This window comes from Mesorhizobium sp. M7A.F.Ca.US.008.03.1.1 (assembly GCF_003997495.1).
Lineage (GTDB): Bacteria > Pseudomonadota > Alphaproteobacteria > Rhizobiales > Rhizobiaceae > Mesorhizobium.
The window spans coordinates 1-57671 of record NZ_RZRU01000024.1; the positions used below are offsets into that span (position 1 = coordinate 1).

General features: G+C 58.8%; 43 protein-coding genes, 8 pseudogenes and 1 riboswitch (1 of these 52 running past the window's edge). Of the genes and pseudogenes, 31 read left to right on the plus strand and 20 right to left on the minus strand.

Annotation, left to right across the window (positions count from 1 at the left end):
• A pseudogene (locus tag EOA16_RS26285) lies at positions 1–132 on the plus strand (IS481 family transposase); the annotation flags it as partial.
• A 203-nt stretch (positions 133–335) separates the two neighbouring features.
• Here EOA16_RS26285 and EOA16_RS26290 read toward each other — a convergent pair.
• Genes EOA16_RS26290 through EOA16_RS33670 form a run of 3 tightly spaced genes read right to left on the minus strand, consistent with a single transcriptional unit; the run spans position 336 to position 1075 of the window.
• Positions 336–620 carry a DUF6804 family protein gene (locus EOA16_RS26290; RefSeq protein ID WP_063169433.1) on the minus strand — a complete coding sequence of 95 codons (285 nt, stop codon included), beginning with the start codon at positions 618–620 and terminating at the stop codon, positions 336–338.
• 52 nt (positions 621–672) lie between these two features.
• Positions 673–912: a hypothetical protein gene (locus EOA16_RS26295; protein ID WP_082826591.1), complete on the minus strand. Its 240-nt coding sequence runs from the start codon at positions 910–912 to the stop codon at positions 673–675.
• Positions 913–940: 28 nt separating this feature from the next.
• Positions 941–1075, minus strand: a complete 135-nt coding sequence (locus EOA16_RS33670; protein ID WP_199489651.1) for a YHYH domain-containing protein — start codon at positions 1073–1075, stop codon at positions 941–943.
• Between the two features lie 129 nt (positions 1076–1204).
• On the opposite strand from EOA16_RS33670, the gene EOA16_RS26305 reads away from it, so the two are divergent.
• From EOA16_RS26305 to EOA16_RS26330, 6 genes are all read left to right on the plus strand, one after another.
• A complete protein-coding gene (locus EOA16_RS26305; protein WP_126066778.1) occupies positions 1205–1645 on the plus strand; it encodes a hypothetical protein in 441 nt (146 codons plus the stop codon).
• A 197-nt stretch (positions 1646–1842) separates the two neighbouring features.
• The gene (locus EOA16_RS26310) at positions 1843–3282 is read left to right on the plus strand and encodes a hypothetical protein (RefSeq protein WP_063169430.1); all 1440 of its coding nucleotides are present in this window, start codon (positions 1843–1845) and stop codon (positions 3280–3282) included.
• Positions 3275–4093 carry a hypothetical protein gene (locus EOA16_RS26315; RefSeq protein WP_063169429.1) on the plus strand — a complete coding sequence of 273 codons (819 nt, stop codon included), beginning with the start codon at positions 3275–3277 and terminating at the stop codon, positions 4091–4093. Before EOA16_RS26310 ends, EOA16_RS26315 begins: the two co-directional genes overlap by 8 nt.
• Complete coding sequence (locus EOA16_RS26320; protein WP_063169428.1) at positions 4093–5409, plus strand: hypothetical protein; 1317 nt, start codon at positions 4093–4095, stop codon at positions 5407–5409. The genes EOA16_RS26315 and EOA16_RS26320 overlap by 1 nt, the downstream gene beginning before the upstream one ends.
• Positions 5406–6455, plus strand: coding sequence for a hypothetical protein (locus EOA16_RS26325; protein WP_082826712.1), 1050 nt, complete (start codon positions 5406–5408; stop codon positions 6453–6455). Before EOA16_RS26320 ends, EOA16_RS26325 begins: the two co-directional genes overlap by 4 nt.
• 50 nt (positions 6456–6505) lie before the next feature.
• Entirely contained in the window at positions 6506–7651 is a 1146-nt protein-coding gene (locus tag EOA16_RS26330) for a DUF4236 domain-containing protein (protein WP_095770037.1), read from the plus strand.
• Between the two features lie 13 nt (positions 7652–7664).
• On the opposite strand, the gene EOA16_RS26335 is transcribed toward EOA16_RS26330, so the two are convergent.
• Together EOA16_RS26335 and EOA16_RS26340 are read right to left on the minus strand one after the other, a co-directional pair.
• Complete coding sequence (locus EOA16_RS26335; protein WP_127224212.1) at positions 7665–8495, minus strand: thermonuclease family protein; 831 nt, start codon at positions 8493–8495, stop codon at positions 7665–7667.
• A gap of 34 nt (positions 8496–8529) precedes the next feature.
• Positions 8530–8943 carry a MucR family transcriptional regulator gene (locus EOA16_RS26340; protein ID WP_082826711.1) on the minus strand — a complete coding sequence of 138 codons (414 nt, stop codon included), beginning with the start codon at positions 8941–8943 and terminating at the stop codon, positions 8530–8532.
• Between the two features lie 636 nt (positions 8944–9579).
• On the opposite strand from EOA16_RS26340, the gene EOA16_RS26345 reads away from it, so the two are divergent.
• The 7 genes from EOA16_RS26345 to EOA16_RS26375 all read left to right on the plus strand — a co-directional run bounded on the left by EOA16_RS26345 (position 9580) and on the right by EOA16_RS26375 (position 24530).
• Positions 9580–15165 (plus strand): DUF3320 domain-containing protein, encoded by a 5586-nt coding sequence (locus EOA16_RS26345; protein ID WP_063169424.1) that lies wholly within the window; start codon positions 9580–9582, stop codon positions 15163–15165.
• A 71-nt stretch (positions 15166–15236) separates the two neighbouring features.
• Positions 15237–16496, plus strand: coding sequence for a DNA repair exonuclease (locus tag EOA16_RS26350; protein WP_063169423.1), 1260 nt, complete (start codon positions 15237–15239; stop codon positions 16494–16496).
• Positions 16493–19966, plus strand: coding sequence for an AAA family ATPase (locus tag EOA16_RS26355; protein WP_063169422.1), 3474 nt, complete (start codon positions 16493–16495; stop codon positions 19964–19966). Before EOA16_RS26350 ends, EOA16_RS26355 begins: the two co-directional genes overlap by 4 nt.
• 323 nt (positions 19967–20289) lie before the next feature.
• Positions 20290–21456: an ABC-three component system protein gene (locus EOA16_RS26360; protein ID WP_063169421.1), complete on the plus strand. Its 1167-nt coding sequence runs from the start codon at positions 20290–20292 to the stop codon at positions 21454–21456.
• Positions 21453–21965, plus strand: a complete 513-nt coding sequence (locus EOA16_RS26365) for a three component ABC system middle component (RefSeq protein WP_063169420.1) — start codon at positions 21453–21455, stop codon at positions 21963–21965. The genes EOA16_RS26360 and EOA16_RS26365 overlap by 4 nt, the downstream gene beginning before the upstream one ends.
• Positions 21966–23939, plus strand: coding sequence for a DUF3732 domain-containing protein (locus EOA16_RS26370; protein ID WP_063169419.1), 1974 nt, complete (start codon positions 21966–21968; stop codon positions 23937–23939).
• A 24-nt stretch (positions 23940–23963) separates the two neighbouring features.
• On the plus strand, positions 23964–24530 hold the full coding sequence (locus EOA16_RS26375) for a hypothetical protein (protein WP_063169418.1): 567 nt from the start codon (positions 23964–23966) through the stop codon (positions 24528–24530).
• A 905-nt stretch (positions 24531–25435) separates the two neighbouring features.
• On the opposite strand, the gene EOA16_RS26380 is transcribed toward EOA16_RS26375, so the two are convergent.
• From EOA16_RS26380 to EOA16_RS26415, 7 genes are all read right to left on the minus strand, one after another.
• Positions 25436–26251 carry a hydroxymethylpyrimidine/phosphomethylpyrimidine kinase gene (locus EOA16_RS26380; protein WP_063169417.1) on the minus strand — a complete coding sequence of 272 codons (816 nt, stop codon included), beginning with the start codon at positions 26249–26251 and terminating at the stop codon, positions 25436–25438.
• The gene (locus EOA16_RS26385) at positions 26242–26847 is read right to left on the minus strand and encodes a thiamine phosphate synthase (protein ID WP_063169416.1); all 606 of its coding nucleotides are present in this window, start codon (positions 26845–26847) and stop codon (positions 26242–26244) included. Before EOA16_RS26385 ends, EOA16_RS26380 begins: the two co-directional genes overlap by 10 nt.
• Complete coding sequence (locus EOA16_RS26390) at positions 26844–27617, minus strand: thiazole synthase (protein WP_024504259.1); 774 nt, start codon at positions 27615–27617, stop codon at positions 26844–26846. Before EOA16_RS26390 ends, EOA16_RS26385 begins: the two co-directional genes overlap by 4 nt.
• A gap of 1 nt (position 27618) precedes the next feature.
• Positions 27619–27816 carry a sulfur carrier protein ThiS gene (gene thiS, locus EOA16_RS26395; RefSeq protein ID WP_024504260.1) on the minus strand — a complete coding sequence of 66 codons (198 nt, stop codon included), beginning with the start codon at positions 27814–27816 and terminating at the stop codon, positions 27619–27621.
• Entirely contained in the window at positions 27785–28786 is a 1002-nt protein-coding gene (gene thiO / locus EOA16_RS26400) for a glycine oxidase ThiO (RefSeq protein ID WP_063169415.1), read from the minus strand. The genes thiS and thiO overlap by 32 nt, the downstream gene beginning before the upstream one ends.
• Entirely contained in the window at positions 28783–30618 is a 1836-nt protein-coding gene (gene thiC, locus EOA16_RS26405; RefSeq protein ID WP_127260805.1) for a phosphomethylpyrimidine synthase ThiC, read from the minus strand. Before thiC ends, thiO begins: the two co-directional genes overlap by 4 nt.
• 103 nt (positions 30619–30721) lie before the next feature.
• Positions 30722–30838: riboswitch (TPP riboswitch) on the minus strand.
• A gap of 317 nt (positions 30839–31155) precedes the next feature.
• Positions 31156–31419: a hypothetical protein gene (locus tag EOA16_RS26415; protein WP_082826710.1), complete on the minus strand. Its 264-nt coding sequence runs from the start codon at positions 31417–31419 to the stop codon at positions 31156–31158.
• A gap of 491 nt (positions 31420–31910) precedes the next feature.
• On the opposite strand from EOA16_RS26415, the gene EOA16_RS26420 reads away from it, so the two are divergent.
• The 4 genes and pseudogenes from EOA16_RS26420 to EOA16_RS26435 all read left to right on the plus strand — a co-directional run bounded on the left by EOA16_RS26420 (position 31911) and on the right by EOA16_RS26435 (position 38114).
• Complete coding sequence (locus EOA16_RS26420) at positions 31911–33248, plus strand: metallophosphoesterase (protein WP_063169413.1); 1338 nt, start codon at positions 31911–31913, stop codon at positions 33246–33248.
• A 2-nt stretch (positions 33249–33250) separates the two neighbouring features.
• Complete coding sequence (locus tag EOA16_RS26425; RefSeq protein WP_127260806.1) at positions 33251–35317, plus strand: hypothetical protein; 2067 nt, start codon at positions 33251–33253, stop codon at positions 35315–35317.
• Positions 35314–36369: a hypothetical protein gene (locus tag EOA16_RS26430; protein WP_063169411.1), complete on the plus strand. Its 1056-nt coding sequence runs from the start codon at positions 35314–35316 to the stop codon at positions 36367–36369. Before EOA16_RS26425 ends, EOA16_RS26430 begins: the two co-directional genes overlap by 4 nt.
• A 400-nt stretch (positions 36370–36769) precedes the next feature.
• Positions 36770–38114 (plus strand): annotated as a pseudogene (locus tag EOA16_RS26435) (IS5 family transposase).
• A 421-nt stretch (positions 38115–38535) separates the two neighbouring features.
• Here EOA16_RS26435 and EOA16_RS26440 read toward each other — a convergent pair.
• The 3 genes and pseudogenes from EOA16_RS26440 to EOA16_RS33340 all read right to left on the minus strand — a co-directional run bounded on the left by EOA16_RS26440 (position 38536) and on the right by EOA16_RS33340 (position 41169).
• Positions 38536–39594: a class I SAM-dependent methyltransferase gene (locus EOA16_RS26440; protein WP_024504268.1), complete on the minus strand. Its 1059-nt coding sequence runs from the start codon at positions 39592–39594 to the stop codon at positions 38536–38538.
• Positions 39595–39651: 57 nt separating this feature from the next.
• Positions 39652–39873 (minus strand): annotated as a pseudogene (locus tag EOA16_RS26445) (insulinase family protein); the annotation flags it as partial.
• 1053 nt (positions 39874–40926) lie between these two features.
• On the minus strand, positions 40927–41169 hold the full coding sequence (locus EOA16_RS33340; RefSeq protein WP_224571023.1) for a hypothetical protein: 243 nt from the start codon (positions 41167–41169) through the stop codon (positions 40927–40929).
• Between the two features lie 365 nt (positions 41170–41534).
• Here EOA16_RS33340 and EOA16_RS33675 point away from each other — a divergent pair, with 365 nt between their 5' ends.
• Both EOA16_RS33675 and EOA16_RS33345 read left to right on the plus strand, forming a co-directional pair.
• Positions 41535–41843, plus strand: coding sequence for a helix-turn-helix domain-containing protein (locus EOA16_RS33675; protein ID WP_236473435.1), 309 nt, complete (start codon positions 41535–41537; stop codon positions 41841–41843).
• A 1181-nt stretch (positions 41844–43024) separates the two neighbouring features.
• Positions 43025–43219 (plus strand): annotated as a pseudogene (locus EOA16_RS33345) (DUF459 domain-containing protein); the annotation flags it as partial.
• Positions 43220–43288: 69 nt separating this feature from the next.
• Here the strand turns inward: EOA16_RS33345 and EOA16_RS26465 are convergent.
• From EOA16_RS26465 to EOA16_RS33350, 4 genes and pseudogenes are all read right to left on the minus strand, one after another.
• Positions 43289–44743, minus strand: a complete 1455-nt coding sequence (locus EOA16_RS26465) for a glutamate synthase subunit beta (protein ID WP_063169408.1) — start codon at positions 44741–44743, stop codon at positions 43289–43291.
• A gap of 41 nt (positions 44744–44784) precedes the next feature.
• Positions 44785–44948, minus strand: a pseudogene (locus EOA16_RS26470) (thioredoxin domain-containing protein); the annotation flags it as partial.
• A 278-nt stretch (positions 44949–45226) separates the two neighbouring features.
• Positions 45227–45496: pseudogene (locus EOA16_RS26475) on the minus strand (pyridoxal-phosphate dependent enzyme); the annotation flags it as partial.
• Positions 45497–45504: 8 nt separating this feature from the next.
• Positions 45505–45709, minus strand: a pseudogene (locus EOA16_RS33350) (isopenicillin N synthase family oxygenase); the annotation flags it as partial.
• Positions 45710–46510: 801 nt separating this feature from the next.
• Between EOA16_RS33350 and EOA16_RS26485 the strand changes: the two are divergent.
• The 3 genes and pseudogenes from EOA16_RS26485 to EOA16_RS33680 form a co-directional block, all read left to right on the plus strand.
• Positions 46511–46790: pseudogene (locus tag EOA16_RS26485) on the plus strand (DUF411 domain-containing protein); the annotation flags it as partial.
• Between the two features lie 9 nt (positions 46791–46799).
• A complete protein-coding gene (locus EOA16_RS33355) occupies positions 46800–47033 on the plus strand; it encodes a hypothetical protein (protein WP_127312611.1) in 234 nt (77 codons plus the stop codon).
• 41 nt (positions 47034–47074) lie between these two features.
• On the plus strand, positions 47075–47566 hold the full coding sequence (locus tag EOA16_RS33680) for a cytochrome c (RefSeq protein WP_244514239.1): 492 nt from the start codon (positions 47075–47077) through the stop codon (positions 47564–47566).
• Positions 47567–47804: 238 nt separating this feature from the next.
• Here the strand turns inward: EOA16_RS33680 and EOA16_RS26500 are convergent, their stop codons facing one another.
• Positions 47805–48221, minus strand: a complete 417-nt coding sequence (locus tag EOA16_RS26500; protein WP_063169404.1) for a hypothetical protein — start codon at positions 48219–48221, stop codon at positions 47805–47807.
• Positions 48222–49979: 1758 nt separating this feature from the next.
• Here EOA16_RS26500 and EOA16_RS26505 point away from each other — a divergent pair.
• The 8 genes from EOA16_RS26505 to EOA16_RS26540 all read left to right on the plus strand — a co-directional run.
• The gene (locus EOA16_RS26505; protein WP_029356603.1) at positions 49980–50261 is read left to right on the plus strand and encodes an acyl carrier protein; all 282 of its coding nucleotides are present in this window, start codon (positions 49980–49982) and stop codon (positions 50259–50261) included.
• Positions 50262–51470, plus strand: a complete 1209-nt coding sequence (locus EOA16_RS26510; protein WP_127260807.1) for a beta-ketoacyl-[acyl-carrier-protein] synthase family protein — start codon at positions 50262–50264, stop codon at positions 51468–51470.
• A gap of 853 nt (positions 51471–52323) precedes the next feature.
• The gene (locus EOA16_RS26515; RefSeq protein WP_063169401.1) at positions 52324–52914 is read left to right on the plus strand and encodes a NodA family N-acyltransferase; all 591 of its coding nucleotides are present in this window, start codon (positions 52324–52326) and stop codon (positions 52912–52914) included.
• The gene (gene nodB / locus EOA16_RS26520; RefSeq protein ID WP_063169400.1) at positions 52911–53570 is read left to right on the plus strand and encodes a chitooligosaccharide deacetylase NodB; all 660 of its coding nucleotides are present in this window, start codon (positions 52911–52913) and stop codon (positions 53568–53570) included. Before EOA16_RS26515 ends, nodB begins: the two co-directional genes overlap by 4 nt.
• Before the next feature lie 15 nt (positions 53571–53585).
• On the plus strand, positions 53586–54911 hold the full coding sequence (gene nodC / locus EOA16_RS26525) for a chitooligosaccharide synthase NodC (protein WP_063169399.1): 1326 nt from the start codon (positions 53586–53588) through the stop codon (positions 54909–54911).
• A gap of 261 nt (positions 54912–55172) precedes the next feature.
• The gene (gene nodI / locus EOA16_RS26530) at positions 55173–56087 is read left to right on the plus strand and encodes a nodulation factor ABC transporter ATP-binding protein NodI (RefSeq protein ID WP_024505873.1); all 915 of its coding nucleotides are present in this window, start codon (positions 55173–55175) and stop codon (positions 56085–56087) included.
• A 3-nt stretch (positions 56088–56090) separates the two neighbouring features.
• Positions 56091–56879 (plus strand): ABC transporter permease, encoded by a 789-nt coding sequence (locus EOA16_RS26535; RefSeq protein ID WP_063169398.1) that lies wholly within the window; start codon positions 56091–56093, stop codon positions 56877–56879.
• A gap of 283 nt (positions 56880–57162) precedes the next feature.
• Positions 57163–57671, plus strand: the 5' portion of a protein-coding gene (locus EOA16_RS26540) for a sulfotransferase domain-containing protein (protein ID WP_063169397.1). It continues 253 nt past the right edge of the window; the window shows 509 of its 762 coding nt (coding positions 1–509); the start codon lies at positions 57163–57165; the stop codon falls past the right edge of the window.

Here is a 57671-nt window from a genome sequence, read left to right on the forward strand (position 1 = left end):
CATCGTGCCGCCGAACTGCCTGTCTGGCTGCACAGATACAATTGGCATCGTCCACATGGCAGCCTAAAGTCAAAAACGCCTATCAGTCGCCTCGCCCTGATCGAGGACAACCTGTTGAAGCTCCACATCTAGGGCATGCGAAAATAGAAAATAACGGGCAAAAAGATGCGCCTTTTCCGACTCCGAGCCTAGATGGTTGAAAGCCTCGAAGTACTCCTTCGTCCGCTCGAGGAGATCTCCCGCATAAAGCGCCAACGGCTGTGACACGGTGACCCTCGGGCGCGCCTTGACCTTCGGCGTCTCAGGTCCACTCTTGGCCATCTCAGATTATCGGCTTAATTCCGGTGCCGGTATGCGACAAAGCCGAACAGAGTAGCCGCTGCGACGTTGAAGATTGCCCACAGCTCGCGCGGCAAATGAACCGGCATGAACGGGTTGAAGATCGCTGCCGCTCCAAACAGCGCCCAAGCCAGGGTGCGATTTTCAGGGCCTGATCGCCACACCATGGCTCCGCAGTAGATCCCGGCGAAAAAGACCACCACGCGGAGGAATTGGTAATAGCCGTACGGCCATGGCGCTACCGCCAGCAGCGAGGCAATAGCTACACAGATGCAGACCAACCGGACCGTTCCGGCCGGCGTCGAAAAGCATTATTTTCAGCAAACTTGATCCTCAAACGCCCAGCACGGTTGTTAGTGGAGTTTCGGCGCCCGCCATATATTTGAAAAGCCAGATTGCCCAAGTGATCGGCCAAATGAACGCCAACATCGCATCCAGGCTCAAGTTAATCAGGATTTTTACGACCACTGATGCATGGCCCTGCCATGTGTCGACGACATTCATCACGTAGGTGATCGGCCCGCCCAGCATGAAGAGGAGGCCCAGCGGAGCTGACATGATGTTCTTCAGCATGTTTGTGTCCCTCAGAAAGGCGTGACCTTCAGTGACAGTGATACGCGCCGGTCTTATGGTTGGTATGGCAACCGTTGGCATCAGTGCCGCCACTGTGTGCAAACGCGCCGGTCGCGCAAGCGATTATTGCAGCGGCCATAGCCGCGAGAAATGTTGTTTTCATTTTATTGCCCTCCCAAAGTATTTCAGACAGAGCACTATTGCCGGTCGGGCACAAGCTGCTCGTGGCACTGTGAACACAAATAGGATAGATGCTCCTCTGTGCAGGCCAAGATCGGGCGAGGAGAATACTTTGGATGGATTGCGATTGATGCACGTCCCGTTGGCGATCCTGCTGACATGGCCAAGGGTGGCGACGGCAAATGAATGCCTCTCGAAGTACACCAAGACCGACGTCTGCGCCTACGCAAAAAAAATGCAAACCGAAATGGCTCCAGCATTGCCCATGCTGATCAGTTCGAACATCTCCGTTCGGAGCATCATCGCAATCGGGCCAAGGATCGTTTTCAACGCCACCTGGGCTCAGACCGATGCGGAAGTAGACGCCAAATTGTTGGCTGCTGGCGTCTCGCGGCCGGTCTATGTCCAGAAGATCGATGAAATGACCAAAAACTATGTCTGTCGTGCGGAGGAACTATCTGCCTTCGTTCGCCTGGGCGGTGAGATCCAGTACACGTATACGACTGTGGATAATTTCCCAGTCGCGAACCCGCTCGTAGCACTCTGTCCTTAGAGCATCGCAGCACGGCTCATGACATGACTAGTCGCGGCCGATCAACCAGTTGATCAGCAGCCATGATCATTTGTTGGAACTCAATTGAGCCTGATCCGCACTAGCAAGTGGATAGAAGTGAATGTGCGGTTGCCCTTTAGCTCTACTATGCATAGAAACCACTCTGCCGGGGGGCGTAAAGTTGGGGTTGTGAGTGCGTGGGCTCTAAATTCGAAAAACTAAATAAGTTGCGTGACTCACTGCGAGAATCCAACCACGATTTTCGGGCGAGCACTCAGCTATTCAACAGCCTGGACCCTGCCAAGATCGACGGCGACCTGGATGTCATTAACCGCGGAAAGCAGCGCGGCGAGGTGAACCAACCCCCGAAAACGGCAAAGAATCTCGACGATGTCGAACATGCCATCGTGGAACGCGTTGAGGATGAGAAGAAGGCTGCGCATCACACTCTTGAGGACAACCTGCAACTCCTTGGAGGTCGTCTTGCCGGCCTCGATTTCGAGGAACAATTCGGTCTAATCCGTCAGACGAATGCCGCTAGCGTTTCGGACTTCAAAGCCTCGGTCGCCGTGGGCCTCGATGAACTTCACGGCCTGAGAAGGGCCCTGAACGACGCCGAAAAAGAGCATGCATGGTTTAAGGAGAAGCACGGTCTCGTTCGTGCCGCGCGTGTGCAGCACGGTGCCGCTCACATTTTCCGGCTATCGCTTCTGCTATTTCTGTTTCTGGTCGAGACAGCGATGAACGGCAACTTCCTGGCCAAGGGCAATGAGCAGGGATTTTTTGGTGGCATCCTTGAGGCTGCGGCATTCTCTTTCATCAACATCGGGGCGGCTTTGCTCCTGGCGGTTTTCTGCGCTCGTCTCGTCACCCATCGGTCGTTTTTCGTAAAATTCGTTGGGATCATTTCAATCCTTTTCTATATCGGCTTGGCGATTTCGATAAACTTGGCGCTAGCGCACTACCGTGAGGTCAGCGGCTCGCTCGCTGACGGCGCCGGCGCTGAGGTCATCCGTAATATGCTCGCCAATCCAGCGGGTCTCACGGACATCAAGTCCTGGTTGCTGTTTGCGATCGGCCTGATGTTTTCGCTTTTCGCTTTTATCGACGGCTGGTTCGTGCTCGACCCTTACCCAGGCTACACTGGCGTTGAAAATCGGCTCGTTCGACGGCGCGATGACTACATCGATCGAAAGAAGGAACTGATCGAAGAGCTGCAGGATGTCCGCGACGACCACAACGAAAAAGTGGAGGAAATCGTCAAGCAGCTTGGTAGTCGCCGGCGCGAGCACCGCGCGATTGTCGATCATCGATCGAGGCTTCTGGCTCTTTTTGCGCAGCATCAAGACCAATTGGAGCGAGCCTGCAATCAGCTTTTGTCGATGTATCGGGAAGCCAACATCCAGGCGAGGACCGAGCCGGCGCCCAAGCATTTCGGAACGCCCTACAAACTTGATCGCATCAAGCCATACGTCACCGGCGAGCGGGAGTGGAATGAGGGAGATGTTGGCGCATCAATTCGCCAGGCGCAGGAGGAACTCAACGAGCAGGTTCGTCTGATTGGTCAGGAATGCGAACGGGGAATTGAGCAGTACCGAGATCTTGATAAGCTTCACCCGGACAGCGTGAATGTCTAGGCGAACCCGCAGACGCAAGAAAGGCAATGCGGGTACCATTGCCGCGGCCATTGCCCTTGGTGTGCTATCCGTTGCGATGTTGGCCGGCTTCGGCTGGATGTGGACCAGGTCTGGCAATGGCCATATCGACGCCAACACGAATTGCCCATTGGACGGACCCTCCAGCCTGACCGCCGTCCTCATCGACGCCACTGATCCAATTTCGGCAACGACGATGGCTGATCTCAAGAACGAGTTCCGAAAGACCATTGGGCAGGTCGAGCCGGGTGGGTATGTGAGGATTTATACCCTGAGCTCGGCGCCTGGTGAGCTGACGGTGATGTTCGATGGATGCAATCCCGGTGATGGGTCGACCGTCGATAGTTGGACCAACAATCCTGCGCGGCGTCAAAAGAAGTGGGAAAACGCCTTCGGCGATCCTTTGAACAAACTTCCCGATGAAATCCCGAATGCGGCTTCCGCGAGCCAATCTCCGATCATGGCTGGAATTCAGAAAATCAAGCTGTCGCTCTTCGATAGCAGCTTGGCCAAACAGGGCAGTCCCAAGCGATTGGTGGTCGCCTCTGACATGATCGAGCATACGACGATTTACTCGCAGTACCGATCGGGACTGGATTACCAAAAATACCTCAACAGCGCCGCCGACCGCACATATGGGACGTCGCTGGATGGGGTGGGCATCACAATTCTTTATATCGATCGGGCAAAGAAGCCATTTCAGACCCTGGATCACGCGGAGTTCTGGACACATTGGGTCCAGAACCATCACGGCGAGTTCGAAAAGCTGGTTGGCTTGGATGGGTTAAACTGATGGCGAGAGCGCACGACAAACCTTTGCTGGATCATCCACGTCTGCCGGTCGTGGTTTTCGCGGCATTGACACTCGGCGGGTGTGTATTCATCGCCATTGCAAAACTCTCAGGCGTAAATCCGATCGTCGCGGCGGTAGCACCGGCCTGCCTGATGTTTTTCTATCTCGGGGTTTCGATCTTTGCTGGAAAGCTACAACTGCACGACGAGCAGACCGGCGATAACCTCTACTATATGGGCTTCCTGTTCACCCTGACGAGCCTTGGGGTCTCGCTGTTTCAGTTTGGAACGGAAGGCTCAACCGACACGATCGTCCAAAATTTTGGCATCGCGATCACGTCGACGATCACCGGTATTGCTCTGAGGGTTTTCTACAATCAGATGCGGCGCGATCCCGCGGACATTGAGCGAACGGCGAGGCACGAACTTGCCGACATGACACGGCGTGTAAGAGCCGAGATGGAAAGCGTAACCAGGGAGTTCGCCGACTTTCGTCGTGTCAGCCATCAAATGCTCGAAGAGGGCTTTGCAGAGATTGCCGAGCAAGCGGCACGCAATGGGGAGCACATTCGATCTGCCCTGGACAATATTGCCATGGAATCGATCAAGCCTGTCCAAGAGGCGTCTGCCAAGCTCAGTGACGCGTTGCAGCACAATTTCGGGCAAGTCGAAACCCAGTTTGCTTCGATAGCGAACCGCGTTGGAGCTGCAGCGGATTTGCTGGATAAAGCCAACAGCTCGATGTCCAACTCTGTTGGAAAGCTCGGTAATCAAGCCGACAATATGGCTGCCAAGCTGGAAAAGGTGGTTGTTCCTGATGAGGTGCTGAAGAACGATCTGGCGCCGATGGTCAAGCTCCTGGGTAATGCTGTCGCACAATATGCGATAAAAACCGAAACAGCCTCGCAAGAGCAGCAAACGCGGATGACCGGTCTTGCCGACGCAGTGATCAAGGTGGCGACTGGAGTGGAGAGAGCGGCAGCGGCCGCAGAAAAGACCGCAGAAACTGTCCAAGCGCAGCAGCGTTTGACTGAGGAGTTCATGGCTGTGATGCAGAAACACAGCAATGAAACACGCGGCCTCGTCGCAACCCTTACACAACATAGCCTCCCGGCCGTGCGCACTCCCCAGCCTCTGAGCAATGCGATAGCGAACGATGTCGAGCGAGTGGCGGCACCTTCCACTGTTGCCTCCCCTGTGGAGACGCCAATCAAGGTTTCGGATGACACGGAGGGCGACACCTTCCGATCGTTAAGCAGTCCGGCGGAGGTGGAGAAGGGTGAACCGCCAAAGAGAGCAAGTTGGTGGGGCAGGTGAGTGAGGTTAGCGGAACAGCCATTACGTTTGAGCGCAAGGGCTATGGCCGCGGCCTGATACTCGGCCTGACGATGGCTGAGACGATGCTGCTTCTCGTTTTCTGCCTTTTGCTTGCTGCAGGCGCGCTCATCGCCAAGACAAAGAAAGAGGCTGCGGCAGCGCAGAAGATTGCGCAGTCCCTCAATGAGAACGCTCGCAAGCTTGACGAGGAAAACAAGCGGTTGCTGGCTCAGCTGAATGCCATGGTCAAGCCTGCAAGTCGACGCAATGTACCAGATCAAGAATGGCGTGAATTGGTCCGGGCCAAAGAGGCCGCAGAGGCAATCAAAAAAGTGGGACTGACCCTTGAGGAAGCGGTGAAAAGCGCGCCGGCCGCCAAAGTCCTCTCTGACAACGACGTCGACGTTGATCAGGCCAAAGCCATGATCGAGAAGATGAAGGTTCTGCGCGAGCTCGGCTACGTTGGCACGGGCAAGACGTCCAAGGATCTTGCTGACGCACTGAAGAAGGCAAGGAACGAGGCCTCTGCTGACAAGCCACACGATTGGCCACCGATCATCAGTCTTAGCGAGCTCGATGGCTATAATTTCGATACTGGAAGTGCGGAGCTTTCCGGTGGCTTCAAAACGAAGTTGCGGCAGATGTCGAAGACCATTGCTGGAATTGCAACTTCCTATGGTGTGGACGTCATTGAGGTGATTGGCCACACGGACGAGCAGGCGATGTCCGGTGACTCATCGAATATGGACAGAGGCCTTCAGCCCGTACTGGCGCGCAAGATGGACATTGGCACACTCCATCCTGCCGACAATGCCGGGCTTGGATTAGCGCGAGCGATCTCCGTCACAGGCATCCTGCGCGATATGCCGGAACTGAAAGGCTTCACCATCCTGCCAATGTCCGGCGGCCAGTTGATATTGCCTGGCGACCGGCTCACCGACGGCGCACAGGCCGGCGACGTCAAGGCGAGGAGGCGAATTGAGATCAGGGTCAGGCAACGTTCGCGAGAGACAGATATTGGACTGGTTCCGGTACCAAAGTTGTGAGGCGAACTGCCCTTGGGTTTCGCTCACAGGGCTTGGGGGGGATTGCGGGGATGGGGTTTTACGTTCGAAAATCGATTAGTGCGGGACCTTTCCGCTTTAACTTCTCGTCTGGCGGGGTTGGCGCGTCCGTTGGCGTGCAAGGTCTTCGTATCGGGACTGGCCCACGAGGGCATTATATTCATGCAGGCGTCGGCGGTCTCTACTACCGAGGCACTTTGGGAAAGCGCAGCGCCAAGCAGACGCTGCAACTGTCTGAATTCCCATCTGGGCCAAAGCCCCATCCAACATCCTCACCCGTGGAATATGTCAGCGGTGGCGTCGTGATGAGAGAAATCGAGTCCGCCGATGTGATCGAGATGCGTGATGAGACATTTGCCAATGTGCTTGATGAAATCAATGCGAGGCAATCGCAGACGCGAATGTCGCTCATCCTGGCCGTGCTGTTTGGGATCGCCGGATTGATCGCAGGCGCAATGCTGGGAGGTGGGGTGGCGCTGATCGGTATTGCTGCCTTTTTGCCGGGCATGCTTATTGGCAACTGGTTGGACAGCTACCGCCGGGTGAGCGTGCTCTACTATGATTTGGAGCAGGACGCGGAGGCGGCCTACGGGCGACTTGTCGCCGCCTTTGACACGCTCACACGCTGCGCGGCGAGTTGGCATGTCGCGGCTGGTGGCAAGATAGAGGATCTGACGACTTGGAAGCGCAATGCGGGAGCCACGATGTTGGTCGATAAAAAGTCGACGACGCTCCAAGCTTCCTTGCCGACGGTTGTTCGCAGCAATGTCACACCACCGTCGATACACGTCGGCCGGCAAATCCTTTATTTCATGCCAGACATGATTTTGGTGAAGGACGGAAACCAGTACGGTGCCGTTGGGTATGGAGACCTCAGGACGCAATTTGCCCCCAGCAATTTTATTGAGACCGGCAAAGTTCCATCTGATGCTGAGATCGTGAGCTATACCTGGGCTCATCCCAATAAGAATGGCGGACCCGACAAACGCTTCAGAGATAATCGGCAGATCCCTGTCTGTCGCTACGAAGCCTTGCGGTTTTCTAGCCCATCCGGGCTCAACGAGCTGGTGGAATTTTCCAAGACAAACGTCAGCCAGCCCTTTTGCCAGGCTCTATTGGCACTCGCGCAAATGCACCGAAACGCTGGTGGCCAGTCCGGCTTGCTGAAAGCGCGCTAAGGAATTGGCTTGGTCAGCAAATGCCTTCGCACGGAATTCCGTCGCCGTCCCGGTCCAATTTGGGTCCCCAGCTACAGTTATTGAGATACCAGCGCGCCTCATCGCATGAGGAGATTTGCTTACAATAGCGACGCGGTTGACACGAATAGCTCTGAGCTATTTGGCGACGGCCTGTAAGGCCGTAGGATGTGTCATTACCGGGTTTATTGTTGGCTGCATGTGTTGCTCGCCAATCCCAAGGGGCTGTGAAAGTGCCAACCCAGATGCCAATCTTGGCCCTTTGGGCATCTGCCTGTTGTGACGCGTAACTACCATGGCTGTATCGAGGCCAATCCAGGGCATAACCCTGTTCGACCATCCAAGACGCAATGCTAGCACCGTCCGCCCGCTGACAATCACCAACGAAGCGGTTGTAACGATCCCACGAAACAAAGTTGCACTGGATGGGTCGGGATTGACTGAGGAAGATGTCCAGTGCTTCTGCGGATTTGCGGCCGCATGGGTATTCTTGCCCGCTTGCGTCGCTGCAGTTTTGGCTGCTTTCAGGTGCGTCGATGCCATTGAAACGAATACGCTGTCCGTGGATCTCGATCGTGTCCCCGTCAACGATGGACGCTACGCCGACGATAGGCTTCGGTTTTGACCCGAGTGCGCTTGCTGTATTGGGTCCCGCGATCTGGTTGCCCCACCCTGTAAAGTAGGAGGTGACATAAGCGCCCACTGCTAGCGTGATCACCAGGATCGCGGCTAATGATTTATGTGAAAAGAAACGCTTGCGCATAATTGAAACCCGGCCGCGTCTTGGCCGCGAGCTGCGGCGATGGGAATAGCGATCGCGATTCAATTTTCGATCCTTTGCGAAGCTGCCAAATGTTTTGCTAGCGCGTCTTTGACTTCTTGGCTGCTGCTTTCTTGGGCGCGGCTGCTGTGCGACCGAGGCCAATCGATTTTGCCAATCTGGAGCGATTGGCTGAATAGTTAGGCGCGACCATGGGGTAATCGTTGGAGAGGCCCCATTTTTGGCGATAGGCGTCGGGCGTCAGTCCAAAATGCGTGTTCAAGTGTCTCTTGAGGGACTTGAACTTTTTGCCGTCTTCGAGGCAGACGATGTAGTCTGGAGTGACTGAGCGCTTGGGGTTGACCGCGGGAACTTGGTCGGGTTTTTCCGGTTCGGACGGCTGGCCGATACGCGCTAATGACGAATTGATGCTGGCAATAAGGTCCGGCAATGAGGAGACCGGCACTGAATTCTTGCTCACATAAGCCGCAACGATATCGGCGGTAAGCTCCATCAGCGCGGTGGCCGTATTTTGGATTTCGTCAGTCACTTCATGGCTCCGGACTTCTGCAGTGAAATCCCGATCTATTACTTATCGGCTAAAAAAACCAGTAGAGGGAGGATACTAAATGCCAGGCGCTAATAGTGATGAATGTTAAAGCGCCAATCAGAATGCGGAACCACGAGAGACGGTGGATTGATTGGGCGCGGCGTTTTCTTTGTATGACCAGGAAAGCGGCTTGAGGCTCACAGGCGGATGCATTTAGATTTGGACGAGTAGGACCTACGCATGACATTTTCGAAAGACCCGCCGCCGGAGGTTAAGCCCCAGAAGGATAAGGCAAAGACTGGATCTGAATTGGACCGCGTTCCAAGTGCGGGAGCCATTCGGGTCCGCAACGGACTCTCTGTGTCAGAAAAAGACATTGTGGAGGCGGCTAAATACGGGGGCAGGGAGCGAGAATCCTCGTCGGATAGCGACTAGGCAAAGGGGGCCAAGAATGCAGGCTCTGACCCATATCACACGTCGCAATATTGGACGGTGTCCAGAAGTGATCGCAGTCGTTTCTAATTGAACACGGCTGTTTTTTCTTGCGCGAACGCTCTACGCGGGCTCTAGCTGGTTCTCCTTTCAAAGGGGATGTAAGTCTTGGACGTAAAACAGTCAGTCTTCCAAAGCGATCTCCCTCTAAAGGAGAAACTCGAGCGCGCCAGGATGGAGTTGCTCGATCTTTCCGCCCGCAATCGACTTTTGAATGTGCCGCGGTTTTCCAAGAGCGCGAAGACGATCGATATCGTCGATGAGAAGTCGTCCGAAATTTATCGATTGCTGGTGACCGAAGGAAAGGCTTTTACCTTCCTGGCCGGCAAGCCCGATAGGCCGAAAGCGGGCCAGGATGAAAGCAGCCCTCCAGACGAAGAGATCGACTATTCCCCCGTCGCTCTCGCCCAACCAGAGGACGATGGAGTCGATAACAGAGGGATATCCGCGCGGCACTCGGACACCAAGCTGCAGACGCGTATGACCCCAACTGGGCTGCAGCGGCGGCTCCTTGATCTCTACCATGATGCCCGCACACTCGAGGAAGAGCAGGGCGTCAATATCCTCTTTCTGGCCCTTGGAATGCTGAAGTGGATTGACCCGAACAACAAAGAGAACATCCGTCAGGCCCCCCTCATTTTGGTGCCGGTTCGGCTTGAGCGAGGGGCCGCTGGAGAAAAATTCCGCCTACGAGCCCGGCCGGAAGATCTTACCGCAAACCTCTCCTTGGAACTCTATCTCGACCGCATTCACAAGCTCGCTCTGCCGCGTTTTGAGGTGGGAGATGACTTCGACGTCTCGGCCTATCTCGATGCCGTTGCCGAAGCAATTTCGACCAAAGAGGGTTGGGAGGTGCTTCGCGACGATATGGTGCTCGGCTTCTTCTCGTTTGCGAAGTTCTTGATGTACCGTGATCTGGATCCGGATCTCTGGCCCGATGGCGCAAAGATTATCGAACAACCGAAGATCCGCTCGCTTCTTTCAGATGGTTTCGAAACACGCGAGCCGCTTATGTCGGACGACATAGCGATTGATCCGCACATTGCGCCCGCCGAAATGTTGCATATCGTCGACAGTGACAGTTCTCAGACACTGGCGATCCATGACGTCAGAAAAGGTCGCGACCTCGTTATCCAAGGTCCGCCTGGGACAGGAAAATCGCAGACGATCGCAAACATTATTGGGTCGGCCGTTGCCGACGGAAAGACCGTGCTGTTCGTGGCCGAAAAGATGGCAGCGCTGGAGGTCGTCAAGCGACGGCTTGACACTGCTGGGGTGGGGGACGCCTGCCTTGAGCTGCATAGTAACAAGGCGAACAAGCGCATGATGCTAGAGGAGCTGCGGCGAACCTGGCAACTCGGATCGCCCAGGGGCCAGCTTCCTTCTTCCCTAACTGATCGCTTGCTGGAGGCTCGCGATAAACTCAACGCACATGCTGCACGAATGCACGTTGCGTTCGGAGCGTCCGAACTCACTCCTTATCAGGTTCTCGGCCAGCTAACCCGACTAAGGCAGGTCGGTCAGAAACCAGTGGACATCGAACTTACGGATGCCACAAGCTGGACAACTGACGGCGTTTCGCAACGTCGCAAATTGCTCGATGAGGTCTCTCAGCGGATCAACGAGATCGGCTTGCCGATCCACCACCCGTGGCGGGGAGTTGGCCTGGATGTCGTTCTTCCAACGACCATTGAGAGGCTCGTCCCACGCATCGCGGCGTTGCTGGACCAAGCCAAGGCACTGCACGCCAAACTGGTCGGTATCGCTGAGCGGATCAAGGCCGAGCCTCCGAAAATTCTCAGCGACAGCGGCGAGATAGAAGATCGCGCTGAGCTTCTCGCGTCCGCGCCTGGACTTCCTGCCGAGGCGCTCGTCTCGCCGGTATGGGATGAGCGTCCGAAAGACATTTCATCGCTTCTCTGGTCAGGAACGGATTTCGCCCGCAAGTCCGAGGAACTTTCGGAGCAGTTGGCGGCAACGGCTATCGACACGCCAATTGAAGGTCTCGAGACAGAGCTTGCAAAGCTTCCCTCGGAATTTCCGAAAGATGGTTTCCATCGTGCGCGACAGCTCACCATTCTGCTCCCACGCTTGAGGGAAGAAGCTGAGCGCCTGAATCAGGAACTCGGATCGGCGATATTGCCAGACACGTTGGCAGGCTTGCTCAGGCTGGCCGTGACCGGCGAGCGAGTAGCGGCAGCACCTGACGCAAGTCCGGAGGCCTTCGCAGCCACCGTTTGGGACTCCGGACTTGAGCAGGCAGGCGACCTTGCCGACAGCGTAGCGACGCTTGAGGCTGCCAGAGCCGACCTTCAGGGCAAGGTTGTTGACGCGGCGTGGAGCACCGAGGTGGCCGCGGCGCGGCAGGCGCTCGCCACACACACGGGAATATTGAAAGCATTGAACGGCGACTACCGTCGCGCCACAGCACTTGCGCGGACTATTGTGGTCGACCCTAGCGCGCCTGCGACGCAGATAGTTGGTCTCCTCGACCTTTTGATGAAGGGTCAGGCTGCCGCAGCAAGAGTCCGCGAAGGCGACGCTTTTGGCCGTTCCGCCTTCGGGGCAGATTGGCGTGGGGAGCGATCGGCTTCCGCGCCACTGCTCGCGCTAGTGGAGTGGATGCGGACTCTACGAGGGCTAGGCCCCGAACCTCGGATTATCGCCGGCCGGATGGCGGAACGCTCCGAGGCCGGTGCGCGTGCAGCGCGCGTTCGCAAGGTTATCGAAATCGGTCGGCCAATTATCGAAGGTTTCTGGAACGATCTCGGGCACCTCGCGTCATCCATGCTAGGCGACGTGGCTTCCGCCGAGCGGGCCTCGCTGCAACTGATGGAAGCGAAGGCGAGCACTGTAGCTCAAGCCGATGATGCGTCACGACAGGTTCTGACTGACGTTCCGGATCTAATCACTGAGCGGGTGGAGCTACTGCGCCGACTAGGCAGACTACAAGCACTTGCTCAAGGGATCGATGCGGGAGAGAGCCTTGGCAAGTTCGTATTCGGCTCGTCGTGGCACGGTCGAGGATCCGATTGGGCCGCTCTCACGCAAGCCGAGCTTTGGCTGAAAGAAAATGGCTCGATCCGACATCTGGCTGCGCGGTTGCCTGAAAGAATCGAGATCGCAAACTCGGCACGTTCAGCACGTGAAGCGGCCCAAGCGGCAGCGCGGGAATTGAAGGCGCTTACAGGGGATTTGAAAGCCGATGCTCCCTCCTTGTTTGGAGTAGTCGATTTTCCGGACGTCGCGATAGGCGAGGTCGTTTCTCGGCTGCAGGGTTGGCTCGATCATCAGGAGCAGCTCTCGAAATGGGTTGCCTATGAAGAGCGATCCGAAACGGCCCGAAAGGCTGGACTGGGACAGTTGATAGACGGCCTAGCCAACGGCCAGATTACAACAGGATCGGCTCGATCAGTTTTTGATATGGCCTACTACGAACGAATGTTTCTGGCGATGGCGACCGATGAGCCGGAGCTGGCAAGGTTCGACGGGGAACTGCATTCCAGGGCTGTACGTGACTTCGCAGATCTGGACCGCCAGCGCATCAAGGCCGGCGCCATCGAAGTTGTAACGGCTCATCACCGGAAAATTCCTTCAAGAGACGGCGGAGCTGGACCTGTCGGACTGCTTCGTTCTGAGATGGCGCGCAGACGAGGCCACATGCCCATCCGGCAATTGATGCAGAAGGCAGGCCCTGCCATCCAGGCGCTGAAGCCAGTGTTCATGATGAGCCCGCTTTCGGTGGCGCAATTCCTGTCGCCCGGCCGGATGTCCTTCGATCTGCTCGTGATGGACGAGGCGTCTCAGATCCAGCCCGTGGACGCACTTGGCTCGGTCGCCAGGGCCAGTCAGGTGGTCGTCGTTGGCGACGAACGCCAACTGCCACCCACGACATTCTTCGCGAAGATGACAGGCTCGCAGTCTGAAGATGACGAGGGTGAGGGCGCGCAGGTCGCCGACATTGAAAGCATCCTCGGCCTGTTCACGGCCCGCGGCTTGCCGCAGCGTATGCTGCGCTGGCACTACCGTAGCCGTCACCAATCTCTAATCGCAGTATCGAACAGCCAGTTCTACGAGAACCGGCTTTTCATCGTGCCAAGCCCTTATACCCAAGAGGCAGGTATGGGGTTGCGGTTTCATCATGTGCCGGAGGGGGTCTTCGATTCCGGCGGCACAGGAACCAATCCGGTAGAGGCGAGAGCAGTAGCGGAGGCGATCATCCGTCATGCGAAGGTGAACCCGCAAGAGACTCTAGGCGTTGCAACATTTTCGGTTAGCCAACGCCGCGCGATCCAGGATGAACTCGAAGCGCTGCGGCGACTAAATCCCGACACCGAGGAATTCTTTCACGCTCATCCAAGCGAGCCATTCTTCGTCAAGAACCTCGAAAATGTTCAAGGCGATGAGCGCGACGTGATCATGATCTCGGTGGGGTATGCCAAGAATGCCCAGGGATACATGGCCATGCGTTTCGGCCCTCTTGGCGCGGAAGGCGGCGAGCGTCGGCTCAACGTCCTCATAAGCCGCGCCAAGCGCAGCTGCGAAGTATTCGCGTCCATCACAGACGAGGACATCGACCTGGAGCGTGGCAAAGGGAAAGGCATCTTCGCCTTCAAGCTCTTCTTGCACTACGCGAGAACAGGGCGAATTTCGCTTGCCCAAGTCACGGTTCGCGAAATGGATTCAATCTTTGTAGAACAGGTAGCCAACGCGCTGATCGAAATGGGTTATCAGGTTCATGCTCAAGTGGGCATTGCCGGCTTCTTCATCGACCTCGCAGTTGCGGATCCAGAGAGGCCAGGCCGCTATATTCTTGGCATCGAATGCGATGGCGCAGAATATCACTCATCTCGCTCGGCCAGAGATCGAGACCGGCTTCGGCAGTCGGTTCTGGAAGACCATGGTTGGATCATCCATCGCATCTGGAGCGCTGACTGGTTCCAACGGCCTCGTGAGCAGCTGGAGCGAACCATACTAGCGATTGAGGCCGCCAGAAAAGAACTCGATGAGCGGGCCGAATTGGGGGTCCAGAGAAATCGAGCTGTAGCCGTGCAGGTTGTTACGGTCGACCGAGGCAACGTGACGGAAATCGGTCTCGAAAGCACAAACGGATCCGAGACACCCAATCGAGCCTACGAAGAGGCCGAACTAAAGCGACCGGGATCGTTCGAACTCCACGAGACGCCCAGCGGAATCATGGCCGGACTGGTCGAGCAGGTCGTGGCTACAGAAACGCCAATCCATGTCGACGAAATAGTTTCGCGTATTCGGGACGCCTGGGGTCTGCAGCGGGCCGGTGGCAGGATTCAGGATGCAATCGAGCGGGGGGTAAGCATAGCACAGAGAGGTGGTTCAGTAGCCCGTCGAGGCAACTTCTGCTTCAAGCCAGGTGTTCCTGTTCGTCTCAGGGATCGCAGTGGGGTCGTGTCCGCTGGATTGCGCAAGCCCGAAATGATTGCGCAGGACGAGGTCGCCCAAGGCGCTATGGAAGTCGTGAAATCCAACCTCGGTGCGACAGAGGAAGAAATCGCCACAGGCGTTGCCAGGATGCTGGGCTTCAAAGCCACAAGCGCACAATTAAGGCAGCTGATTTCAGCTGGGGTCGCCGATTTGGTTGCCAAAGGAGTGTTACGGTCCCAAGACGGCTTGTTGGTGGCCGGCGAATCCGCGAGCGAGAAATTAGCTGAAGTGTAACGGGGCGCTGCAGCGCCCTCGTTGCAATTTCTGTCGAAGCTCGGAACACCTCTTTTGCTGGCGGAGGCCGAATGGCATTTCGATTCGTACACACGGCCGATATTCATCTCGACTCGCCGCTTCGTTCGCTGGCGATGCGAAATCCCGATCTTGCCGGGCTGGTGGGCGACGCCAGCCGCCAGGCATTCGTTTCGATAGTGGATCTCTGCCTTGAGGAACGTGTGGCCGCGTTGGTCATTGCTGGCGACCTATACGATGGCGACCAGACTTCAATGAAGACAGCGCGGTTCTTGGGCGCGCAGATGACACGCCTGCACCAGGCCGGCATCATGGTTTTCAAGATCCGCGGTAATCATGACGCCCTGTCGCGGATTTCCAAACAGCTGGTATTTCCCGACACCGTTACCATCTTTGGTGGTCGTGCTCAGTCGGTATTGCAGACAGCCGGCGGTCTGGACGTCGTATTCCATGGTTTGAGCTTTGCGAACCCTAAGGCGCCGGACAGCCTGTTAACCAAATATCCGGCGGCTCGTGAAGGGGCCGTCAACATAGGCATCATGCATACCAGTCTGGCTGGATCGCCAGGTCACGACGTTTACGCGCCCTGCAGCATCGCTGACTTGCACGCCCACGGTTTCGACTATTGGGCCCTCGGCCACATCCATGCTCGCCAAGTCCATCCTGGCGCCAGTGCCGTGGTGATGCCGGGAATACCGCAGGGGAGGGATATCAACGAGGCCGGTGAGAAATCAGTCACCCTGGTGACGGTGCGCCACGACCGTTCGGTGGAGATCGAGGAACGGCTGACCAGCGTTGCGCAGTTCGAACGGGTGAGCGTCGACCTTACCGGAGCGGTGGAGTGGCCCGAGGCCGTCGCGCGTGTTCGCTTCGCACTCGAAGAGATGCGGGCAACCGTCCGATCGCGTCATGCTGTGGCTCGCATTGGCCTGACAGGAACGTCACCACTGATGTGGGCGCTGATCCGCGACAGGGACCTCCTTCTTGCCGAAGCCGAACAGGCTGCGGAACAGCTAGGCCATACGTGGGTGGAGAAGCTCGAGCTTGACCTCGCGCCGCCTCGGACGGAGACCGCCGAGGATATTGCTGATCCGATTTTCGAACTCGAGCAATCAATGCGTGCCGATGCCACCTCGGAGGCCTTCCGCGCTGAGGCGAGGGCGTTCGTCCAAAAGATGGTCGCCGACCTTCCGGCCGACGGGCGGGATTTTGCTGGGACGGACGAAGCCGGGCTGGAACAGTTCCTCGATCAGGTGCTTTCCAAGGGCGCGGACTTGGTGACTGCCCGCCTTAAGGCCGGTGGATCGTCATGAGGTTGCGGCGCCTTGACCTCATTCGTTATGGAAAGTTCACCGATCGTTCGATCGACTTCGGACCCAAACCGGAATCCGGACCTGATCTGCATATCGTGTTTGGCCTGAATGAGGCCGGCAAATCGACTGCGCTTTCGGCCTATCTAGACTTGCTGTTCGGCATCGAGGAACGGAGCCGCTACAACTTCCTGCACGAGTACAGTGCCATGCGCATCGGCGGGGTGCTGGAACTGGCCGGCTCCGAACACACGTTCACGCGTACGAAACAGCGCAGTAATTCGCTATTGAATGCGACGGGCCAACCGGTAAGCGAGGTGGCGATCACGGCGCATCTCGCCGGTCTGTCGCGCGACGCCTACACGACGATGTTCTCACTCGATGACGAGACGTTGGAAGCCGGCGGAAAATCTATCCTGGAGTCGCGGGGCGACCTCGGCAAGCTTCTGTTCACGGCCAGCGCCGGTCTTGGGAACGCAAGTGATACGTTGAACGCCCTCGAGGCCGAAGCAGACGCTCTGTATCGGAAGCAGGCGCATGGAACCGAACTGGCGCTGTTGAAGAAGCGCCTTGTTGACGTAAAGTCGCGCAGGGATGCGATCGACACCCTTGCATCAACCTACGAGGGCCTGGAGGCCGAACGTCTCGATGCAGCGCAGCAGTACGGCCGAACCATCAGCGATCGGGCGGTGCTGGTGGCCAGGCTGGATACCTTTGCTCGTTACGTGCGTGCTGCGCCGATGCTGGCGGATATCCGGCGCAAGATTGCCCGGCTGGATCAGCTGCCGGACATCGCCTCCCCAGCCCGGACATCGACGGGAAGTGTCACCGAACTGATCGATGACGATGCCAGCCTCAGAACGCGGCTGTCCGCAAACATCGACGAGACCGAGCGCCTGGCGGAAAAAGTCACTGCGGTCGACGAGGACGAACCGATCCTGTCGATTTCCGAACGCATTCGCGGGCTGGCGGAGAGCAAGGTGCGCCATACCGCGGCTGGCTTTGACTTGCCCACTCGCAGGATGGAGCTGCAAATCCTCAACAACAGCGTGGCGAGCTGCCTTGCCGCCTTGGGCCGATCTTCCGAGGCGGATCCTGGCGCGCTGCTTCTGCCTGCCGTCACCGTTGGCGTCGTTCGCGCCATGGTCGAGCAGAGGTCCGGGATTGCTACCGGGATGCGTGCCGCTCGCGACGAAGCCGCGGCGGCACTCGATGCGCTGCAGGTGGCAAGGCAGCGGGTCGGCGAGGAAAGGGCGGTGCCCGAACCTGCCAGGGCAAGGCTGGGCTCGGCTTTGTCGAAAGCGCGAGCAAGCGGACACCAGGCAGAGATTAGGACGGCTCGCGAGGCGGAAGATGCGGGAACAATCCGATGGAAGGCGGCGCTCGCGCGCTTGCGTCCATGGAACGGAGATGCCCTCGCTCTCGCCAACGTCGCGGTTCCGAGCGCCGGGCAGATTGCCGCCTGGAAGACGGTAGCGTCAGAACTGGCAAGGAACACCGCCGTACTTGCCGAACGCCTTGCTGAATACGAGGGCAACCATGCCATGCTCGCCGCACGATTGGATGCCCTTCGTGCCTCGGGCGACATTGTCGACGATGAAGCGGCTACCGCCATCCGCCGAGTTCGCGATGATGCGTGGGCAACGCACCGCGCAGCGCTGACCGGTGACACCGCTGACGACTTCGCCGTGGCATTGGCGCGCGATGACATTGCCAGCGCAGGCCGGCTGGCCGGCGCGGCGGATCTGGCTGAGATCCGGGCAACTACGCGCGAGCTGGCCGAGGCCGCGGCCAACCTGTCACGCAACGGCATCCAACGCACACAGCTCGGCAAGGATGTGGATACCCAATTGTTGGAAATCCGCGCGGCCGCCAGGGACCTGCTCGGAGACGCCGTGGAACCTTCGTCTGAGCGCCTGATCGAAAGGATCGAGGATCAGATCGAGGCGCGCAGCGATGCGCTCGCTGCCTGGGAGCAGATCGAACTTGCTCGCTTGAAGGCCGAGCGAGCCGCTGACGCCGGCGAGCAGATACGCTTGGAAATGAGAGCAGTGCTGGGAAGCGTCGGCATTGTATCAGAGTCCAACGACACCCTCGAAGCAATCATGGCCATCGCGGAGCCGTTTCTGGATCGGCAGCGCAAGGTGGACGCCGAGTATGCCGAGGCGCTCAGAATGGTGAGCTCCAAAGAAGAGGATCTAGCGGCACGACGGGTTGCAGTAGGTGTGGCGGAGCGTCGCGAGGAGGAATGGCTGGCCGGCATTACCGAAGCACTCAAGGGAACTTGGCTCGAAAGCGGGCTCTCCGCATCCGGCGTCGGCACTGTGCTCGATCAATTGGCCGAACTTTCAAGAAGCCTGCAGGAACGGGACGACCTGCAGCTGCGTATCGACAAGATGGAGGCCGACAGGGCCAATTTTCTGGTCGAGGTCATCGCCGTTGCGGTTGAAGCCGACGAGCCGACGAAGGATACCGACCCGGAGCAGTTGGCCATCCGCCTTGCCGAGCGCCTAGAGCGTGCCGAGCGGACACGTGAAACGAAGGCAAGCCTCGGCAACGACCTGAAGCGCCTCAAGGAGGCGCGCGACATCCTCGACACTGAGATTTTGGCACACGAACGCCGCAAGAACGAGGTGCTGGGCGTCTTTGGTGTCGCCACTCTGCCCGAGGTAGTCGAACGCGATGAGCTGTTGCGTGAGCGCGATGGCTTGCGCACCACCGTCGCCGAACTTGAGGAACGGATAGTGGCGGAGCTCGCGGTCGACGGATTCGAGCAGGCCCGCTCGATCCTGGACGCGATCGATTTCGACGGCCTCGCGGTCGAGAAGGCTGAGGGTGAGCAGCGGCTTCGCCTGTTCGATGAAACCATCCAGCAACAGCTGATCCGGCAGACGCGCGCGGCCGACAAGCTGGACGCCATCGGCGGTGATAGTGCGGTTGCACGCCTGGATGCTGAACGGCGCACAACCCTGCTGGAAATCGAGGAGAAGGCCGTTCGCTACATAGAGCTGAAGCTTGGCATCATGTCGGCTGGCAATGCTTTGCGGATCTACCGTGAGAGCCATCGCTCCGGCATGATGGCGCGCGCATCAGACGCGTTCAAGCTAATGACGCGTGGCCAGTATTCGGGGCTGACAACCCAGCCTGTAAGAGGTGGTGAGGTTCTCATTGCTGTGCAGGGTGACGGGCAATCCAAGGTCACCGAAGCGCTTTCAAAGGGTGCACGATTTCAGCTGTACCTTGCCCTAAGACTCGCCGGTTATTACGAGTTCGCGCAATTTCGGCCCTCGGTCCCATTCGTCGCCGACGACATCATGGAGACGTTCGACCATATTCGCTCGGAGGAGGTTTTCAGGCTGTTCGGAGCGATGGCAAACACAGGTCAGGTCATCTACCTGACGCACCATAAGCATCTATGTGAAATAGCTGAGGCTGTCGTACCGGGAACGAGGATCCATCAACTCGCACAGTAATTTTCTCCGGAATACGTGAACGAACCAGTGAAGGACGCCGAATTTGACGGCAAGTATGCGCCCAAAGTCAGACGTTCCGGCAAACTTCGCGTTCGTCCAAAAGCGGACATATCGCCCGAGCCATAGACGGCCCCGATGTGCCCATAATGGACGTCCTGCAAATTCATTGTCCTGCCGAATCTGGACTTCGAGAGCTGGCCCTAAACAGCAATTGTATCGCGCCTAGCCGTCCTATCGCCGGGGCGCCAATTGTAAACAACGGCGAACTATACCAATATCGTTACTGGCTTCTTCCGGTGCGACTCGGGAGAACGGGATGGGCAATGAACGCGAAGACGCAAACGGGAAAACACAGCGCCGCTGGCCAATACCTCGGCTATGCGCTTCAACCTGTACGCCTTTGCTTTCACCTGCTCAACGCGCCTAGCGGCGCCTTGGTCTCTCTTGAACATTTAGACGATGTGGCGGTTCACCTGGTCGGCGGCGAAGTCGTTCTTGAGCAAAGCAAGAGCGCACTGAAGCAAAATCCGATATCCGACTGGGCTGCGGACCTGTGGAAGTCTCTGGCCAACTGGCTCAGCTTCATGGCGGCGGGAGAGATCGACCCGGCGACCAGCCATTTCCGGCTATATGTCACACCGGTGAAGGCGGGTGCCTTCGCGATCGCGCTGAACGACGCGAAAACAGATGCCGACGTGGAGGCGCTGGTCGCTAACCTCGCCAAAGCCCACAGCAAGCTGAAAGCTGCACCGGCATGCGACGCCGACGTCCAAGCTTTCCTGAACGCTGATGCGGCTCATTGCGCCGCCTTGGTCAAGAATCTCGCCGTTATCAGCGTCGATGCAGATCCCGTCGATCCGATACGCGCGATCTTCAAGCCGACGGTCTCTCCGCTCATCATCGACCTAGTGTGCGAACGCGCGATCGGCGCTGCGAAGGAGGCGGCGGACAGGCTGATTAGAGCTGGCAAGCCCGCCATCTTGGACGTGGACGCGTTTCAGGCCGAGCAAAGAGCATTTGTTCAGAAGAACAACCTTCCAGGGCTGCTGTCGTCTTTCACCAAGCAACCGCCTGTCGAGGCCATCGAACAATTGATCGCCGACCGTCCCGCCTTCGTCCGCCAACTCGAGCTGATCGAGGTGGGAGACGAAGCGTGCGTCCGGGCTGTTAGCGATTACCTTAGGACGCTCGCCGACATCTCGATCTGGGGCGAAAGCGGGCTAATCTTTGAGAAGAACCTAAGTGACTGGGACGATGATCTTGTCGGTCGCTATGAGCACGTCAGTGCAGAGGTGCACGACATACAGGCCGGACACCCCGCAACGGTTCGTGGTAGAATAGTTTACAGGCGCTGCGCGCAGTTGCAGCCTCCACTCGATGGTCGAGTCGTCCCCGGTCATTTCGTCCACGGATCATTCAACGCCCTTGCCCACGGCCTGCGCCTCGGCTGGCATCCCGACTACCAGACTCTTTTGGAGCCAGCGACTTGATTGAGGCTGGCCGATCGCACCTACCGCTCAGCGACCTCGCCCTTGTCCAGAATCCAGGACTTGGGGCTTTCGCATTGTGGCAATTTGGCCAAGGTTTCCAGGCTGAGGACGAACGTCCAGCGCCGTTCGCCTTGGCGTTTCTCGTGCTGCCAATCGTCCTGCATCGCGCAACGCTCGAAATCGTGACTTCGACAAACCGACCCTCTGGACTGGCGCTCTTCGCGGCCAAGCTCGGGAAGGAACGGGAACAACTCCTCGCCGTCCACGAGCGAGCGCTGCTGCTGCGTACTCTGACATTGCAATCGGCCGCTGTCGGTGTGAGCGGGCGGCTGCTGTCCGTGGATTACAAGGATGCTACTTTAAGAGCAAACGTACCAGAACCGAAACCGAGGAGGCTCGTCCTTCCAGAGCGCGTCAAGCACCTCGGACCTGCCTCGGAGAAATTGGGTTTCTGGTTTTCGAACCTGGGGACCGCGCAGGTGGCCAACCTGTTACGGGTGGAGTTCTAGATGTATTTCCAGCTTCGAAAACTGATCCTTTGGCCCCGCAATGGTGCAGCGCCGCGGGTCGTCAAGTTCGAGCCCGGTGTCGTCAACGTCATCAGCGGCGCGTCGAAGACCGGGAAGTCCGCCGTTATCCCTATTGTTGATTACTGTCTGGGCTCGGAGAAATGCGCGATTCCGGTGGGCGTAATCCGCGAGAACTGCAGCTGGTTCGGCATTCTGATCGAGACGCTGGAGGGCGAAAAGCTCTTGGCGCGACGCGAACCGGGGGACCAACAGAGCACAGGCGACATGGTGCTGCTGGAGGGCGCACAGGTCGAAATTCCGGAGACGATCACCGACAAGACCACCAATGTCGACACGGTCAAGCGCGCGATGAACCGCCTGGCAGGACTGACTGACCTCGACTTCGAACCAGGTACAGAGAATGGATTCAAGCAAAGGCCAAGCTTCCGCGACCTCATGGCCTTCACGTTCCAACCTCAGAACGTGATCGCCAATCCCGACGTGATGTTTTTCAAGGCCGATACGACGGAACACCGGGAGAAGCTAAAGACCATCTTCCCGTACGTTCTGGGCGCGGTCACGGCAAAGATTCTCCAGGCGCGGTTTGAGATCGATCGGCTCCAGCGCAACCTCCGCCGGAAGGAGGCTGAGCTACGCGCGATCGTGTCGGCAACTGGCGCTTGGCGGGCGGAGGCGGAGGCGTGGCTGCGTCAGGCAGTCGAACTTGGCCTAGTCGATTCCTCCACTGAAGTGCCGAAGGACTGGAGTGACGTTGTTGACCTGCTTCGGCGCGTGTCGAACAGCAACTCAAGTCTTGCTCGACCAAGCCTGGCCGGCATCGATGTGGTGCTGACGCGTCTGGAAACCCTTCGTGCGTCGGAAACTGAAATCGCCGCGCGACTTACCGAGCATCGTCAGCGCCTGAACGAACTGCGCCGTCTGGTGGAGAGCAGCGAGGCGTACGGCGACGCCATGCGCATCCAACGTGACCGCTTGGACCTTTCCACGTGGCTGAGGGACTTGGCCGACGAGTTCGCCGATCCGTTGGTCGCACTCGGGGACGGCGGCCGCGAGAAGGTCTTGGCCCTTTGCGACAACCTCGGCGGTCTGGAGATCCGACTGCGGACCCACCCTGCGATGTCTAACACGCTTGACAAGGAAATCCTGCGCCAGCGCGGCGCCGCTGAAGCGGTCCTATCTGAGTTGAACGATGTCCGTAGCGAGATAGCGGTGCTGGAACGGGACTCTGACGTCGCCCGAGACGAGGCCAATCGCTTCGATAGGCTTGAGCGCTTCCTCGGTCGATTGGAGCAGGCGTTGCACGTCTACGACCGCGCCGACCAGTCGTCGGATTTGCGGCAGGAACTCACCTCGCTGCAGGCCGATATTGCAACGCTGCAAAAGACGATCTCCGAGGCCGACATCCAGCGCAAGCTATTCAACGCGTTGCACCAAGTCTCCCATCATGCCAATCGGCTGATTCCGCAGCTTGACGCGGAGTGGCCCGAGGCCCCGATTAGGCTGTTGATTGAAGACCTGACCGTCAAGGTGACTAGGGGAACGCGTGAGGACTACCTGTGGGAGATTGGCAGCGGCGCCAATTGGCTCGCGTATCACGTCGCACTAATGCTTGCGCTGCAGCACTACTTCCTGGCCGAACCTCATCACCCAGTCCCTGGTCAGCTGATCTTCGACCAACCTAGCCAAGTCTATTTTCCTAAGCGGGCGGCGGGCGACGAGGGCCCCGACCTCATCGCGTGGAGGGATCAGGACGTGGTCGCCGTCAGGAAGGTCTTTGCGCTCCTAGGCGCTGAGGTCATGGCCGCGAAAGGTCGCCTCCAGATCATCGTGCTGGATCATGCAGATGAGGACGTCTGGGGCAAGCTTCCCGGAGTCAAGTTGATTGAGGAATGGCGTGGACAGGCCCTCGTGCCTCAGGCTTGGATTGCCGCCGCATCTTCCAACGGTGGATAATAATCTGCTGCCAGAGGAGAAGGCATGGCGAACGTGGACGAGATCAACCGTCTGACGGCCCTTGGCTTGAACGTCATCACAGCCATGGATGTCGCGGAAGGAAAACTAGACGAAGCCTTCGAGGTCGCCCGCGCTCAGGAGAAACGCAAGGTCGACATCTGGTGCAAAGGAAGAAAGAACATTCCGGTTGCACTGACTGCGATATGGGACTGCGATCCTGCAAACTTCTATCTCGCGTTCGACGGCGATGATCCCAGCGACCACGCTTCGACGGATTTCATTCTTATCGACGCTGATGTCACTGACGTTGGCGGCAGGCTTACCTACGCCGCCAGCAGGGACAAGGGTCCTTGGCATCAACGTTACAAGAGCAAGAGCTGTGGGATCGCCTACCGATGGCTGCATGGCCGCGGTGTCACACCGCCTTTGCTCGGCGAGTACCAAGGCCAAGTTCACATCGTAGGAGGCATGCACCGCTTCCATCTTGCCAAGCACTATGGGACGACGCGCATGCCATTCCTCGTCCGGAGGGCCGAACTAGCCGCAGTAATGGCGTTGATCCCCTCGGCGACCGACACCGCCAACTCGTAATGGCGGGGACTGCAGAAAAGAAGCGAATGAGTTGCGAACTTACCGGGATCACTCCCCGAAAGCTGACCGACGGCTTCCGGCCCCGTTGCGGCCATTCTTACTCCCGCACTTTGGCTTTTCCAGCGCTAAACCGGCCTTGGGCGATGAATGGAAACGGTCAGATGTTCCCGGTCTGTGCTCGAAAAGTCGCATAAAAGGGCAGACTGGTGTGACGTCCGGAATTATTGGGCCTTTCACGGGTTTACCGGTCCCGAATTATCGGTTGCTGGCGGGCGGGCTATGCGATTGAAAACAGGAGAGTTTTCTGGCTAAGGGTGGGGTTTCAGACTGAGTTTACCAATGCCCTTAATGACGATTAATTCTGGATTGGCATCAGGTGATTGGGTTTGCGCAGAATATAGCCGCCCTTATTGGTAAACCCGCTCACGGTCGACAACGGATTGGTCAACCTAGGACGACAGGATTGGTAAACCGGAGCCGCCCTATCGACGAAGGTCTAGCTTGGCGCATTCACTGTCGCCGGTAGGCAGATATTCGGGCGACAATCGGGACCAGCGTGCGACGCCGCCAAGCGTGAGACACGTCGGCTACGCCGCAAATCGACACGGTTTGACCGGGCGCAATACCGCACCGATCTTCTAATCTCGGCTTAATTCCGGAGAGAGGCAGATAATTCCGGACGCCACACTGATTGGTAACCTAAGGCCACCCACCACGCGGATTGGTAGCCCACAGGAATAGGTTTGGTAACCCTTATCGAGTGAGGGCCGCTCGTACCTTTCGGCGGGTTCGTTTCAGTTCTAAGCCCGGCTTAATTCTGGACAACGACAGATAATTCTGGACGGCACAGTGGAACTCAACGCGTTGTAAGGATGGCATAGAGAAGCAGTAGCCCTCCAGTCTCGCTACTGGAAAAATTCTGGAAAATGGGTCTGCTTGGCTGGACGCAGAACGTTGTGATTATTCAGCCGGCATTTCTGAAGCTTCTCGAACACAAACAGCTTGCCTTCGCGCACGCTATCTTCGAGCGACTTCGCCTTCGCCAGATGCGCCGCAATCGCGCTGGCCAGCATGCAACCTGTTCCGCGCATCGATATAGCAAGGCGCGGCGTGTCGAAGTGGATGGGTTCATGATCGGAGCGTAACAGAATATCGGCCGATCGGGGACCCGACGCGTGCCCACCCTTGATCAGCAGGGCCTGAGGGCCGACGGCCTGCAGTCTTTGTCCTTGTTGGAGCGCACCGTCCTCATCCGAAGCCGGTTCGGAACCAGTAAGGAGCGCCAGTTCAGGAAGGTTGGGCGTGACAATGCAGCAAAGCGGCATCAAATCGCGCTTCATGGCAGCGATAGCGCCTGCTTCCAGAAGTGCGCGGCCTGAGGTGGAGGCCAGCACAGGGTCGAGTACTGCCGGCACTTGCGGAAATTTGCGCAGCACTGCGGCAACGGCAACAATGATCTTGGCAGTCGCCAGCATGCCGATCTTGATTGTGGCTACGTCGTTGGCCTGTAGCGCGGCACACATCTGATTGGCCACCATGCTGGGTGGCGAATGATGGATTTCGATCACGGCGTCGTGCGTTTGCACCGTTAGCGCTGTGACGGCGAGACAGGTGCGCACGCCAACGGCAGAGATCGTCTCGATGTCGCGTGCTATTCCAGCACCCCCGCTGGAATCTGATCCGCCAACGACAAGCACATGCGGTTCTCGTCTCATCGCCATCGGTCCGTCTTTTCGATCCATTCTCGCGTGCGCGCTTCGGGGTCGAAGCTCAACGTGATGTCCGTGACCACTGCGGCGCTGTTGGCGCCGGCCTCAAAGACGCCGTCGAGGCGGTCGGGGTTGAGGCCGCCGATGGCGACCAATGGGATCGGCGCCACCCGCCGCTTCCACTCGCTGATCCGCTCTAGCCCTTGCGGTGCCCACTTCATTTTCTTCAAAGTGGTGGGATAGATCGGACCGAGCGCGACATAGTCGGGCTCGGCAAACATGGCCGTTTCCAGCTCGACATGATCATGCGTGCTCAATCCGAGCCTGACGCCCGCTGCCCGTATCCTCGAGAGGTCGGCCGTTTGCAAATCCTCCTGGCCCAGATGCACGAAATCGCAGCCTTCCTCGATTGCCAGGCGCCAATAATCATTGATGATGAGCTGGCTTTTGTGTTGGACACACCAGGCCTTCGACTTGCGGATCTCCGCGCGCAGCCCGGTTTCATCCATGGTTTTGATGCGAAGCTGAATCAGCTTGACGCCGAGCGGCGCCAACCTTTCGATCCAGGCGGCGCTGTCGACGATCAGGTAGAAGGGATCGAGCTTCATGAAAAAACGGCCCTGCCGACCATCGGTGTCGATGGCACGGCGACGTCGCGCGGTTCGAGCATTCCCGAACTGAACGCCTCACGACCGGCGTCGACCGCCTTACCGAAAGCACGCGCCATGCCGACCGGATCTGCCGCCTTGGCGACCGCTGTGTTCAGGAGCACGGCGTCAAAGCCGAGTTCCATGACGGTGGCCGCGTGCGACGGCCGTCCGAGCCCCGCATCCACAATCAGCGGGACGCCAGGGAAATATCCGCGCATCGAGCGCAGCGCCGTCATGTTGACCGGTCCCAAGGCGGAACCGATCGGTGCGCACCACGGCATCAGGACCTTGCAGCCCGCTTCCAGCAGCCGCTCGGCGACAACGAGATCGTCGGTGGTATAGGGGAATACCGCAAAGCCGTCCTCGCACAGGATGCGGGCGGCTTCAACCAGACCGAACACATCCGGCTGTAGCGTGTCGTGATTGCCGATCACTTCGAGCTTGATCCAGTTGGTGCCGAAGACCTCGCGCGCCATTTTCGCGGTGGTGACGGCTTCCTTGACGGAGAGGCAGCCGGCGGTATTGGGCAGGGTTCTGGCGCCCAGCGAGCGGATCAACGACCAGAATTGTTCGCCGGCCCTACCGCCCGCCATCTCACGCCGCAACGAGACGGTCACCACCGACGTGCCCGATGCCTTGACTGCATCGGCAAGGATGGCCGGCGAAGGATACTGAGCCGTGCCGAGAAGCAGGCGCGACGAAAGCTCGGTTCCATAAAGCTCCAACATGCTAGCCGCCCTGCATGGGCGAGAGGATTTCGATCCGGTCGCCGTCGCTCAACTGGAACTCCGCGCGGTTGGCTTTGTGCACGAGGTCGCTGTTGACGGCGGTGGCGAGCCAATCGCCCTCATAGTCGAGCGCGGCAAGCAACTCGGCCAGCGTGGTGGCGGCAATCTCACGCGCCTCGCCGTTGACCATCAGTTTCATGAGCATGCTCCTTGGTTCTGTCTTGACTGAAAACCAGGTCGGCAGCCTGGCGCGCCATGGCGGGGGCGAGGAGAAAACCGTGACGATAAAGACCGTTGATCGCGATGATCTCACCGTCTGTTTCGACGCGTGGCAAATTGTCGGGAAATGCCGGACGGACACCCACACCGGTTTCAACGATCTCGGCCTCACCAAAGGCCGGATGGAGGGCATGGGCGGCGCCCAGCAGCTCCATCATGGAACGCGCCGTCACCGGTCCGGCGCTCTGGCTTTCAATCATCGTCGCTCCGATCATGAAACGGTGATCGGTGCGCGGCACGGCATAAAGCGGAAAGCGTGGATGAAGCAAACGGACCGGCCGCGACAGCGAGACATCAGGCGTGCGAAGGATCAGCATTTCGCCGCGAACACCGCGCAGCCTGTCATCGGCCGCTGCCATTCCCATGCAGTCTATCTGACGGGCGAATCCCGAAACAGGCCGGGCGTCGCAGCCGAAGTGGAATTTGACACCCATGGTCGCAAGCTTGTCATGAAGTGCCGCCATCGCCGGGCGTGGGTCGAGGTGAGCCTCGTCGGGGAAGAGCAATCCACGCCGGAAGCGGCCGGCGAGGTCGGGTTCCAGGAGCGCAATTTCGTTTTCATCGACGCGCCGATGCCCTGACGTGCGACTGGCGAACCGGTCAAGCTCACCGGCATCACGCGGCGCGGCCACGACCAATGTCCCGGCCCGTGTCACCTGACCCGACAGCACCGCATCCCACCAGTCGGCAGCATCGCGTCCGAGATCCAGCACCGGCTGCTCCGCGCTTTCGCGCTCGCACCATGGCGCCAGCATGCCGCCGGCGAACCACGACGCGTTGCCACCAAGGCCATGCCGCATCTCGGCGACGGTGACCGTCGCGCCGCGGGCGGCGAGTTCGAAAGCGACGGTGAGGCCGGCAACGCCGGCCCCTTTGACGAGCACCCTCATGATGGTTTGGGAGCCTCTGGCACGACCGGTACGCCAGTCTCGTCCGCCTGCATGTAGAGATCGCCGCCCTCCCGGTATTTTGCCGCCATTGCCGCCATGCCTTCCTTCTGGGCCTCGGCACGGATGTCGTGGGAAATGCGCATGGAGCAGAATTTCGGCCCGCACATCGAACAAAAATGTGCCAGCTTGTGCGCCTCCTTGGGCAAGGTCTGGTCGTGGAAGGACCGTGCGGTTTCGGGGTCGAGCGACAGGTTGAACTGGTCCTCCCAGCGGAACTCGAAGCGCGCGCGCGAAAGGGCATCATCCCTGGTTTTCGCTGCCGGATGGCCCTTCGCCAGATCGGCTGCATGGGCGGCTATCTTGTAGGTGATCACGCCAATCTTGACGTCGTTGCGGTCGGGAAGGCCGAGATGCTCTTTCGGCGTGACGTAGCAAAGCATTGCGGTGCCGAACCAGCCTATCATGGCGGCACCTATCCCTGAGGTGATGTGGTCATAGCCCGGCGCGATGTCGGTCGTCAGCGGCCCCAACGTGTAGAACGGCGCCTCACCGCACACTGCGAGCTGCTTGTCCATGTTCTGCTTGATCTTGTGCATGGGGACATGGCCCGGGCCTTCGATCATCACCTGGCAGTCCTTTGCCCAGGCAATCTTGGTGAGTTCTCCAAGTGTTTCCAGTTCGGCGAATTGCGCCGCGTCGTTCGCATCGGCGATTGAACCGGGACGAAGGCCGTCGCCGAGCGAGAAGGAGACGTCATAGGCTCTGGCGATGTCGCAGATCTCCTCGAAATGCTCGTAGAGGAAGCTCTCCCGGTGATGGTGCAGGCACCATTTGGCCATGATCGAGCCGCCGCGCGAGACGATGCCCGTGACCCGGTCGACGGTCAGCGGGATGTAGTGCAGCCGCACGCCGGCGTGGATGGTGAAATAGTCGACGCCTTGCTCGGCCTGCTCGATCAGCGTGTCGCGGTAGACCTCCCAGTTCAGATCCTCGGCGATGCCGTTGACCTTTTCCAGCGCCTGATAGAGCGGCACCGTACCGATCGGCACCGGCGCATTGCGCACGATCCAGTCGCGGATGTTGTGGATGTTGCGGCCGGTCGACAGGTCCATCACCGTGTCCGCGCCCCAGCGGATAGCCCAGACCATTTTTTCGACCTCTTCGGCCATCGACGATGTGACAGCCGAGTTACCGATGTTGGCGTTGATCTTGACCAGAAAATTGCGACCGATGATCATCGGCTCGCTCTCGGGATGATTGATGTTGGCGGGAATGATTGCGCGCCCGCGCGCCACCTCGTCGCGCACGAATTCGGGTGTGACGAAATCTGGGATCGCCGCGCCGAAGGCTTCGCCGTCGCGTTGCAGCTTGCCGCGCATCACCTCGCGGCCGAGATTCTCGCGGATGGCTACGAACTCCATTTCTGGCGTGATGATGCCGGCGCGCGCATAGGCAAGTTGGGTCACCGCCTTGCCCTGCTTGGCCTTGAGCGGCCGATTGCGTATCGGAAATTCCGGTGTCAGGCGCTCGCCGGTGGCGAATCCATTGTCTTCCGGCCGGACGTGGCGGCCGTCATAGGCTTCGACATCGCCACGCGCCGTGACCCATTCGTGGCGAAGCCGGGCAAGGCCTTTTTCGATGCTGGTTTCGACTGATGGATCGGTGTAGGGGCCGGACGGATCGTAGACGGTGACGGGCGGTTCGCCGGCCGTCGGATGGACGGAAATCTCGCGCATCGGCACCCTGATCTGCGGGTAGAGGACGCCGGGCTTGTGGATTTTCCGCGAGGCGGGCAGTGGTCCCGTCGATACGGCGGGGGGGAGGGCATTCATCGTGAGGCTCCTTTGCTCATGCATTGGAGACCCAGTTCTGTGCCGGAAGGATGAAAAGACGCTTCTGTAGACCTGCTGCAACAGGACCTCGGGCGTAAACTCCCGCAAAGCGCTTGCACCGTCCCTACGCCAGTATGAACTGGATCAGGTTCAACGGGTCACTGCGCCGCGAAAGCCAGCAGTATCTCAGCCCCTTGCCGGGACTCCCCTGGTGAATGCCTTAGGTTGAACGGGCTGACGCTATCTTGTCAAGCGCATTCGGGCGCCTTCGGCCGGTGGCGACGACCGGCGGCCAGCCGGGCGGAGAGCTCGCGCATGCATCGGGGACAAGTCACGCCCCGTAGACCGGGGCTGAATGGCCAAAGCCTCATTCGCTTCGTGAAGGATGGAGAAACTGTATTGGCCATGTGCGCGTATCGACCAAGTAGCTCAGGCGGTCACGGATGTGGTTATTCTGGTCGAAGGTGACGAACGGCCTTGGGGGTCACCTCCTTTAGGATTCAGAGGTTGGAAGACGGCTTCTCGCGATCACGGCCATCAGGAAATACCTGTCTTCGGCTCAACCTCGACATGGCGTCCGATCGACCGCAGATATACAGCTATCTCGTTCATGAGATGATCGCGTTCGCCGTAGATTTCAGCAATCCTACGCAGCTGTGGCTCGACGGCCCTCCGTTGCGCTGGCGTGAAATCAGCATCGCCAAAGACGTATCCCAAGTTGCCAATCGCGCAAATTTTGCAGCCGGCGTCCACAACTGCTTGTACGAATGCCGGAATGTCTTTTTCTTGCATGGTCTTCATGTCGAACCTCTCGTGAATGGCGTGCTTGCGCCCCAATCTGCCTTTTCAGCGTGTCCTCTGGGCGGCGCAAGCCCTGAGCGTGACTGTGCACGGGCAACCTCGACTATCCCATCTGCCACGCTCTTTAGAATCGGTGGGGTCTGGTGATCGCAGGCTGGGCCACTCAAAAGCCTGCAAGAAGAAAGTCATGGCGACCATTGCTCAAGATCGCAAGGGTGCGTGCAAGACCTTCCGTTGGCAGTCATGCACGCTCGCTCAGAGATAGTCCGGCCGCGGAAATTCTCCCTTATTCGTAAGAAAGCTCATTGAGCAACTGGGCATTGAGCAACTGGGTCTCACGTCACGGGTCTCGTGTGCTTCACAGCCGAAAAATAGCCGCCGTGGCAATTCTCGAAAAGTGCAGGCTACCTCGTTAAGGACACTGCGGATGATCGTTCGCGCTTGGCAAAAGCGAACGGATTAGTCTATGGCTCTCGGCAGGGGGGCGAGTTATGCGGCGGGTGCGAATCCTTCAAGTAGGCGATATTCACTATCCGGACTGGCATCCTTCCTCTAGCAACATCGATGCCAAGGATAGCAAGTTCGCTCCGAAAATAACGCAGAAGCTACGCGCGTCTTCGCTGCGTGCCGTCTTGACGAAACTTCGGCGGCTGACGACTTCGAAGCCCTTGGATTCGATCGCCTTCATGGGGGATTTCACGAGCCGTGGCGACAAGACCTTCATTGCTTCGGCATTCCAGCATTTCACGTTGCTCTGCCGCGCACAGGGACGCAGTTCAAAGGCGCTTCCGTTGATATTCGTACCGGGAAATCACGATGTGAACCGTGATGACGCGCGCGAACTTGGACCGACTGAGAAATTCAGCGAAATGGCGAGTTTAGCCGCCCGCTTGGGTTGGCAGACCGTTCCCGTGGACCAACCCGTGCACTTCAGACTTCCGACAGGATCCGCAGGCGCAAACTTCATCCTCGTCAACACAGCGATAGGCAGTTGGGAGCTTCAAAACCTTCCCGCGTTCCTTCGTGATCGTCTCGAGGCACTCAGTCCTTCTACAGAGCCTCTAGATCTCGGCTCGCCGGACATCTCGGGACATTCGCCCGCGACACCTCCCAGCGATCCAGACAAGGAGGCGTCCGACGACGAGTATTACGGTCAGATGGACACGCCATACATCTCGCGTGAGATGCTTGCAGGCCTACAGGAATTGCTCCAGCAGCCCGACATGCGTTACGGCATCATAATCGGCCATCACAATCTGCTGCCACAAAAGACTCCGCGCATTACGCCATACGCGGAGATGCTCAACAGCGGATTTGTCAGAACTCAGCTGCTGCAGGGCAACAAGCCTATCGTCTACCTGCATGGACACATACATGCTGATCCGGTCGAGATCGTCAACGATCCAAGGTTTCCGGACGGCAAATTGATCTGCATCTCAGCACCAGAGATACAGTCAGGTTTCAATGAGCTCGTCTTCTTCACGACCGATCAGGGAGAGCTCGTCGGCATCCGACTTATACCCTACCGCACCAATGTCGCCGACGGGACGGTCATGGAAGGCGAACATTGCTTTATTTCGACCATGTCCAACGGCAAGGCCTTTCTGAACAACGACACGTTTGACCTGCTGCGCCGACTGCGCGACCATGCCACCAGGCGCGGGAATGGGTTACTCTTCTGGGACGAGATCACTGAGATTGCTGCCTCCGCCGAGCTCGGGCTAGATCTGGAAGACTCTCTTCTGATGCTCCAAGCGGCGCGCTTCATCGAGATAGACGGCCTCACCAAGGCAAACTCGGCTTGGCGCATTAAGGTAAGGGACGAATAGCGATGGAGAATCCGTTCGGCCCCAACAGGATCGAGTACGAAAGCCGCCCGATACTGTGGTTCAGTCAGAAGTCGGCGTTGATTTCTGCCGCCGCCAAGCCGGTCTTCGTCGCAGGGACGAGAGGCAGCGGCAAGACCAGCATTCTTCGCTCGCTTTCCACAGTCCATATTCTTGAAGACAAAAGTCTCTCGGACCAAGTCGGCAAGCTCGCTTGGTATGGCGTCTTCTTCCAGCTCAATGAGACATTCTCGCCCCTAATCGACAACGCCGTTCTGAACCTCATTCCGGAGCGGATACGCTTCGACACGGCCGCCGTGATCCCGCGGCAATTCGTAATCTTCTCTCACTATCTGGAGCTGAAGATAGTCGAACGCCTGCTCGAGAGCATCGGCCAGCTCAGACGCGACGGCCACTTGAAATACCGGGCCTCCGAAGATAGGGACGTCGCCCTGGCACTGCATCGCGAAGTGCTGCACTTCATACCCCAACCTGCCCGTCTCGACTTCTTCAGCATCGATGAGCTGCGGGGTGGGATAACCCGGTACGTCGACGAATGCTTCAACGCGTTCTTCTTTGCCGCCGATGCCGGAGCGACCGGCTTCAGAGCAACAGACCCTTGCGCGATCATTAACAAGGTCGCGACCGCGATCACTCCACTTTTAAATGGCCCATCTTTCGCCGGTGACAGGGCGCCCTTCTTCAAGATACTGATTGACGACTGTGAAGCACTGACACCGCTCCAACAGCAGTTCCTGAACACCTTGGTGAGAAAGACGCGCGGCAACGTGAAATGGGTCCTCGCCTACATCGGCGGCCTCTACGACACGATCCGGACGATCATACCCGGCCAGTCGCTCTCGAATGCTGACCGGGACGTCGAGAATCTTGATTCAGTCGATCCGAGGGAGTTCGCCACGCTGTGCGAGAACGTGTCGTCGCTTCGGCTGTACTATGCGCTTCCTGACCATCTGCGGAGTGATCTCGAGCGCAACGATGCGCTCAGCGCGTTTTCGCTCAAAAACCGGCTGGGGCGGCTTTCCGTCAATGACATCATCGAGCGGGTTATCATATCGGGTCATTCCGAGGGCAGAGAAGAGCTTGTGGCACTTGCTGATGCAGCACGTGAATTCCTCTCCGTGAATTTGAGGACGGCGGATCAGCAGCAATTCCTTCTTGATCGAAAAGCGCGCCCTTATGCCGAAGGGCTGGCGCTCGCGCTCATGAACCCGGAAATTAAGCGCCGGCCCATGAGCAAGGCGGATGCTTCAAATCTGAAGAGGTCGATCGCCCGGAAACAGGGATGGGCTTTTCTGAAAGCGTGCCAGATGCTGCGTCTGCATGACTACCCGTACGTAGGGCACCAGATCATCACATCATTGAGCGACGTCTGTATACGCGATTTCCTTGATATAATGGGAGAGATCTTCCGCCGCAGTGTTCCGAGTTCCAGTGATCCACGAAAACTGGTGGAATTCATCAACTCGGATTTACAGATTCATCTCGAACAGCAGAGACAGGCTGTGAACGCCGCCTCTCAACGGAAGCTTGATGGACTTCAGGCGCTTTCACATCCGTACGAAGAAGAGAGCGTGCGCATGGTGCGGGCGTTGGGTTACCTGACCGCTCGCCTCCAGACAGAGTTTGCCGAAGAAAATGCTCTAGGAACGACAGAGAGAGGCATTTTCAGGGTTGATCTAAAGGAAATGCGCTCGCTGGTGAACCGACTGGAGCAACCCAGCGGAAAACTGGACGAGGTCCTGCGTCGGGCGGAAAGGGATGGGTTTATCCGGGAGGTCTCCGCCGCCGGCAACTTTGAGGTGGACCGCGCCGACCCCGCATCGAAGGAGATGATGATCAGATTGCATCGGCGATTTGCACCTTACTTCGGGTTCTCCTATCGCGGCCCGTACGAAATCAACACAATCCCTGCGGCGCGGATGGTCGACCTGCTTTTTACCAGGCATCGGCTCCCAGAAGACTGGGCCGACTCGGTGTTTAAGGAGCTCGTCGCGCGGCCCGCACTCAAGACCGAATTCCAGCACTCGCTTTTCGAGAGCGATCTCGAATGACCGCTTCAACTGTCGAGTATCGAGTCTTCGGCCATCTGGCCGTCACCGAGAAGGCGAGAGATGCAGGTACCTGCGAAACGATGGAGGCAGATATCGCGATCGTCGCGCTTGGATGGGAAACGCGTTTCGCCGCGTTCGAAAACCATCTTGACCTGAAGGTCGGCAAGATCGTGGTTCTGGACTTTGCTCTGAAGGAAGCGAACGTCCCAGCCGTCGAAGAAAACCGGCGAAAGCTCATCGCTATGGGTACCCGATGGGGCGTCGAAGTGACTGTGATCACCCTCGAGCCTTCCATCGAGTATCAGAAGAACATCAATCTCCTCGATCACCTGCTCACTCAGATGGCCGCTTCATGTGGCTCATACGAAGGAAGCCTGCGGAAGGTTTTCGTCGAGTGCTCGACGATGCCGCGAATCTACATCCAATGGCTGATTGCGGTGGCATTCAAGAAAATGTCGATTCAGTCTCTCGAATTCGGGTACGCCGAAGGTATCTACGGGAACGCGATCGGCAAAGAGGATTTTTCCAGCGGCTTGGACCGATACGTCACCGTCCCTCATCTTCAAGGCAGCGGAGGAATGGGCGAAGAGAAAGTCCTGCTCGTGGGGATCGGAGGAGATGCCGACGTATTCTACGGATTGATCGATATCGTCAGTCCGGAACGGATCTCGCTCCTCGTCCCAAGAAGCGACAAGAATGCGCATATCGATGCTTTGCTCGATCAACAGGTGGCCAAGGTACGTGAAACCCACCGGCTCGAAGATGGCGAAGTTCGCGACATCCAGGCTTTCGGGCTGATGGCCCACCTCGATGCTTTCGAGACGTATCTCGACGGGTTCGGCTCGCGTGCGGTGGTGAACGTTTTTGTCAGCGGCCCGAAGGTTCAGGCCATCGCTGCTGCCGTGCTCGCCTGCTCCGACAGCCGCGTCCATCTCAAGGCAAGAATTCCCACCTCCTATGCCCATCGTGAAGTCTCAGCGAATGGGCGGTATCATATCTATAGGCTGATTGACCTGACATCCCCTGCCTGCAGCCTTCCCGGGACGTTCTGACACTATCTTGCATTCGAGTAGCATCATGGTCCCAGTAGCCGTTCCGCCAAGCCTTCAGCGCATGTTCGTGTCGCCCGATCCGGTCGATGGGGGGCTAATTCCCACTTGGAAGCTGCTCTACATCAGATCAGGGGGGAATGCAGACTGGCAGAATTCCGTCTAATTAGCGACTAGCTAAAACATATACTCAGGCGAGACTGTTCAGCATAGAAATAGTGAGTCGGCCGTGAACTATCCGCAAGCCATTGATCTGGCCTGTTGATTGAGGCGGATAGCGGCTTTGGAATTGCAGGATTAGCGGTATTTGGACGCTGTTTTCCTGCAATTCGGTTTTGCGATTCCCTTGTGGCGCGGAGCGTGATTCACTCGGTTCGGCGGCGGCGAATCGAGGGGACAGCGAATGTCCAGGCCACGCGAGAAGCGCGAGACGGGAGAGCAGGACCTGTTCCGCTCCCGGCTCGACCAAATCATCAACATGAAGCACGAGCTGGTGCGGCTGGCGCAGGCGATCGACTGGCCGGTGCTGGAGGAGCGTTTCGGCGCCGTCTATTCGGACGGCCCCGGCATGCCGCCGCTGCCGACCCGGCTGATGGCGGGGCTGGCGATCCTCAAGCACACCTTCAACCTGTCGGATGAGGTGCTGTGCGAGCGCTGGGTGGAGAACCCTTATTTCCAGTATCTCACCGGCGAGACGTTCTTTTGCCATACGCTGCCGTTCGACCGCTCCTCGATGACGCGTTGGCGCAGCCGTATGGGCGAGGAGCGGATTATGGTGCTGTTGCAGGAGAGCCTCAGCCTCGCGGTCAAGACCGGGGCGATGAAACCGGCCGACACGCGCCAGGTGATCGTCGACACCACCGTGCAGCCGAAGAACGTCATGTTCCCGACCGACGCCAAGCTCATCCATCGGGCACGCGAACGGCTGGTGCGGCTGGCCAAGAGGACGGGTCTCCATTTGCGCCAGAGTTATGTGCGGGTCGGCAAGCTGGCGCTGATCAGCCACCAGCGCTATGCCCACGCCAAGCAGTTCAAGCGGGCCAACAAGGCGCTACGCAAGCTCAAGACCTATCTCGGCCGGACCATTCGCGACATTGGTCGCCAGATCGCCGGCGATCAGGGGCTGGACGCTGTTCAAATGGCCGCTCTACCAGGCCGCCACCGTTCTCGAGCAACGCCAGCGCCAGCGCGGCCGCAAGATCTACAGCCTGCACGCACACGAGGTGGAATGCATCGGCAAGGGCAAGGCGCATGCGCCCTACGAGTTCGGGGTGAAGGTGTCGGTGGCCACCACGCTGAAGCGCTCCAGGGGCGGCCAGTTCGCCCTGCATGCAAAAGCACTGCCCGGCAATCCCTATGACGGCCACACGCTGGCAAGCGTCATCCCCGACATGGAAAAGACCATCGGCAACGAGATCGGCCGCATCCTCGCCGACGCCGGCTATCGCGGCCACAACGCACCGCAGAGCCACAAGCTCAGGGTCTTCACCGCGGGCCAGAAACGCCGCGTCACCCCAGCCATCAAGCGCCAGATGCGACGGCGGTCGGCGGTCGAGCCCGTCATCGGCCACATCAAGAGCGAACACAGAATGGGCCGCAACTACCTCGCCGGCCAGCAGGGCGACACCCTCAACGCCATCCTGGCCGCCGCCGGCTACAACTTCTCCCTCCTGCTCAGGTGGCTGAAGGGGTTTTTGTCGCTCTTGATTGCCCTGCTTCAAATCCGGCCGAAGCCGGTCGCCGCTTAGGGCTCGGATTGTTCACGGTCGACTAGTGAGCACTCTCCAATATGTTAGGCTCTGTCGCAGTAGCGCAACAAGCTCAGTCTTTGGATGGGTGGTATGAGGATGAGACGACTGAATGTGTACAGGCTCAGTCTTTTTATCGAGGCTCTCGTTTTTGTCGTAAGCGCGTTCGGTGCGACGTGGCTTACCAGCTTTGTGAACGCGCCATGGTGGACATATGTGATTATAGCGGCCATCGCTATGGGCATGTTCGTCGCCGTGCGTGGGGTCCTTTCTGAGCCGCAACGTATGGGACTCTTGGCACACAACTCGGCAGCGACCTCTGCGTGAACCCAGACGCCTTGAAAATGTGCCCGATGCGTCCGGATTTTTGGCGGTGATCTTCATCAAATGCGATGAGCTGCAATTTCTGGCGACGGCCACGCTAAGGGCGGGCCTCCAGCACCATGTTGAACGGTGTCTCCGCGGCGCGACGCAATCGCTTGAAGCCGCCGCCGGTCACAACCTTGCGCAGCCTCGCCTCACCGGCCTGGGCTCCAAGCGCGAGCCCGACTTCCTGCGACACGGATGCGGGCGTGCACACGAAAGTGGAAGCGGCATAGTAAACGCGGCCGACGGGATTGAGGTTCGCCGCCAGATGATCATGCGCGAACGGCTCGACGATCATCCACGTGCCGTCCGGCTTGAGCGATCCGTGGACATGGGTGGCGGCGCCCGTCGGGTCGCCCATGTCGTGAAGGCAATCGAAGAATGTGACGAGGTCATAGGTTCCGGGATAGCTCTTGGCGGCCGCCACGTCGAACCGCGTGTTAACGCCGACGCCGGCTACCTCGGCCGCCTTGCGGGCGCGCTCAATCGAAGGGGCATGATAGTCGAAGCCGACGAAGCGCGAATTGGGGAAGGCCTGTGCCATGAGCACGGTCGATGCACCATGACCGCATCCAACATCCGCGACGTCCACGCCGCGTTCGAGCTTCTCGACGACGCCCTCCAAGGCCGGCAGCCAGGAGTCGATCAGATTGGCATTGTAGCCTGGACGGAAGAACCGTTCCGTACCGCGAAACAGACACGCGCTATGATCGTGCCACCCGACGCCCTTGCCGGACTGGAATGCCTGCCTCACCTTTTCTTCATCGAGCCACAGCGCGGACAGGAACTCGAATGCGCCTGCCATGAAGGCCGGGCTGTCTTCATCAGCGAACACCAGCTCTTGCTCGGCGTTGAGATAGAATTTGTCGCTCGCTTCATCGTAGTCGACGTAACCCGCCGCCGCCTGCCCGGAAAGCCATTCCCTTACGAGGCGTTCCTGGGTGCCGGTGCGTGTCGAAAGTTCGGCGGCCGTCATCTTGCCGCCTTCGCGCAATGCCTTGAACAGGCCGAGTCTGTCCCCCAGCAGGACTCCCGCGCCCGTTGCGATCGCACCGAGATCGCCGACCATTTTCCCCAAGAATGCGTCCAACTTTTCCTGATTCGCTTCAGACATCTGAATCTCCCTTTGGGTTCAATCTCTCCAGGCGACGGAGCCGTGCTCGTCATGAGGCGCCTTGAGCATCAGATGCTCGAAGACATGCAGATATCCCCGGCGGCTCATTCCGCGCTGCCGATCCTGCACCAGACCATATGGGTGACGACCGGCGCGGTGGTCGGGAATGACAGCCACCTCCATGCCGTTGAAAAGCAGGAAATCCGTCACTTTGCCCTCGTCGGTAACCGGCGGAGCCGGAGTGGTCGTCACCAGGGCAAGCCCTGTTGCAGCAGGTATCCTTGGGCAGCCTGTCAGAACATCGATGACTCCGGTTGTGGTGCCGGGGTGGGCGATCAGGGGCCAAGTGATTGTTCCGCGGCGGCTGTATGTTGTGGTAAGGTGATCATGCGAACTCTTGTTGGTCGGTCACGTGTTTTGCGGATGACCCGCATGTACTGTGCCAAATGAGAAAACCATTCAAACGCAATCCAGTAGATCTGACTGTATCCGACATTGTCGGAATTTGGACATCGCCGAACGCGAAGCGCTCGGGGCTTGTGACGATACTTGAGCGTGCTGCTTCGGAGGAGGGATGAGCCTCGAACCGGCCGCGAGGCCTTTTTCTGGCAACGGATATTCCGGCCGGGTTAGGCCGCGAGGAAAGCGACGGTGAATAAGAGGTAGAGGACCAACCGTTTTGAGCGGGTAGTTGCCGTGTTGCGCCCCCAGGCAAAGGCCAGCACCACGGAGCAGTATTTCTGGTGGCGATACTACAACGCCTTTTAGTGCCGGTTACCCGTTTTTACCCAGTTGGCCTGGTGCATTCAGAGCGAGCTCGTTGGAAACCGCTTATTGTGGCTATGAGCGAACTCGGGATGGAGGAGTGGACCCAAAAATTGGCAAAATGCCCCAGGGAGGATTACATGGGTCGCTCATTCCCCGTACTCGTTACAGGTGCGCGTCGCTTCGCAAACAGCTTGCTTTTGACTTGGCGTTTTTTGCCGTCTCGGCATCGCTCACTAATTCGGCCGCTGCCGACACCGTGAACTGGCGTCAATTCGAAGGGACCAGCATAACTTGGGCCTACGACATCCACCCCTATGCGGATGCTCTCGCTGCGCAATTTCCGGAGTTCGAGAAGCTGACCCGGCATCAAGGTCACGCCGGAACTCTACCCAGACGATTCTTACTGGAACAAGATGACGATCCAACTGACGACGAAGTCGCCAGCATGGGATGTGTTCGGCACTGGCATTCAGCCCGCGTAGGACCTCGCTCCGAGTGGCGCCCTGGAGCCGCTGGACAAATACCTGAGCGATTGGAAGCTTACCGATGCTGGATACGACTACATTACGTGGACATGATCAAGAAGTGCGCGGCTCCTTCCTTCGCGTCCGGCCGCAGCGCGATGACGATCGACTCAAATATGTTCGGCTTCTGGAACGATGTTGCGGGGAAGCCGGCATCCGGCAAGATCGCCTTCGCTCCGCCGCTGCACGCACCGAGCGCCACGAGCTTGGAGTCTGACATCTGGATCTGGGCTCTCGCCATGAACGCGGCTTCCGAAAAGAAGGGCACGGCCTGGCTGTTCATCCCGTGGGCCACCTCCAAGCAGGTGGCGCTCAAGGGTGCCCTTGCTGGCCAGCTCGTCAATCCGCCGCGCACGTCGACCTGGCAGACGACACCTGGACTAAGTACGCTTCGCAGCCCGAGTTCAACAACTTCGTTGACAGCTTCAAAAAGATACAGGACCAAGCCGCGCTGGCTTTCACACCGCGTGTCGGCTTCGGCGAAGCCATGAACGCATGGGCCGTGGCGATGCAGAAGATGGTAAACGGCGATGACGTCGAGACGACGTTGAGGGCGCTTGCCGAAGAAATCCGCACTGGCCTCTGATCAAAAGGAACAGGGCAGTACTATTGCACTGCCCTGTTCCCGCCAACGGCGGAGATCACGCCGTGTCACCCCAAGCACTTAAACCCAGCGTGCCGATGGCAGCCGAAGGACCTGGCGCGCGCGCCTCGTCCGGTTCGGCTTCGCTGGAGGGGCGTTCCATCGACTGTTTCAGCCTTGCAATCATCCAGGCGCTGGCCAAAAGCCAGATGGAGCGCCGGCTCAGGAACCGGCGCAAAAACTCGAGCCTGCCGGCGCTGATCGAGCTGGTGCTGGCGCGGCCGCTGGTGTCGGCAGGTCTGGTCGCGGCCGAGCTGAAAATTAGCCAGCGCGCTGCGCTCGGGCTGGTGCCGAACTCGGCATCCGTGAGGTGACCGGCAGGGGGCGCTACCGGGCGTGGGACCCCGTTTAGCTGCGGCGGGCTTTGGCGAAAGCGACAGCACTGATGATTTTTGCTGTACGCTCATTCTCCCTCATCTGCGCGTTGACAGAAAACCAGCAGGCGAGGGTCACAGCACGCTGTGCTCCCCGCGATTTCCGGAAAACCAATGAAAAACGACTTTGATCGATCGCGCGGGACGTATCATTCAACCATGTCGAGAACGGGCGTGACGGCACGTACACTATGGACCGAGAGAACTTTGTCTGGCGACTTTGCGCACGCTTGCAAAACTCTTCGGAAAACTTCCTTCTGTTGATCCAATGATCGTAATGAGCTGGAGTGGCATCGCCGCTCTCCTCGGTTCTTGCTCTCTCAGTTGAACTTGATGCTAGCCTGCACGAAAACGCCGTAGCGCTTTGCCTTCCAATCGTCGGCCTGCGGGGAACCACGACCGCCCATTGCCTCTTCGAAATGAGCGGTGCCGTTATTCGCCACGGCCGCAACACCGCCTCGAGCTGGACGCCATGCCCATCGCCGTCTTCGGGAATTAGCTTGATCTTGGGCGCATGTGGTGCTGCTCTTTGCCGTCGAGCCGCGTGAAGAGGAACGCCACGTCACCAGAAAGGCTGAGTCGCTCGGTGAGTTGCGTCTGCCCGGCCAAGCCGAGTCGCAGCGAATGCCAATCGTTGTCCTGGCTGAGAGGTTGACGTAGGTGGGACGGTTGGCACACAGGTTCCCCAGTTGGTCGCCTGCTGCGTGCAACCGAAAGCATCGTAGCTCTCGTGCCAGAAATTGTTGCCAACAAAAGCACCGATGCGGTAGCGCGGTGAGTTCAAGAAATTATATCCAAGATCGGCGGTGAAATAGCTGACGCCGCCCCCGCGCTGATCACTGAATGTGTTTGAGTAGCCCCCCATTTCCGTAAGAAGTCCTCGTCATGAGAAAATCCTCCCTGATGCCGCCCGCACCGAGGAGGCCTTTACGAAAATGCCAGTCGGATTGTGGACTCGAATGCGCGTCTAGATCGTCATAGGTGAGCCGCGAGACCAGTGACGTACCTTTATGATTGTAAAGTTCCTTCGATGCGTTGCCGGTACTGGCCAGTAACGTAGTCCACCCTCGAAGGAAAAGACTGAGGCCGCCGACCCGGCTACCGACGCCGACTCGCAATCACCGGCACTCGACGGCGGTTCGGAACTTCTCGGTGCCGCAGCGCCGGCCAAGCCGGACGGGCCCGGTGAAAAATTCGTCGTCGAGGGCAAGGCGCCCGCTGCTGCGCCCGGCCGCGCCGACGATTTTTCTTGGCCGCCAAGGCGGCAGCCTGCGGCCGGGGCCACAACCGAAACGACCACGGCGATCAGTCCGTAAGCTGCCCGGGGCAGCGGAAGGGCGGAAAGCGCCTTCAGGTGGCCGCACAAGTAGGGTCTCGAGACGGACTCAGCGCGGCAGCACGCTCGATCCCATCAGCGCCTCATCGATGGCGCGCGCCGCCTGGCGGCCCTCGCGGATCGCCCAGACGACCAGCGACTGGCCGCGCCGCACGTCGCCCGCCGCATAGAGCTTTTCGACGCTGGTCCTGTAGTCCCGGTCATTGGCCTCGACATTCTTCGAGCGGCGGCTGTCAATGGCGATCTTCATCTGGCCGGCCAGTTCCGACACCGGCCCGCGAGCGGCTGGCCCGGCAAAGCCGATGGCGATGAACGCGAGATCGGCGCGGATGACGAATTCGGTGCCGGCGATCGGCTTGCGCTTTTCGTCGACTTCGCAGCATTTGACCCCGGTCAGCTGGCCGTTTTCGCCGATGAATTCAAGCGTCGCCACCTGGAATTCGCGCTCGGCGCCTTCGGCCTGCGAGGATGACGTGCGCATCTTGGTCGCCCAGTATGGCCAGACCGACAGCTTGTCTTCCTTTTCCGGCGGCTGCGGCCGGATGTCGAGCTGGGTGACGCGCACCGCGCCCTGGCGGAAGGCGGTGCCGACGCAGTCGGAGGCAGTGTCGCCGCCGCCGACGACGACGACATGCTGGCCGCCGGCGAGGATCGGATGCGACGGCCACGCCACCGACTGGATCGGTTCGCCGCCGACACGCCTGTTCTGCTGCACCAGATAGGGCATCGCGTCATGCACGCCGCCGAGATCGTCGCCGGGAATGCCGGCCGCGCGCGGCGTTTCGGAACCGCCGCAATAAAGCACGGCGTCATGTTCGGCGAGCAGCTCGGCAACCGGCTTGTCGACGCCGACATTGACGCCGCAATGGAAGGTGACGCCCTCGCCCTGCATCTGCTCGATGCGCCGGTCGATATAGTGCTTCTCGATCTTGAAGTCGGGAATGCCGTAACGCATCAACCCGCCGGGCCGGCTCTCGCGCTCATAGACATGGACGTCGTGGCCGGCGCGGCCGAGCTGCTGGGCAGCCGACATGCCGGCCGGGCCGGAGCCGATGACGGCGACGCGCTTGCCGGTCTTCTTCTCCGGCGGATAGGGCCTGATATGGCCGGTCTCGTAAGCCTTGTCGGCGATCGCCTGCTCGACCGTCTTGATGGCGACGGGGATGTCCTCGAGGTTCAGCGTGCAGGCTTCCTCGCAAGGTGCGGGGCAGATGCGGCCGGTGAACTCCGGGAAATTGTTGGTCGAATGCAGGTTGCGGATCGCATTGTCCCAGTCGCCATTGTAGACGAGGTCGTTCCAGTCCGGGATCTGGTTGTGGATCGGGCAGCCCGTCGGCCCATGGCAGAACGGAATGCCGCAATCCATGCAGCGCGCGGCCTGTTTCTCGACCTCTTTGTCGGACATCGGCAGCGTGAATTCGCGGAAATGCCGGATGCGGTCGGAGGCCGGCTGGTACTTGTGCACCTGCCGGTCGATTTCGAGAAAGCCTGTTACCTTGCCCATAGTCCAGTTCCTGCTGTCCAGATGGTGCGCCTGGCGACGCCCTGCAGCTGGATCAGATGGGGCATCCCGTCCACACATGGGCCGCACCAAGTTGCCCAAAATTCGACTATGTACACTTGCCGGGCTCAAAGCTCGTGAGGGGCTCGCCATGCAGCCAGTTCTCGACTCTAATCGAAGGAGCCGGGGACTCCATCTGCAATACCACGTTGCGGTCCAAAGCTATTTCCAAAGGTTTCTGCACGAGCTGGTTTCCTCTCAGAGACGGCACACGGGTTCAGGGAGGAGCGCATCGCTCGTCTTGCCCCATTGAGTGCAGTCACAGTCACTCAGTCTCAAAAGCCATGCCAACGCGCTCAGCGCGCAGTTAGCGCCCATTGCTTCGAAAAACCTCGTCAGTGCCCAGATGTTGGTTGTAATGAACCTGACATTTGTCTGACGCTGTCAGCTTTTGGACACGCGATCACGCGCTTCGTGCCGCCAGATGGCCAGGCCGAGCCCTGTGTTGCCAGCGGTCGCTTCGATGATTGTACCGCCCCGCGCGTGCCACGCTGTTCGGCATTAACGATCATCGACAACGCAATGCGATCCTTGATCGATCCGCCGGGATTCTGGCTTTCGATCTTGACGAAGCGACGACACCTGCCGGTATCGAATCTCTTCAGTTCGACGACCGGCGTCTCCCCAATCAGATCGAGCACTGACAAATGGCGGACGCAGGCGAGAGGACGCCTTTGTCGACGGTCGGCGGAACATCTCGAGGCTCATGCGGCTGCGGTCTCCAGAATGTCGGCATAGTGCCGTTGCGCAATATCGGGATGCGAGCGCAGTCGGCTCTTCAGCAGTTGCGGAACAGGGGATTGTCGGGGTCGCTGGCGGGGCACCCGCTTCGGCAGCCAGTTCAGGCGGCAGGTCAAGAAACCGTATGTCGGCATCAAGCCGCGCGCCGAAGAAGAAGGGAATAGAAACAGTGCCCTTCGAAAGACCCAGGGCGACGGAAATCATTGCATCGGGCGAGTTCATGCGCCTGAAGCAGCGCTGGCTGCAACTGCTTCATAGCGACAGGCGGGCGGAGACTCTAGCGGGGCTTTCGCCGCTTGGTTGATTGAGGCTCTCGACGAAGCCACTAAGATTCGGCGGCCGATAATAGCTTGCTGCTCATTGGGACGCCGACCAACGCCGGGATTGAGAAAGGCAACCCTGCCCCACAAGGCGGGTGTCACACGTGCGGTGCGTCCGCTCGTCGCGCCGGATGGTCTTTGAGACCTGGGTTCACGGCTATTCAGATGCACCCCTGTCGGCTTTTCGGTGCAGGCCGCCAGGCGGCGTGTTGCAGCAGCGGTAATTAGTTTGAGAGCGTGCGAGCACGGGCTGCATAGTGAGATCATTTGCCGGCGTGGGGACCAAGGTGTGGCGCAGCCTTAGAGAACTCAACACCGAGACCGGAGCAACGGAGACGGCTCTTTCGTCGAGACAGTTTAATTGGAAGGCCGAGAAGCACCGGCTGGGTAGCGTCACGCCGCATCATTCTTTGCGGAGCTGGAGCGCGCGGGATCGCTGGAGCGGCTGGTGAAAGCGGTTGCCGGGGCGCACGCCAACAACAACACGTGAGCTGGCGCCTCGTGTGGCAAAAGGAGGGGGCGAGAGCCCATGGCCTGCAATGAAGCGATCAAGCATTGCGATCGTGGAACCAAGCTGCCTAGTCGACCATCCGGACCGCGGCCTTCAAGCCAGCTCGCCTTGGAATCGGCCTTCCAGGAATCACCGTCAAGGCCGACTCACGACCTTTTCGCCATGAGCCGCGAAGAGGGCATTCCGCCGGAAGCCGATGGCTGCCTTCTCTCGTTCATCGACGGCTATGTGGTGAGCGGCCATGTGCCGGTCGGCACGGTCAACAAGCTCTTGACCGAGCGGCCCGACATCAAAGGGCATGACGCTGCCCGGCATGCCGATGGGCTCCCCCGGCATGAGTGGCACGAAGGAAGCGCCCTTCGAGATTCTCGAAATCCGAAAGTCTGACGCGACCGGCGGCATCTACGCCACGGAATAGGAGGCTTCGATGATGGAATGCATGAGCGGCATGATGATGTTCGGCACGGGCCTGGTGTGGCTGCTTGTCGTCGTCGTGCTCGTCCTCGGGACGGCCGCGCTGATCAAATACCTGTTCTCCAGCGGCGGCAAAGGAGAAGGGCGTCGGTCCTCTTATCGATGCGTGGCCGCGGCAGGCCTCGGATTGGTCTGGACATTGCCTTGGCTCGCCAACCGGATGGCCGCGCCCCGGCCGCGGCGATAGCGCTAGGCAAGACGGTTTTAGCCAGGCGAAGGTCAGCGCGATTGGAAAGCCCGCTGCCTTCGGGACGCATGCCGGCGCCGGGACCGGCCGCGGTCGTCGGCGGCGGCTACCAGAGCGACATGCCGGGCTTCGGGAATGTCCTCACCGACGAGGAGATCCGGGCCGTTCTGGCCTTCATCAAAAGCACATGGCCCGAGCGGGAACGCGCCTATCAGGCAGATGAGCCGCCGGGAGCGGGAGCAGACACAGTGAGACCAATCCTAGCCGCGGAGCCCTCGAACGCCCCCAACCGGAATGCATTGTCCATGAAAGCGAAACCGTCGCTTGCGATTCAATTTCTGGCGCTGATCCTCGGGACCTCCGCGCTGGCCCACCATCCGGGCGCCGATCTCGACAAGATGAGGGACAGCGCGGAGAGGTTCTTCCAGGCGATCGACGAGCAGGCCGCGCCGCCTTTCGAACTGGCCGACGCGGACGGAAGGGCCGTCCGCCTTCCGATCTCTCCGACAAGATCGTGGTGCTCTACTTCATGACGAGGTAACCTTGGAAGAAGAAGGCGACGGCCACTGGCGGCAGGATGGCAAGCACGCTGGCCGCAAAAAGCGGCCCATACTCATAGAAGCGGGCCGGTTCTGTCGCAAATCGTGCTTTTGGCCACAACTGGACGCTTTCGCGCGCTTATGGACCAGCTCACATGACAGGGCTCGACGTGCCCCGGGGTGGCGCCCTACTTCCACGCTCGCACTGTCACACTCCCGCCGAAAGGCGGGTTTAGTGAGTTATGGCAGTGACTGTGCCACCAGTCCAAACGTCGAGTTTCGCGGCAACTTCGACGCTTTCCTTAGCTGACTTGCCCAAAACCAGCGCGGCCAAAGCATACTGCTTGCCGCTCCCGATGGCATAATATTCACCTTTCACGGGATCACTTGGCAGCCAATTGCCGTCCAACAATACGGCTTCCCCATTTTTGCGCACTATCAGCGCCTCAAATTCAAAATTGTCGTCGTTGCGCGGCACAGGAATATCAGAAACATCCATGCCCTTCTCAACCCAGTCTCGAACGGCCTTTGGAATACCCAAGGACGAAGAGGAAACGCCGATGAGTGTGCCGTCGCATAAGCGAAACACCTTCGTTTTCTCACCGACGGATACTGAGTCAAAACCCAAGGCTCGGCCGTCGCCAGCCATGGTTCCGTTCCTGTAAGCTATTGTTGTCATTGGCACCCTTCTATCGCTGCATCAAACTTCAGGACCTTGCGCATGTCCCCTGTGTCAAGGTCACTGACCGACGGCCTATTTGCCTGATACACGATACAGGCTGCGCTCCTTGAGTTCGCGCACGGGTGGCCGTCATCTTGCCGCCTTCGCGCAATGCCTTGAACAGGCCGAGTCTGTCCCCCAGCGGGAATGACAACCACCTCCATGTCGTTGAAACGCAGGAAATCCGTCACTTTGCCTCGTCGGTAACGGGCGGAGCCGGAGCGGTCGTCACCGGGCAAGCGCGGTCGCAGTAGGTATCCTGGGCAGCCCGTCAGACATGGATGGCTTCGGTTGTGTCATGCGACTTCTTGTTGGTCGGTCACGTGTTTCCGGATAACCAGCATGCGCTGTGCCAAATGAGAAAACCATTTAAAGTCAATCCAGCAGATCTGACTGTATTCCGACATTGTCGGAAATTGGACATCGCCGAACGCGGGCGCTCGGGGCTTGTGATGATACTTGGGCGTGCTGCTTCGGAGGAGGGATGCGCCTCGTACCGGCCGCGAAGCCTTCCTGCATTTAAGGCGCCAGATCAATTGAACGCGATGCCGGGCAGCGTCGCAGCGGCTAAGCCAGCCACTCGCATTGCTCCCTGACAGGATGGTGCCGATCCTGCTGAGATCGCATGCTGGCGCGACGTTGCTTTGCGGCCACCGTCGCGCCTGCCCGTGAACTGTTCGCGCCTGTGCTCATGCTCGCCTTGACACCCTCGATGGGTCCATCCGGGATGGTCAACCATCCGGAACATAGCGGGCAGGCGGGCATCTTCACCAGCAGTCTCTGTGTCGCTCTCGTGGCGGCAAACAAGATCGAGGCTGGCGGGGGGATGATCAACGGTCCTCGAACCATCGATTTTGATCGCGGTGGCCGTTCAGTGCGTTCAAGCACGAGGCGCCGTTAGACGGCACCGCAGCATCATAGCGAAGTGCCATGCAGGACGACTCCCTGCAGCATCGTCTCGCGCAGCCAAACACTTGCCGGATCACTGTTGTGAACGGCCGGGCGTTTGACGGCCTGTGACGCGAAAAGGCAACGGAAGATCTAGCATTTATGGGGGAAATGTTTTTTCGGAGTGCTTGACCCGCAGGAAGGGCAGGGCATGACTGCCTATCGCCCGACCCGGCAAGGCCGCACTCATGACCGGCTGGGCTCGGTTAATCCTGCATGCCGCGCCCATGAGGTTACTTGTCCGGAGTGCGTCGAGCACAACGAGGAGATGTAGTTCACGATCTTTGAAAAGCGTGGTCAACCATCCAAAGTGTGGATGCCTTTCATCGAAACAAACGATTTCATCAATGTTCTGGAATCCTGCATGGGCAGAAGCACCTGATGGACACCGATGCCCCCACTGCCTCATGGCGTGGCGAGCGTCTTAAGAAACCGCCCGAAAGGAGATTTTTCATGCGCTCTACCGGGCAGTGGAGTGCTGGGAAAGGGAGTTGCAACTGACCGGCCATGTCAAACTGTCCGACTTCTTCCGAGCCTATGGACAGACCGGGAGACGCGCACGTGTAGCGGCTCACATCGTCATACTGCACCTACGCCACACACCGGCCGGACCTGATCCGGCTTTATGAGCATTGGGTTTTGTCAGTTGCCCAAGCGTGATGGCTTTCGCGACGCGGCGCGCCTCAGGAACTGAGCCGCGTCCAGGTCGAAACGCGGGAAAGAAAGACAGGAAACAGAATGGCCGATCAATTCGCAACGGACGTCATTGCCCTGATCAAGAAACGCGCCGAGTCGGAGAGCGGTGAGGGAATGCCTGCGTCATTCGTCGGCGAGATAACAATCGCCACGGAACTGGACGCGCTCGGGTTCGATTCGCTGGGTTTGGCGGACGTCCTCTGGGATGTGGAGCAGGCCTACGGCATCAAGATCGACATGAACACGGCCGATGCCTGGTCCAATCTCAAGAATGTCGGCGACGTCGTGGAAGCCGTCCGCGGCTTGCTTGCGAAGGAGGCTTGAATGGACAGGCGCGTCGTTATCACCGGAGTGGGCGGCCTGTGCGGACTGGGCACCGACGCCGCCTCTATGTGGAAAGAGATGCGCGAAGGCCGCTCCGCCATCGGCCCGATCGCCAATTCCGAGCTTCATGACCTGGAGGGCATGACCGGCGCTGAGATCAAGGCGCTGCCCCAGCACGACATCAACCGGGGGCATCTCATCTCCATGGACCGCTTCAGCTTGCTCGCCGTGCTTGCAGCGCGCGAAGCCATGCGGCAGGCCGGACTTTCCTGCGACGAGGGGAATGCCCATCGCTTCGGCGCGACAGTGGGCGTCGGATTTACCGGTTCGTACGCAACAGAACAAACTTACCGCTCACTGCTTTTGGGTAGCGCAATCCGTGCTGAACTCTTCACTGGAGTAAAGGTGATGCCCAGCGCCGCTTCCGTCCATCTTAGCTTGAGCCTCGGCTTGCGCGGGCCGGTCTTCGGGGCGACCTCCGCATGTGCCTCGGCCAACCATGCGATCGCCTCGGCGGTGGACCAGATCAAGCTGGGCCGGGCCGACGTAATGGTTTCCGGGGGCAGCGACGCACCCTTCGCATGGGGCGTGCTGAAAGCATGGGAAGCAATGCGCGTGCTTTCACCCGATACCTGCCGGCCCTTCTCCGCCGATAGGAAGGGCCTGGTGCTGGGCGAGGGTGCGGGCATGGCCGTGCTGGAAAGCTACGAGCATGCCACGAGGCGTGGTGCCACAATTCTTGCCGAGATCGCCGGCGTCGGCCTTTCCGCCGATGCCTTCCACATTGCCGCGCCATCTGTCGAGGGGCCAGCGTCGGCGATGCGCGCCTGCCTTGCCGATGCCGGGCTGAATGCCGAGGACGTCGACTACCTCAACGCGCACGGCACCGGTACCAAGAGCAATGATCAGACTGAAACGGCGGCGATCAAGCGTGTGTTTGGAAACCACGCTTATTCGATGTCCATCTCTTCCACCAAGTCCACGCACGCGCATTGCCTCGGCGCAGCGAGCGCGCTTGAAATGATCGCCTGCGTGATGGCAATCCAAGAGGACGTCGTGCCGCCGACCGCCAACTATCGCGAGCCAGATCCCGCTTGCGACCTCGACATCACACCCAATGTGCCGCGGGAGCGCAAGGTGCGCGTCGCCATGAGCAACGCCTTCGCCATGGGCGGTACGAACGCAGTTCTGGCATTCAGGCAGGTGTAGAAGCCATGCAAGACGCCTCATTTGAGGTCACCTGTCGTATCTAGCTGCTTGCCGGACCACTATGTAAAGCGAGCGCTATTGGCTGCCTCTGCGATGCGGGAATTGGCAGCGGACGTCTCTCGATCAAACAGGCATCTTGCTTGTAGAATTCTTTTAATCGTGAAGCGGCGCGAGTGCGCTATCCGTTGAGGTGAGCAAGGCCGGCGCCCTGGGTGAGCGCTGGTGTCGGGTGGTGGAAAGTACAGGGGGAGCTGTGTGGCCCCTCTTTCTCGGCCTCGACGATGTGCGAAGGAGCCTGCGCGGCGAACGGGCCAACGCCCCAGGCTCAGAACCTGGGCGAACCTAACTCCCGCCAAAGGACAGCCCAGAGCTGGATACACGAAAGAGATACTGAACCCGCGAATCAGATTCTGATCAATCGTCGTGTCTGAGCTCCACTCGGCTCTTACGGAGATAATCGCGCGGCCCGGCAACGGCCGCGCGTGCCGCGGGCGTGAGCTTTGCGCTTCGTCAGAAGTGCCTCGAGCGTGACGACGATAATTGACCAGCCATATGGAACGCATTCGCCCAGTTATCCAAAGCGTGGATACCTTTCATCTAAACAAAGGATTTTACCGTTTTTGCTGCAGGTCCCATAGAAGCGCTTCAAGTTGGAAAGATAGGTAGTTCCGATGGTTGCGTTGGATCTGAGGAGCATCATCTGGTGTGCGGGGCGTACAAAGTCAGTCGCATCTGCATTGCGGCTTGGTCTTTCGGCGGTCCCCACAAGTTACGCCCCGTTGGCGCGACGCCAATTATTTAATCAATGCTTGGACATTTATCTCAACCAGACAGCTACAAGGTGAGGTCTTCCATGCGTCCGAATGTCGAGTGGAAGTTGTGCTGGGAAAATGAGCTGCAACTGGCCGACCATGTCGAACTCTCCGACTTTTTTCGAAAGACCTATGGACGGACTGGCGCCTTCAACGCGGAGCCATTCGAAGGCGGCCGCAGTTGGGCCGGCGCGAGGCCGGAATTCCGCGCAATCGGCTACGACGCGCATGGGGTAGCGGCTCACATCGGCATGCTGCGGCGCTTCATCAAAGTTGGCGAGGTCGACTTGATCGTCGCTGAATTGGGCCTGTACGCGGTTCGTCCGGATCTTGAAGGGCTCGGAATCGGTTTTTCGATGCGCGTGGCGTACCCAGTGCTCCATCAGTTGGGTGTTCCATTCGCTTTCGGCACGGTTCGGCACGCGCTGCGAAACCATGTCGAAAGATTCTGCAGAGCCGGCCTCGCGAACATTGTGTCGGGCGTTCGCGTACGGTCGACCCGTCCAGATGTGCATCCCGACCTGCCGCCCACGCGCCTGGAAGACGTACTCGTGTTGGTTTCGCCGATCGGACGCTCGATGGACGAGTGGCCGTCTGGTACCCTGATCGACCGGAACGGTCCGGAACTATGAAGCCTCTGGACTACATATGCGAAGGGCAGAGTGACAATGCCGATCGCATTGCAGAGCGCAGCGTCTATCTGACGTTTGACGACGGTCCCAATTCATTTTTCACACCGCAGATACTCAATGTGCTGGCGCAACATCAGGTGCCGGCGACCTTCTTCGTTGTTGGGGCCTACGCGGCCGACGAGCCGGAACTCGTTCGCCGAATTATTACAGACGGCCACGGTATAGCCAACCACACGATGACTCATCCGGACCTAGCTAAATGCGGGTCCGTCGAAGTCGACTGCCAGATAGTTGAGGCAAACAGAGTCATAGGGATGGCTTGCCCGCAGGCCATGGTTCGGTACTTTCGTGCACCCTATGGCATCTGGACCGAAGAAGTAATCGCTGCATTAGCGGGTGAGGCATTGGCGCCCGTCCATTGGTCCATTGATCCACGCGACTGGTCTCGCCCCGGCGTTGACGCCATCGTCGACAGAGTGCTCGCCGATATCCGGCCGGGCGCAATCGTGCTGTTGCACGACGGGTGCGCTCCCGACGAATTGCAACCAGGCAATCAAGCCAGTCTGCGCGACCAGACGGTGACAGCGTTGTCACGCCTAATTCCAGAATTGCACGGCCGCGGATTTGTAATCCGATCACTTCCTCAACATCCCTGAACAAACAGAGATCCTATGGACCTTCTCACCACAGCCAGTACTGTTGCCGTTTCGTCTTATGCGGTGCTCTCGACTGTTTACAGAGGCATGCAAGCGGTCTACTCCCAACCGGAAAATGTTACGCCGCCGTCGGAAAGCTTGTTCGGATCCGACCGTTGGCCGAGCGTGGATGTCATTATCCCCTGCTACAATGAGGACCCGCGCACACTCGCGGCGTGTTTAGCTTCCATTGCAAATCAAGATTACTCCGGAACATTTCAGGTCTATCTGGTTGACGACGGTTCTGGAAATCGTAATGCCGTCATCCCGGTACATCACGCCTACGAGGGCGACCCGAGATTCAATTTCATTCTGCTCCGCGAAAATGTTGGCAAACGCAAGGCGCAGATCGCCGCCATCCGCCGCTCATCTGGAGATTTCGTGCTCAGCGTCGACTCTGACACGACACTTGCGTCCGACGTCATCACGAAGCTTGCAGTAAAAATGCGGGATTCCATGGTCGGAGCGGCCATGGGCCAGCTGACGGCATACAACCGCAGCGACACTTGGTTGACCCGATTGATCGATATGGAATACTGGCTGGCTTGCAATGAGGAGCGCGCGGCGCAAGGTCGCTTTGGTGCGGTCATGTGCTGCTGCGGCCCATGTGCAATGTACCGCCGGTCTTGTCTCCTTTCTCTGCTGGATCAATACGAGACGCAGCTGTTCAGGGGGAAACCAAGCGACTTCGGTGAAGACCGTCATCTTACGATCCTCATGCTGAAAGCAGGCTTTCGAACCGAGTACGTTCCAGGTGCCGTCGCGGCGACAGTCGTTCCGGACAAGATGGGACCTTATTTGCGCCAACAACTCCGCTGGGCACGAAGCACTTTCCGGGACACGATGCTTGCGCGAGGTCTACTGCGTGGCCTGGATCGCTATCTAACTTTGGATGTGATGGGAGAGAATCTCGGCCCATTGTTGCTCGGCATCGCGGTAGTAACGGCGCTCGGTGAGTTACTATTTTCACATACAGTAAATTGGTGGACGGTGCTGGCTATTGTCACGATGACCATAATCAGATCTACGGTGTTATCTTTCCGCACTCGGCAGCTTCGATTCATCGGCTATTCAATGCACGCGTTAATCAGGATATTCCTGTTGATCCCCTTGAAGGCTTACGCCCTGTGTACATTGAGCAATAGCGATTGGCTGTCGCGTAAAAGTGTTCCCCTGCCCAACAGCAGCACAAAGGAAATCACAAGCGCGATGCCGCTTGGCGGAGCAAATGCTGCGGGCAATTCTGGAATTGCGGAGTCACTTCATACTGCAGATCTTTCGCTCACAGCTAGTGAAGTCTGACGGCCTTGCAGCGCCGAGTGACCGAGTAAGTTGTGTCAGTCGACACGGGGTGAAGCTTGTCGAGTTACCTATGGTCAGAACGGGGACTATGTGGAAGCGACACGTGGCATCTTGACGTTATTCTTTGGCGGAAGCGATACACACGTCGCTCCGGCCGCGACTTTCCAAAGGTGTCATCTCAAGGCGGTGGCCTGCTCTGAACCAGAATTCGCAAGTAAGCTGCCGGTGGCCAATCGGACTCATTCCGCTTGAGATAGACGCATGTCCAATGTAGCAATCGACCTTACCGGCGTAACCAAATTATTCGGAAACAAGCTCGTTGTGGACGGGCTGTCCTTCACCGTTGCATCGGGAGAGTGCTTCGGTCTGCTGGGGCCTAACGGCGCAGGCAAGAGCACGATTGCGCGTATGCTCCTCGGTATGACCCGGCCTGACGCGGGTGATATAACAGTCCTCGGTCTACCAGTGCCGGCACGCAGCCGCTTGGCCCGCAAGGGCATAGGCGTGGTCCCGCAGTTCGACAATCTCGACCTGGAATTTACGGTACGTGAGAACCTGTTGGTGTTCGGGCGCTACTTCGGCATGAGTACAAGAGAGATCAACGCCGTCATCCCACGGCTGCTCGAGTTCGCTCGCCTTGAGAGCAAGGCGGATTCACGTGTCGGCCTGCTATCCGGCGGGATGAAGCGGCGCCTGACGCTGGCACGTGCTCTGATCAACGACCCCCAGTTGCTTGTGATGGATGAGCCCACGACCGGCCTCGACCCGCATGCCCGCCATCTGATCTGGGAGCGACTTCGTTTCCTGCTGGCGAGCGGAAAAACGATCATTTTGACCACCCATTTCATGGAAGAGGCTGAGCGGCTTTGTGATCGGCTGTGTGTTCTCGAGCGGGGACGCAAGATCGCCGAGGGCAGTCCTCATGCGCTGATCGACGAGTACATTGGGTGCAACGTGATCGAGATCTTCGGCGGTAATCCACAGGAGCTGATTTCGCTGATCAGACCGTACGTTCAGCGTGTCGAGGTAAGCGGCGAGACGCTCTTTTGCTATGCGCCTGAGCCGGAGGATGTGCGCATCCAGCTTCGCGGTCGAGCGGGTCTGCGTATTCTAGAGCGTCCACCCAGTCTGGAGGACGTTTTCTTGCGGTTAACCGGACGTGAGATGGAGAAGTGAGCAATGGGTGAACGTTTTGCGGCCGCTCTACCCGCCAACGCCTGGAACTGGATGGCGGTGTGGCGCCGCAATCATCTGGCATGGAAGAAGGTGGCATTTGCTTCAATGCTCGGCACCCTTGCTGATCCGATGATTTACCTTTTCGGGCTCGGCACTGGCCTTGGACTGTTGGTAGGCCGCATCGAAGGTGCATCCTACATCGCCTTTCTGGCAGCCGGCATGGTTGCGACGAGCGCGATGACAGCATCAACCTTCGAAACAATTTACGCGGTTTTCGGTCGAATGCGCGATCAGGGCACTTGGGAAGCAATCCTGCACACACAACTTACCCTCGGCGACATCGTTCTCGGTGAATTGACCTGGGCAGCCACAAAGGCTTTTCTGGCCGGTACGACAATTGCGATTGTTGCGGCCGCGCTAGGTTATGCCGCGTGGACGTCGGTTCTCTACGTGCTACCGGTCGTCGCTCTCACCGGATTCGCCTTTGCGAGCCTGGCCATGCTCGTCATCGCGCTCGCGCCCAGTTATCACTATTTTATTTTCTATCAGACGCTTGTCATCACACCCATGCTGTTCCTTTCGGGCGCGGTTTTTCCAGTCGGCCAATTGCCAGGAGTGTTTCAGCAGATTGCGGCCTTCTCGCCCCTGGCGAATTCTATCGAGCTAATCCGTCCGGTGATGCTCGGCCGCCTGGGCGACAATGTAGGGCTGCATATAGGCGCACTTTGCATGTTCGCTGTATTGCCTTTTTTTCTGTCGGCTGGACTGTTTCATCGACGACTAATGCGTTGACGCTTGCTTACACCCATTAACCAGAAGGAGGTCCGCAATGCCGGATGCAAACTGCCCACAGCGGCCCGGAGGCATGCGTATGCTAGGAATCGCGAGTGGTACAACGCCGAAGCCGGGCGCCACCCAGCCGCTGCAGGCACCCGCCCAGCTTCGCGACCACACCTCGAAGAACAGGCTGGATGGTGAGGCGCGGACCCACCCGGAGCGTTCAATCGATAGCAGCCAAGCTTCTTGTGCGCGTCCACAGACCGTCGCGGCCATTATTTAGTTGGATACACATGCAATGACCCACAACGAAGCAACTCTTGAGCCTTTTGTGATCCTTGCTATGCCAAGGACCGGAACACACTATTTAGAAGAATTGCTAAACGAGCATCCGACCGTTTTGAGTAACGGTGAGTTGCTAAACGAATATGATCCCAATTGGCCCAGCACTGATCGCCTGCTAGGCACGGATCGCGAGCTTCTTGAGCTTGCCTATGTGCGCTGCCCTATGCGCGACTACAAGAATGTGACGCATCTTGGATGCAAGATCAATGAACCTCAGTTTCGCGAGCGTCCCGCATTCTTTGCGGAACTGGCTCGTTGGCCAGCACTCAAGGTCATCCTTGTTGTTCGCCGAAACGTATTGGAATCGCTCCGATCCTTTGTGCAGGCCAGGGAAAGCGGTCACTGGCTGAAGTTCAGCTGGGACAACGATACCGCTCGGCCACCGAGCGTCAGGTTGTCAATCGCCGACTGTGAGGCTTATTTCAAAGCCGCCGACGATTTTCACGCTCGCGTTATGGACTC

What these genes read in the sequence shown, in the direction of transcription:
- EOA16_RS26510 (WP_127260807.1), top strand. Translation starts at nt 50,262, where the DNA reads ATGGACAGGCGCGTCGTTATCACCGGAGTGGGCGGCCTGTGCGGACTG.
- EOA16_RS33670 (WP_199489651.1), bottom strand. Translation starts at nt 1,075, where the DNA reads ATGAAAACAACATTTCTCGCGGCTATGGCCGCTGCAATAATCGCTTGC.
- EOA16_RS33355 (WP_127312611.1), top strand. Translation starts at nt 46,800, where the DNA reads ATGATGGAATGCATGAGCGGCATGATGATGTTCGGCACGGGCCTGGTG.
- EOA16_RS26375 (WP_063169418.1), top strand. Translation starts at nt 23,964, where the DNA reads ATGGCGAACGTGGACGAGATCAACCGTCTGACGGCCCTTGGCTTGAAC.
- EOA16_RS26465 (WP_063169408.1), bottom strand. Translation starts at nt 44,743, where the DNA reads ATGGGCAAGGTAACAGGCTTTCTCGAAATCGACCGGCAGGTGCACAAG.
- EOA16_RS26505 (WP_029356603.1), top strand. Translation starts at nt 49,980, where the DNA reads ATGGCCGATCAATTCGCAACGGACGTCATTGCCCTGATCAAGAAACGC.
- EOA16_RS26320 (WP_063169428.1), top strand. Translation starts at nt 4,093, where the DNA reads ATGGCGAGAGCGCACGACAAACCTTTGCTGGATCATCCACGTCTGCCG.
- EOA16_RS26380 (WP_063169417.1), bottom strand. Translation starts at nt 26,251, where the DNA reads ATGGCGATGAGACGAGAACCGCATGTGCTTGTCGTTGGCGGATCAGAT.
- EOA16_RS26355 (WP_063169422.1), top strand. Translation starts at nt 16,493, where the DNA reads ATGAGGTTGCGGCGCCTTGACCTCATTCGTTATGGAAAGTTCACCGAT.
- thiC (WP_127260805.1), bottom strand. Translation starts at nt 30,618, where the DNA reads ATGAATGCCCTCCCCCCCGCCGTATCGACGGGACCACTGCCCGCCTCG.
- EOA16_RS26390 (WP_024504259.1), bottom strand. Translation starts at nt 27,617, where the DNA reads ATGTTGGAGCTTTATGGAACCGAGCTTTCGTCGCGCCTGCTTCTCGGC.
- EOA16_RS26350 (WP_063169423.1), top strand. Translation starts at nt 15,237, where the DNA reads ATGGCATTTCGATTCGTACACACGGCCGATATTCATCTCGACTCGCCG.
- EOA16_RS26415 (WP_082826710.1), bottom strand. Translation starts at nt 31,419, where the DNA reads ATGAAGACCATGCAAGAAAAAGACATTCCGGCATTCGTACAAGCAGTT.
- EOA16_RS26500 (WP_063169404.1), bottom strand. Translation starts at nt 48,221, where the DNA reads ATGGCTGGCGACGGCCGAGCCTTGGGTTTTGACTCAGTATCCGTCGGT.
- EOA16_RS26315 (WP_063169429.1), top strand. Translation starts at nt 3,275, where the DNA reads ATGTCTAGGCGAACCCGCAGACGCAAGAAAGGCAATGCGGGTACCATT.
- EOA16_RS26515 (WP_063169401.1), top strand. Translation starts at nt 52,324, where the DNA reads ATGCGTCCGAATGTCGAGTGGAAGTTGTGCTGGGAAAATGAGCTGCAA.
- EOA16_RS26295 (WP_082826591.1), bottom strand. Translation starts at nt 912, where the DNA reads ATGCTGAAGAACATCATGTCAGCTCCGCTGGGCCTCCTCTTCATGCTG.
- nodC (WP_063169399.1), top strand. Translation starts at nt 53,586, where the DNA reads ATGGACCTTCTCACCACAGCCAGTACTGTTGCCGTTTCGTCTTATGCG.
- nodI (WP_024505873.1), top strand. Translation starts at nt 55,173, where the DNA reads ATGTCCAATGTAGCAATCGACCTTACCGGCGTAACCAAATTATTCGGA.
- thiS (WP_024504260.1), bottom strand. Translation starts at nt 27,816, where the DNA reads ATGAAACTGATGGTCAACGGCGAGGCGCGTGAGATTGCCGCCACCACG.
- EOA16_RS33340 (WP_224571023.1), bottom strand. Translation starts at nt 41,169, where the DNA reads ATGAACAGCCAGGCCGTGCCCTTCTTTTCGGAAGCCGCGTTCATGGCG.
- EOA16_RS26370 (WP_063169419.1), top strand. Translation starts at nt 21,966, where the DNA reads ATGTATTTCCAGCTTCGAAAACTGATCCTTTGGCCCCGCAATGGTGCA.
- EOA16_RS26440 (WP_024504268.1), bottom strand. Translation starts at nt 39,594, where the DNA reads ATGTCTGAAGCGAATCAGGAAAAGTTGGACGCATTCTTGGGGAAAATG.
- EOA16_RS26360 (WP_063169421.1), top strand. Translation starts at nt 20,290, where the DNA reads ATGAACGCGAAGACGCAAACGGGAAAACACAGCGCCGCTGGCCAATAC.
- EOA16_RS26425 (WP_127260806.1), top strand. Translation starts at nt 33,251, where the DNA reads ATGGAGAATCCGTTCGGCCCCAACAGGATCGAGTACGAAAGCCGCCCG.
- thiO (WP_063169415.1), bottom strand. Translation starts at nt 28,786, where the DNA reads ATGAGGGTGCTCGTCAAAGGGGCCGGCGTTGCCGGCCTCACCGTCGCT.
- EOA16_RS26535 (WP_063169398.1), top strand. Translation starts at nt 56,091, where the DNA reads ATGGGTGAACGTTTTGCGGCCGCTCTACCCGCCAACGCCTGGAACTGG.
- EOA16_RS26430 (WP_063169411.1), top strand. Translation starts at nt 35,314, where the DNA reads ATGACCGCTTCAACTGTCGAGTATCGAGTCTTCGGCCATCTGGCCGTC.
- EOA16_RS26420 (WP_063169413.1), top strand. Translation starts at nt 31,911, where the DNA reads ATGCGGCGGGTGCGAATCCTTCAAGTAGGCGATATTCACTATCCGGAC.
- EOA16_RS26385 (WP_063169416.1), bottom strand. Translation starts at nt 26,847, where the DNA reads ATGAAGCTCGATCCCTTCTACCTGATCGTCGACAGCGCCGCCTGGATC.
- EOA16_RS26330 (WP_095770037.1), top strand. Translation starts at nt 6,506, where the DNA reads ATGGGGTTTTACGTTCGAAAATCGATTAGTGCGGGACCTTTCCGCTTT.
- nodB (WP_063169400.1), top strand. Translation starts at nt 52,911, where the DNA reads ATGAAGCCTCTGGACTACATATGCGAAGGGCAGAGTGACAATGCCGAT.
- EOA16_RS26340 (WP_082826711.1), bottom strand. Translation starts at nt 8,943, where the DNA reads ATGGAGCTTACCGCCGATATCGTTGCGGCTTATGTGAGCAAGAATTCA.